The organism is Roseovarius amoyensis (assembly GCF_003260265.1).
Classification (GTDB): Bacteria; Pseudomonadota; Alphaproteobacteria; order Rhodobacterales; family Rhodobacteraceae; genus Roseovarius; species Roseovarius amoyensis.
Window position 1 is genome coordinate 1 of the sequence record NZ_QITQ01000012.1, and the last position, 56,874, is coordinate 56,874.

The window sequence follows — 56,874 nt, forward strand, 5'->3', positions numbered from 1 at the left end:
GGAGCAATTGGAACTCTTCGATGCACTGAGCCTGAAAACACCCTCCTGAAACGGCCCGGTTGTGGCAAAAGCAGATATCCCGCATCAATAATATCAATCACTTACGCGTTTAACTGTTGAAGTTGGGGGGCTGGTGCATGTCGAAAAAGTCTGGGCGGCGCTGGATTGCGGCTTTGCCATCAACCCGCTGGCCGTCGAGGGCCAGATTGAGGGCTCTGTCTGGATGGGTCTGGGCCAGGCGCTGGGCGAGGAAACGTGCTTTGCCGACGGGTTGCCGGTGCATGGCAATTTTCTCGACTACCGGGTGCCGACGGCGGTCGAATCGCCCCCCATCGAGGTGCATATCGTCGAAAGCATCGACCCGCTCGGCCCCTTCGGCGCCAAGGAGGCCGGCGAGGGCGCGCTGTCGGGCGCGCCGCCGGCGGTGGTGAACGCGGTGGCAGATGCCATCGGTCTTGATCTCAACGAATTGCCGGTCACGCCCGACCGGGTGGTGGCGGCGCTGGCCGAGGCCCGCCGTGCGGCCAAGAGGAAAGCGTCATGACCAATGTCTTGCCAGCCTTCGATATCCTGCGCCCCGCCAACCTGGACGACGCGGTCGCGGCGCTGGCCGAACCCGGCGCGCGGGCGCTGGCCGGGGGTACCGACCTGATCGTCAACCTGCGTCGCGGCATCGGCGCTCCCGAACGCCTGGTCGACCTGACCGGCCTGCCCGGCATGGGCGGGATCGAGGCGCAGGGCGATACGCTGGTGATCGGCGCCGGGGTCACGTTGACCGAACTGGCCGCCAGCCCCGTTCTGGGCCCGGCCGAGGCCGCGCTTGCCCAGGCGGCCGAGGCGGTGGCCGGCCCCTCGCATCGCAACATGGCCACGGTCGGCGGCAACCTGTGCCTTGATACAAGGTGCCTTTACTACAACCAGAGCCACTGGTGGCGGAGATCGAACGGTTTCTGCCTGAAATACCGCGGCGACATCTGCCATGTCGCCCCCCAGGGCAAACGTTGCCGCGCCGCGTTTTCCGGCGATCTCGCCCCCGCCTTCCTGGCGCTGGGGGCCGAGGCCGAAATTGCCGGTCCCGGTGGCCTGCGCCGCATCCCGCTGGCCGACATGTATCAAGAGGACGGCGCCGCCCATCTGACCCTGGTCGAGGGTGAGATCCTGCTGCGGCTGCACCTGTGGCGGCGTTCGGGGTGCTCGGGCTATGCCAAGATACGGACGCGCGGCGCGATGGAATTCCCGCTGGCCGGGGTCGCCGCGCTGTGCTGCCCTGTTGACGGCGGCACCGAGGTCACCCTGGCGCTGACCGGCACCAATTCGCGCCCCGTCGCGATGCCTCCCCGCATCTTGCCCGAGGGTGACGACCAGGGGTTTTACACGGCGTTGGAAAAGGACGTTCAGAAGTCGGTCTCGCCCCAGCGCACCACGACACTGGCGGCGCATTACCGCCGGCTTTCGGTCGCGGCCGAGGCCGCGCGCCTGGTGCGGAGCCTTGCAAATGGCTGACGATACGCTGCCGGGTCAATGGCGCGACACCGCCGAGGGGCCAGAACTGGACCTGCGCTGGCTGGAACCGCCAGAGCCAATGGTGGGCATCCTGGGCCGGATCGAGGCCGACCCGCACCGCCCCGCCTTTACCGTGCGGCTGTCGCGCGACCCCGTCCACCTGTTTGCCGAGCTGATGGAGCGCGGCTGGGCATGGCAGTACCTGCCGGCCCAGGACGACGAGGTGCGGTTGCGGCTGGAGCGGAAGAAATGAGCATCGGCACACAGGTCCTGACCGGCGCCCGCGACCGGCTGTTGCCGGCCTCGGTTCCCTATGCCTTTTTCGGGGCGGCTTGCCTCTATCATCTGTTGGCCTGGGCCGCACTGTTGCGCGGGGCGGCGCTGGTGCCCAGCTATGCCGGTGGCCCGGGTCCGGTGCTGGCGGCCATCCACCTGATCACGTTGGGTGTGCTGGCGCTGACCGCGATGGGCGCGGCCTATCAGCTGTTGCCGGTGGCGTCGCGCGAACCGCTGTGGCGGGTCTGGCCGGCGCGGCTCAGCTTCTGGCTGGCGGTGCCGGGCGTGGCGTTGCTGGCCTGGGGGATGGACGGGGTGCGGCAATGGGCGATGACGGCAGGCGGCGGCATGGTCGCGGCGGGGCTGGTCATTTTCGCCCTGCTCATCGCCAGCAACCTTTACCGCGCACGCGGCCTGCCCGTGGTCATCGCCCATGGCTGGGCGGCGCTGGTGGCGCTAACCGCACTGGTGACGCTGGGGTTGGTGCTGATCGGCAACTACGCGGCTGGCTACCTGGGTGATCCGGGGCGCTATGCACTGGCGCACATGGTGCTGGGCATCTTCGGTTTCATGACGCTGCTGGCATTCGGTTTCAGCCATATCCTGATCCCGATGTTCGCACTGTCGCGCACGCTGCCGGTGCGCTGGGCCTGGGCGGAATTCGCCCTGTCGGCGCTTGCTGTCGCAGCGGCGGTGGCGGCAGTCGCGGCCGGTTCGGGGCCGGGGATGGCCCTGGCGGCGACGGTCGGCATTGCGGCGGTTGTGGCCTATTTCCGGCTGATGCGCGCGGCCATGCGCACGCGCATGCGCAAACGGCTTGGCCTCGCCTTCGTGCTGGTGCGCGCGGCCTGGGGCTTTCTGGGCCTGACAATGGCGCTGGGGCTGGTGCTGGCGGCGGGGCTGCAGGTGCCCAACGGGCAGACGCTGTTCTGGTTTTTGGCACTCGCGGGCTGGCTGCTGACCTTTCTGACAGCCGTGCTGCAGCGGATCATGCCGTTTCTCGCCACCATGCACGCCGCCGGCAAGAGCGGGCGACCGCCGCTGGTGTCAGAGCTGTCATCGGCGCTGCCGCTGCAGGTCCACGCGGTGCTGCACCTGGCGGCGGTTCCGCTGATCGCGGCGGGCATCGTGCTGGAAATGGCGCTGCCGGTTCAGATTGGCGCCGCCTCCGGGCTGGTGGGGGCAGGGGCCTTTGGCGTCTTCGCGCTCAAGGTCTTTGCCGGTCTGCGCCGCATCACGCGCAGCGCCTGATCCGCGCGCCTCTTGCTGCTTCTTTCTGGTCTCAAATACCCATGTCCCGACGCCGGCCGCCCCGCGCCTGATCGGGATAGCAGGCAATGACAAAGGGGAGGTGCCCGGCACCGCCCCCGTCATCGCCTTTTCGCCCGGTCAGATCTCGAACATATGGTCGAGGTGCTCAGGCGCCTCTGCCGCCGGTTCGTCCATCTGCATGTGATAGGGCCGGCGGTCGCCGCGATAAAGGATGCCGGTGTTCATTCCGTCATCGGTCATGATCCGCCGCGCGGCGCGGGCCGGGTCGTCGGTGGGTTCGACCGGGGCCTTGTGCACGGTGTTCTTCCATTCCCGTTCATCGGGGCGGAAGGTCACGCAGGGGCTGAGGATCTCGACAAAGGAAAAGCCGGGGTGATTGACCGCTTCGACCAGCGTCCGGGTGGTCGACTTGATGTCACCCGAAAACTCGCGGGCGACGAAATTCGCACCCGACGCCAGCGCGATCACCAGCGGGTGAAACGGGCTCATCCCGGTGCCGCCGGGTGACATGGCGCTGTCCCAGTCGGGTTCGGTGGTGGGCGATGGCTGTCCCTTGGTCATGCCGTAGACGCGGTTGTCCATCACCACATAGGTGATGTCGATATTGCGCCGGCAGGCGTGCAGGAAATGGTTGCCGCCGATGGAAAAGCCGTCGCCATCGCCGCTCATCGCCAGGACGGTCAGATCGGGCCGCGCGACCTTTAGTCCCGTGGCCAGCGCCAGCGAACGGCCGTGCACGCCGTGAAAGCCGTAACAGTTGGTATAGGCCGGGATGCGCGACGAACAGCCGATGCCCGAGATCACGGCGATGTCCTCGGGCGGGGTGCCGAGTTCGGCCAGCGACTTGGTCAGTGACATCAGCACATGATAGTCACCGCAGCCCGGGCACCAGACCGGGTCCATTTCCGAGCGATAGTCCTTGGCCTTGTATGCGTTCAGCGTCGGGGCATTCATTGGTTCACCCAGTCCTTGATCTGTTGCGTGATTTCCCGTGCGCCGATCAGGTTCGGTCCGGGACGATGGAAATGGCGCGCCTCGCCGGGCAGGTCGGTGTTGGCGCGCAGATAGGTGCGGAACTGCCCGGCATGGGACTGTTCCACCACCAGGATGCGTTCGGCGTCTTTCAGCGCCCCTTCCAGCCCCTCATGCGGGAACGGCGCCAGCAGCCGCGGCGCCACCACCTTGACGGCGATGCCCTCTTCGGCCAGGCGGCGCTGCGCCTCGCGCGCGGGTGCGGTCAGCGATCCCCAGGTCAGGATCACGGTCTTGCCCTCGCCAAAGGTTTCGCCCCAGTGGATACCGTAATCGAAATCCTCGATCTTGCGCCGGCGCTTGTCCATCTGTTCCTGCTGGTCGACGCCGCTGGATGACGGCGCGCCCGAAACCGAATGGGTCAGCCCGTCTGCGGTGTGCTGGCCGCCGGTCACACCGGGGATGGCCATCTCCGACACCCCGTCGGCGGTAAGGGCGTAGCGCAGATAGCGATCATCGGCAGAGGCGCCGGCATAGGTCTTGCGCTTGCCGACAAAGCTGAGGTTCGCGGGGCGTTTCATCACCACACGGGACTGCCCCAGCGCCTGGTCGGACAACAGGATCACCGGCGTCTGCATCGCCTCGGCCAGGTAGACCGACCATTGCGCGGTATACAGGCAGTCCGCGACCGAGATCGGCGCCACGACAACATGCGGCGCGTCGCCGTGAAAGCCGTTGACGGCGACGTTCAGGTCGGATTGTTCTGATTTCGTGGCGATCCCCGTCGAGGGGCCGCAGCGCATCACGTCGACCACCACCAGCGGGATTTCCGACGCCACCGCCAGGCCCAGCGTTTCGATCATCAGCGACAGACCCGGACCCGAGGTCGCGGTGATCGAGGCGCGCCCGCCGAACGAGGCGCCGAGAATCATGTTGACCGATGCCAGCTCGTCCTCGGCCTGCACCAGTGTTCCGCCGGCCTCGGGCAGGGCTGCGGCCAGCCATTCCAGCACCTCGGTCGCCGGCGTGATCGGATAGCCGGCGGCGAAGCGCACGCCGCCGCGCACCGCGCCCAGGCCCACGGCCTCGTTGCCGGTGATCAGCCAGCGACCCTGTTCCTGTTGATAGGCGTCGCCGATTTCCAGCGTATTGCCCAAGCCGAGTTCGGCCGCCGCCTGCATGCCTGCCCTGGCGCAGGCCAGGCTGTTGGCGACTGCCGCCTCGCCCTTGGCTCCGATGCGGGCGTTGACGATTTCGGTCAGTGCCTCTTCGGTCAGGCCGATCAGCTGCGCCGCCAGCCCGGCGGCGACCATGTTCGCGCGCCCGCCCTTGACGCTGGCGGCCAGGTCCTTGATCGGCACCAGCTTTACCTCGGCGCCAGAGCGGGTGACGATCTCGGGCACATCGCCCAGTGCGGGGTCGGCGATGATGGTGCCGCCGGGGCGCACCGGCATTTCGGCCGAAAAGCGTTCTACGTTCTTCCAATCTATGGCGATCAGCAGATCGAATTCCGCGTTCATGCAATCGACCGGGTGGTTTGCCAGGCGCAGCAGCGCCCCCGCCTCGCCACCGCGAATCTGTGGGCCGACCGAGCGGTTCATCATCCCGTACCAACCGGTCTGACCGGCGGCCTCGAGCACGATCGAACCGGCGGTCAGTGCGCCCGCGCCCCCCGAGCCGACGATAGCGAAGGACACGCTTTTCTTGGGCCGTTTCTGCTGTGTCATGCGTCCAGAACTCCCTTGGTTTCTGCGGGGGGCGGGGGCTGATTCAAGCCTCTTGACCCAAAACAAGTATTCGAGTACTATTTTACTATATTAGCGAATGCAGGGCCTGTCAATCCAAAGGCGGAAGGGCATTCGAGGCAAAGAGACAGGGCGCCAGGGCGCCGGCGACAGGGGGAGAAAAGACAGAAAATGGCTAGGCGCTGGATGATGACCGCCGCAGGCGATCCGCTCCGGATGGAGGAATTCGAACCCACCCCGCCCGCGCAGGGCGAAGTGGTGGTCGAAGTGGCCGGCTGTGGCGTCTGCCACACCGATCTGGGCTACTACTATGACGGTGTGCGCACCAACCAGCCGCTGCCCCTGACGCTGGGGCACGAGATCAGCGGAACCGTCACCGCCACCGGCCCCGGCGCCGAGGACTGGCTGGGCAAGACGGTGATCGTCCCGGCGGTAATGCCCTGCGGAACCTGCGATCTGTGCTGCCGCGGCAAAAGCACCATCTGCCGCAATCAGAAGATGCCCGGCAACGATATCGAGGGCGGTTTTGCCTCGCACATCACCGTGCCCGCGCGGGGGCTTTGCCCGGTCGATACCGACCGGCTGTCGGCGATCGGGCTGGAACTGGCCGACGTGTCGGTGATCGCCGATGCGCTGACCACCCCTTACCAGGCGGCCGTACAGGCCGGCATCGGCGAGGGCGACCTGGTCATCGTCAACGGCGTCGGCGGGGTCGGCGGTTATGCCGTTCAGGTCGCCGCGGCGCTGGGCGCCAAGGTGGTGGCGATCGACGTCAACGACGCCAAGCTGGCGGCGGTCGGTGCCCACGGCGCCGCGCTGACGCTGAACGCGCGTGAACATGACGGAAGGGCGCTGAAAAAAGCCATCGGCGCATTCGCCAAGGAACAGGGGCTGCGCCAGACCGAATGGATCATCATGGAATGTTCCGGCACCGCCGCCGGGCAGACCGCCGCGTTTGGCCTGATGGTGCATGGGGCCACCTTGTGCGTGGTCGGCTTCACCATGGACAAGGTCACCGTGCGCCTGTCGAACCTGATGGCCTTTCACGCCCGCATGCTGGGCAACTGGGGCTGCCCGCCCGAGCTCTATCCCGGGGCGCTGGAACTGGTGCTGTCGGGCAAGGTCAGACTTGACCCCTTCGTCGAACACCGCCCGCTCGACACGATCAACGAGGTCTTCCGCGCCGTCCATGATGGTGAACTGAAGCGCCGCGCGATCATGATCCCCTGAACAAACGAGACGCATCAAACAGCAAGGAGCACATCAACATGGACGCACAGAGCGCCACACCGAACGATTTCGAATTCCTGTCGCACGACCTGGTCGGCGACGAGGTGCGCACCGGCCTGACCGGCCAGATCCTGTATGAAAAGCGGCCTGCAAAGGCGCCGGACGGCAGCGAGGTCGAAGGCGTCTACAACGTCTGGATCACGCTCAACAATCCGACGCAGTTCAACGCCTACACCACCGACATGGTCAAGGGCATGATCCTGGCCCTGCGCGCCGCGTCGAACGCGCGCGACGTGGTCGCCGTGGTCGTCACCGGCGCCGGCGACAAGGCGTTCTGCACTGGCGGCAACACCAAGGAATACGCCGAATATTACGCCGGCCGGCCCGAGGAATACCGCCAGTACATGCGGCTGTTCAACGATATGGTCAGCTCGATCATGGCCTGCGACAAGCCGGTGATCTGCCGCGTCAACGGCATGCGCATCGGCGGCGGCCAGGAAATCGGCATGGCCTGCGATTTCTCCATCGCCCAGGACATGGCCCGTTTCGGCCAGGCCGGGCCCAAGCACGGTTCGGCCGCGATCGGCGGTTCGACCGACTTCCTGCCGGTGATGATCGGCTGCGAGATGGCGATGAATTCGGGCGTGCTGTGCGAAAGCTTCACCGCGCAAAAGGCGCTGCGGCTGGGCATCCTGAGCGACATCGTGCCGGGGCTGAAGGTGGACGGCGAATACATCGCCAACCCGCTGGTCGAAACCCGGATGATCACGGACGAGATGGGCCGCATCCTGCATGGCGAGATCAAGACTGGCGAGGATTACAAGAAGGGTAAGGAGCTTGTCGCCAGAGGTGCCGTCGATCTGTCGGCGCTCGACGCCAAGGTCGAGGAGCTGTGCACCAAGCTGATGATGACCTTCCCGGCCTGCACCACCAAGTCGGTCGAGGAACTGCGCAAGCCCAAGCTGAACGTCTGGAACGCCAACAAGGAAAACTCGCGCGCCTGGCTCGGGCTCAACATGATGACCGAGGCGCGCACCGGTTTCCGCGCCTTCAACGAGGGTAACCGCGAGGTCGGCCGCGAGGTCGATTTCATCACGCTGCGCCGCGAACTGGCTCAGGGGGCGCAGTGGACGGAGGACTATATCGACAGCCTGATGCCGGGGGCGCGGTCATGAACAAGCCGCTTGCCACCTGGCTGGACCGCGATGGCGCGCTGCTAAGGTTGCGGCTGTCCCGGCCCAAGGCCAATATCCTTGATGCAGAAATGATCGCGGCGCTGGATGCGGCCTTTGCCGAGCACGAAGAAAACCCCGCGCTAAAGACCGTTCTGATCGACGCCGAGGGCCCGCATTTCAGCTTTGGCGCCAGCGTCGAAGAACACATGCCGGATGGCTGCGAGCAGATGCTGGTCGCGCTGCACGGCCTGATCCGGCGGATGGTGGAATGCCCGGTTCCGATCCTGGTCAGTGTCCGCGGCCGCTGTCTGGGCGGCGGTCTGGAACTGGCCACCGCGGGGCATCGCCTGTTCGCCAGCGCCGATGCCGAGCTGGGCCAGCCCGAGATGATGCTGGGGGTGTTTGCGCCTGCCGCCTCGTGCCTGCTGCCTGAACGGATCGGCCAGGCCGCCGCCGAAGACCTGCTTTGGTCGGCGCGCACGATCCCGGCGACGGAGGCGCGCGAGATCGGGCTGATCGACGTCATCGACCCCGACCCCGAAGAGGCCGCGCTGAGCTGGTTCGACAAGCACCTGAGCAGCAAGAGCGCCAGCTCGCTGCGCCGTGCGGTACGCGCCGCGCGTCTCGACCTGGCCGAACGGATCTCGGCCAAGCTGGAACGCGTCGAGCGGCTCTATCTCGACGACCTGATGAAGACCCAAGACGCCGTGGAGGGCCTGACCGCCTTTCTTGAAAAGCGCCCTGCGAACTGGAGCAACCGATGACCCAAAAATCCACATCCGATATTGTTGCGCGCTGTCAGGCGCTCTACGAGGACACCCGCTTTACCGCCGCGCGTGAATGGAAGGCGGCCAAGGAGGGGCGCAAGGTCGTCGGTTACATGCCGATCTACGTCCCGCGCGAGATCATCCATGCCGCCGGCATGATGCCGCTGGGCATCATGGGCGGGGGTGACAACCTCGAGGTGATCCACGGCGACGCCTATTATCAAAGCTACATCTGCCGGATCCCGCGCTCGACCATCGAACTGGGCGTGTCCGGCCGGCTCGATTTTGTCGACGGGATGCTGTTCCCCTCGATCTGCGACGTCATCCGCAACCTGTCGGGCATGTGGAAGATGCTTTTCCCCAATGTCTATGCCCGCTACTTCGACGTCCCCCAGACCTACGAGGACGAGGTCGGCGGCACCTTCTACGAAGGCGAGATGCGCGAGCTGCTTGAGGATCTGGGCCGCATCGCCGGGCGCAAGGTCACCAATGACGACGTGCTGAACTCGATCGGTGTCTACAATGAAAACCGCCGCGTCATCCGCGACCTGTACAAGCTGCGCGCCGAGCAGCCCTGGAAGGTGCCCGCGTCAGAGGCCTATCTGGTGCTGCGCGCGGGGCTGTTGATGCCGGTCGAAGAGCATACGCAGATCTTGCGCGACTATATCGACGCGGTCGCGGCCTCTGATCGCCCGATCAAGGACAACGCCAAGGTGGTCGTGACCGGCATGTTCTGCGAACAGCCGCCGCTGAACCTGATCAAGTCGCTGGAACTGAGCGGCTGCTACGTTGTCGAGGACGACTTCATGCTGGTGTCTCGCTGGCTGATCGACGATGTCCCGACCGAGGGCGATGGGCTGCATAACCTGGCACAGGCGTTCCTGCATCGCTCGACCAGTACCGCGGCCAAATACGAACCCAACGAGACCGAGAAGGGCAAGTTCCTGATCGAGGCGGTACGCCGCACCGGCGCCGAGGGGGTGATCTTTGCTTCGCCCAGCTTCTGCGATCCGGCGCTGCTGGACCGGCCCATGCTGCAGCACAAGCTGAGCGATGCCGGCATCCCCTTCATCGCCTTCAAATACGCAGAGAACTCCGGCCAGATGCAGCCCATCCGCGAACAGGCCGGCACCTTTGTAGATTCCATCAAGCTCTGGAGTGCAGCATGACAGCCAAACCCAAAAGCCCCGCCGCCGAGGTCCAGAAGGACGACTCGATGCTGTTGCAAAAGGCGATGATGGCCAAGCACTACGACCGTCTCGCCAATGCCAAGGAAAACGGTGAAAAGGTCGCTTCGACCTTTGTTCCCGGCAACCTCAACGAATTGCTGATGTGCTTTGACCTGGTCAACAACCTGCCCGAGGTCAACGCCATCCAGTCCGGCCTGCGCCGTCAGTCGGGCGGCTACATCATGGAGGCAGAGCGTTCGGGCCATTCCGAGGACGTCTGCACCTATGTGAAATCCGACATCGGCATGATGGCCAAGGGCAATATCGGCCCCAATGGCCGCAAGCTGCCCGACCCGGACGTGCTGATGCTCAGCTATACCGGCTGCTTTACCTTCATGAAGTGGTTCGAGCTGCTGCGCGAGCAGTACAAGTGCGAGACGATCTTTCTGCAGACCCCGTACCTGGCCGACGGCAAGGTCACGCCGAACATGGTTCAGTATATGGTCAAGCAGTTCAAGGAGGACGTCATCCCCAAGCTGGAAAAGGTTTCGGGCGTCAAGTTCGACATCGACCGGCTGCGCGAATACCTCAAGAAATCGGCCAAGGCCGAGGATGACCTTGTTCATGTCCTGCAATCGGCCAAGAACAAGCCCTCACCGATCGACGCCTATTTCGGCGGCATCTACTATATCGGCCCGATCTTCGGCGCCTTCCGCGGCACCGATGACGCGATCGACTATTACCGGTTCCTGCGGCAAGAGGTCGATGACCGCGTCGCCAAGGGGCTGGGCCCCGTCACGCCCGACGGCGTGATGCAGGAAGAGAAATACCGCCTCGTGGTCGAGGGGCCGCCCAACTACACCAGCTTCCGCCAGTTCTGGAAAATGTTCTACGAGGAAGGCGCGACCGTCGTTGCCTCGTCCTATACCAAGGTGGGCGGCACCTATGATTTCGGCTTCCGCCACGATCCCGACAGGCCGCTGGAGACGCTCGCCGAGTACTGCCTTGGCGTCTACACCAACCGCAGCCTGCCGATGCGCATCGAGATGCTGGTCAACTACATCAACGAGTACGAGGCCGATGGCCTGCTGATCAACTCGATCAAGAGCTGCAACAGCTTTTCAGCCGGTCAGCTGCTGATCATGCGCGAAGTCGAAAAGCGCACCGGCAAACCTGCGGCATTCATCGAGACCGACCTTGTGGACCCCCGCTATTTCTCGGCGGCCAACGTCAAGAACCGTCTCGAAAGCTATTTCCAGATGGTCGAGCAGAAACGCAGCGGCGCGAAAAAGGAGACGGCAGCATGAAAACCTTTGTCGGTATTGACCTTGGATCGACCACCACCAAGGCGATCCTGCTGGATGAAGCGGGCGATGTGATCGGCCGCGGCATCACCAACTCGCGGTCGAACTACGACACTGCCTGCAGCGTGGCCAAGCAGGAGGCGCAGATCGACGCGCGTTTCACGCTTTTCCGCCGCGCATTCGGCGGTGAGGGCGGCGGCGCGGAGATCGACACCTTCCTGGCCGACCTGGAACGTTCGTTCCGGCTGGAGCAGTTCCTCGAACAGCTTGGCGACTTGGAAGAAACCTGCGTCAGGCAGGTTCGTGGTGATCGGTTCGAAAAACAGGCCGATGCGGTCAAAGAAGCCTTGAAAGAGGTCTTCAACAGGCTGCGCGGAGAGGCGCCAGCGATGTTTGGCCCCGATGCCGAACGCAAGTCGGACTTCTTCCGCGATATCGCCGGCTCGCGTTACCTGGAACATGCCGAGAACGTCGCGCGCGAGGCCGGGCTGTCCTATGACCTGATGCTCAATGTCTATGACAAGTCGATCATCGCGGTCGAAAACCGCCCGCCGTCGGGCAGCCTGAACGAAAAGTTCCGCTGCGCGCTTGACCGGGTGCGCGCCGGCGACGTGTCGCAGGCCGAAGCGGATGCCGCGCTGTTGTCGCGCATCTCCGGCATGCTGGATATCGAGCTGGAGGAAAGCTATGTCGTCGGCACCGGCTATGGCCGGGTGACGCTGCCCTTTCCCAAGGAACATATCCGCTCCGAGATCCTGTGCCACGGGCTGGGGGCGCACATGATGTATCCCAACACCCGCACCGTTCTGGATATCGGCGGGCAGGATACCAAGGGCATCCAGATCAACGATCAGGGCATCGTCGAGAACTTTCAGATGAATGACCGCTGTGCCGCCGGCACCGGGCGTTACCTGGGCTATATCGCCGACGAGATGAACATGGGCCTGCACGAGCTGGGGCCAATGGCGCTGAAATCGGACAAGCCGTCGCGCATCAACTCGACCTGCACCGTGTTCGCCGGTGCCGAGTTGCGCGACCGGCTGGCGCTGGGCGAACGGCGCGAGGATATCCTTGCCGGTCTGCACCGGGCCATCATCCTGCGCTCGATGTCGATCCTGTCGCGCTCGGGCGGGGTGGCGGACGAGTTCACCTTTACCGGCGGCGTGGCCAAGAACGAGGCCGCGGTGCGCGAGCTGAGGAAACTGATCAGCGAAAACTATGGGGAGGTGACGATCAACATCAACCCCGACTCGATCTACACCGGCGCGCTTGGCGGCGCCGAATTCGCCCGCCGTGCCGCCGAGGGCCGCATGGACGGCATTGAAGACGACATCGCAGAAGGAGCCGTGGCATGATACTTGCAGCAGGGATTGACGTGGGCACCGGTGCGGTCAAGGCCGCGATATTCCGGGTCGAGAACGGCAAGGAAGAGTGGCTTTCGCGTTCGGTGATGCGTATCCGCCAGCGCGACCCGCTGGAACTGGCGCGCGAGGCCTTCGAGCAGACGCTCGAGGATGCCGGGCTCAAGGAAGAGGACCTCGACTACATCGCCACCACCGGCGAGGGCGAATCGATCCCGTTCCATACCGGGCACTTCTATTCGATGACCACGCACGCGCGCGGCGCCCGGCACCTGGACCCGTCGGCAGAGGCGATGCTGGACTGCGGTGCGCTGCACGGCCGGGCCATCGTCACCGACGATCGCGGCAAGGTCGAGAACTACAAGATGACCAGCCAGTGCGCGTCCGGTTCGGGGCAGTTCCTGGAAAACATCGCCCGCTATCTGGGCATCGCCCAGGACGAGATCGGCGAGCTGTCCAAGCAGGCCGACGACCCCGAAGAGGTCTCGAGCATCTGCGCGGTGCTGGCCGAAACCGACGTCATCAACATGGTGTCGCGCGGGATCACCGCACCCAACATCCTCAAGGGTATCCACCTCAGCATGGCCAGCCGCCTGGCGCGCCTGCTGAAATCCATCGGTGCCAACGGCAAGACTGTTCTGGTCACCGGCGGGCTGGCCCAGGATGACGGGCTGGTCGAGGCGATGCGAGAGGAACTGGCCAAGATGAAGGGCATGGAATGCAAGGTCGTCAGCCACCCGGACTCGATTTATGCCGGCGCCATCGGCGCTGCGCTGTGGGGAACGTTCCGGCACAAGCGGCTTGCCGAGTCCGGCATGCTGCTCAAGGCTTCGTGACAACAAACAAAGGAGATTAGGTAATGGCGCTCAGAATTATGGAGAACTGCACCGCCTGCGACGCCTGCGCGCCGGTATGCCCAAACGAAGCGATCAGCCCCGGCGACCCGATCTATGTGATTGATCCGTTCAAATGCAGCGAATGCATCGGTGCCGAAGACGAGCCGCAATGCCAGCTGGTTTGCCCGGAGCAAGAGTGCATCGTCGCCGACCCCGAGTGGGAGGAAAGCGAAGATGAACTGATGGCCAAGTACGAGGCGCTGCACGGCTGACACCCCACAGCCGGCGCGTTGCCCATCCGGTCCTGTCCCGTTTCCCCGCCGGACGACCGTTTCGGGCCTGCCCCCTGCCGGGTTCCGGCGGGGGGTATTTTTGTTGTGATCGCTCTTTCACAGAGCACTTCCACGCGAAATAGCGGCCGAAGGCCGCCGCGCATCGCCGGGCCGCCCCCGAGGCCCGGCGATTTGTTCATGCAAGCGTATAGTTCCAATCTTACATGGGCTTGGCTGGCATAAAGCGCTGCCGCCCGAACGCCGTATCGCCGAGCCCCGGCCCGGCGATACGCGGCTTGTCGTCACCGATGCCTCAAACCGATCGGCGCAGGCTGATTTTCTGGGCGGGGGTGAATTCCATCGCGTTCAGGAACCCGATCAGTCCGGTATCGTTCCAGTCGGTCTCGCTGCGGACTGCGCCCGCGCGCAGCACCGTCAGGTTGCCCATCAGTTGCGACATCAGCGCCCGGCCGACGCTCTGGCCGGCAAAGGCGGGATCGACGCCGATCGCCTCCAGCACAGCCTCGTCGGCGGTCTGGCCGAATTCGCCGTAATCGACGCGGGCCATGACAAACCCCGCGGGCATGCCGTCGATCTCGGCCATCAGCGACAGCCGCACGCCCGACTGGTTCAGCACCTGGTCGAGCTTGCGGGCGTAATAGGCGGTGCGGTCGCGGCCCGAATGCCGCCGGTCGATGGCGGCGATACCGGGCAGGTCGGCCTCGGTCAGCGAACGGACCGGGATGCGGTCACGCGCGAGCGCCATAAAGTCGTCGCCCGAGGGCGAGCTGTAGTCGATCTCGGTCGGTTCTTCGGGCAGGGTGTCTGGCTCTTTCTCGGGGGTCAGTTCGGCCGCCGGACGGCTGAGCACCACGCGCCCGTCCAGCCCGAACCCGGCCGCGCCCAGGAATTCCAGCAGCGCGCGCTGAGACCAGTCAACCTGGGTGACCAGTTCCGCAACGCCCTTGTCGCGCAGCGCACCGATCACTGCATCCATCAACGCGCGACCACCGCCATGGCCCTGCGCCGACGTGTCGACACCGATGGCATCCAGCACGGCGACGCTGCCGGGGCGGCCGAATTCGCCATCCTCCAGCCGCACCAGCGCAAAGCCGGCCAGACCATCATCCGAGACCAGCCCCAGAGAAATCGCCTCGTCGGCATAGCGCTGGCCGCCGTCGAGGCGCTTTTCGAAATAGCCGCGTCGAGAGGCCCCCATGTGGCCCGCGTCGATGGCGGTGATCCGGTCCAGGTCGGCGGCCCCTACGGGGCGGATGCCGAACGCGCCGCCGGCGGGTGTGGTCTGATCTTGGGTGGTCATTGCTGGTCCCTCCTCAGGGGGTTTGGCCTCAGGGGTTGTGGGCGGCTTCGAAACCTTCGGCCAGCTCCATGTCCTCTTCCGGTTCCAGCAGGTCCTCCAGCGCCGGCAGCAGGCCCATCTCCTCTTTCTGGACATGGGAATACATCATCTCGATGAATTCGCCGGCCTGGCCGCGAAAGGCCTTCCAGCTGTCGTCGGAAAAGCCCGATTCCAGCGCCTCGGCGGCGATGCGGCCCACCTCTTCGCCCAGCGGAACCAGTGCGGCGTGCTCTTCGCGCAGATGTGTCCCGATGCCGACATCGCCGGCTTCTTCGAGGCGGGTGAACAGCTCGTCCTCCTCGAATGCGAAATGGCCACGCAGTTCGCGGTCGATCAACGCCGCGGTCTTGGAAAGGGTCTTGCGGGTGGCGGCGTCCGAGGTGTCGGGCATCTTTCGCCCGGCCTTTCGGATCACCTCTTCAAGTTCCTCGACCAGCACGATGGTGTTGGCGTGGTCCTCATGCAAGAGCTGGGCGGTGCGTCTTGAAAACTCCATGAGCGCGATCTCCTAAAGCGTCTCGGCCTGTCAAAGCTACATTCTGGTACTATAATACCAAAATAAGATTTGCGCAACAGGGACATCGGCCGTGACAAAGCAACTGCAGACAAGATGCGCGCTGGTTTCGGGCGGCAAGCGGGGGCTTGGCCGGGCGATGTCCGACGCGCTGGCGGTGGCCGGGGCAGCGGTGCATGTCTTCGGTGTCGCCCCGGATGAGGGGCGGGGGCGGTTGCGGCCCGCACCCGATATCCTGGTCAACAATGCCGGCATCACCCGTGACCGCACCCTGATGAAGATGAGCGCCCGGGAATGAGGGAAGGTGATGGCCGAAATGGCCCGTGCGCTGTTGCCCGAGATAGTGCAGCGCGCGCTGGACAATACCGCAACCGGCCGGCTGGCCGAGCCCGAGGATATCGCCGCGGCGGCGGTGTTGCTGGTCTCACCTGCGGCGCGCGTGATCACAGGGCAGGTGCCGCCGGTGGATGTCGGTCAGCTAATTGCCCGAAAGTGTGGCCCGTGCCGGCCCCCTCAGACCCCCAGCCAGCGTGCGTGCGCCTCTTCGTCCGCCTCCAGCGCCGCGGCGTCGCCGCGCCAGACGATCTGGCCCCGCCCCATCAGGCTGATCTCGTCGGCAAGGCCGAGTGCGAAATTCAGGTTCTGCTCGACCAGCAGAACCGTCAGCCCGCTTTCCTTCAGCTCCGTTAGCTTGGCATAGATCTGCTGGATGATGATCGGCGCCAGCCCCTCGGTCGGCTCGTCCAGGATCAAGATGCGCGGGCTGGTCATCAGCGCCCGCCCGATCGCCAGCATCTGCTGCTCGCCGCCCGACAGTTCATGCCCGCCATTGTCCAGCCGGTCGGCCAGGTTTGGGAAAAAATCGATCACCCGGTCGATGGTCCATTCCGGGGTGTCACCGGCTAGCCGCCCGGCCAGGGCCAGGTTTTCGCGCACCGACAATGCGCCGAAGATGTCGCGCGTTTCGGGCACATAGGCCAGCCCCAGCCGGGCGACCTCATGCGGCGCAAGACCCGAGATCGTCCGCCCCCCGAACCGCACCGCGCCGGTCTGGACCCGTACCAGCCCTATGATCGTCTTCAGCGTTGTCGACTTGCCGGCGCCATTGCGCCCCAGCAGGGCGTGCACGCTGCCCTCGCGCACCGCAAAATCGAGCCCGTGCAGGACCCGCGTTTCGCCATAACCGCTTTCCACGCGTTCGAGTTCAAGCATTGGCCTGCCAGTCCCCCAGATAGATGTCGCGTACCACCTTGTTGCCGCGCGTTTCGTCAGGTGTGCCTTCGAACACGACCTCGCCAAAGTTCAGCACCGTGATCCGGTCGGCCACGTCGAACGCCAGGTCCATGTCGTGTTCTATGATCAGCACCGTCAGTTCGCGCGGCAGCGAATGCAGCAGGCGGTGAAAGCTCTCGATCATGGTTGGCCCGACGCCCGAAGTGGGTTCGTCCATCAACAGGATGCGCGGGCGGGTGGCCAGCGCCAGCCCGACCTCAAGCTGCCGGCGGCTGCCGTAGGAGGCCGAGCGCACGGGCATGTCCAGCATGTCGGTCAGCGCCACCTGCTGCGCGACCTCCCTGACTGTCTCGCGCACCTCGGCGTCGCGAAAACTGTCGCGCCAGATGCTGCGCGCCTTTCCCTGCCCGGCGGCGGCGGCCAGCATCAGGTTCTCGCGCACGCTGAGATCCTCGAACAGGTTGTTCTTCTGATAGCTGCGCGACAGCCCTTCGCGCGCGCGGGCCGAGACCGACAGCCCCATGACCGAGCGCCCCTGCACCAGGATGTCCCCCGAGGACGGCGTCAGCGTGCCGACAAGCTGGTTGAACAGCGTGGTCTTGCCGGCGCCGTTGGGGCCCAGAATCACCCGGCGTTCGCCCGGCTCCAGCACAAAGGAAACATTGCGCGTGACCTGCAGCCCGCCGAAGGATTTGCAGAGCTTGCGAACCTCAAGCATCAGGCGCCTCCGCGGTCTTGCCGGCCGGCTGCGTGCGCCGGGTCAGCCAGTGTTCGACCTGGCCGTAGATACCGCGCCCGCCCGACAGGACGGTGGCGATCAGCAGGATGCCGATGACGATGTGCCAATGGTTGGTATAAGCCGAAATTTCGTGCTTTAGCAGGACAAAGATCACCGCCCCCAGAAGCGGCCCGATCAGCGTGCCCAGCCCGCCGAGGATGACCACGATCAGCACCTCGCCCGACACCGTCCAGACCAGCATCTCGGGTGAGATATAAAGGATGTGCTGCGCCGCGATGATGCCTGCGACCCCCGCCAGCATCGCCGAGAACCCCAGCGCCTGCGCCCGGTGGACGACCGTGCTGACCCCCAGCGCGCGCATGCGGTCCTCGTTCGTGTGAATGCCCGTCAGCGTGCGCCCGAAGGCGGTGCGCAAGACCCAGGCGGCGGCGGCATAGACGGCCAGCACCATCACCAGCGCAAAAAAGGCGAATGTCAGGGAATCGCCCATCTTGATACCCAGCCAGCCCAGATCAAAGCGCGAAAGCCCTCCCAACCCGTCATCGCCGCCCAGCCAGCGCCATTTGAAGAAAACGGTATAGGCCATCTGCCCGAAGGCGAGCGTTGCCATGATGAAAAAGATGCCTGTGGTGCGCCCGGTTATCCAGCCGATGGCGGTGCCGAAGAGCGCCGACGCGCCAATTCCCATCAGGGCCGACGGCAGCGGCGGCCAGCCCAGCTTGACCGAGAAGATTGCATAGGTATAGGCGCTGAGCCCCATCATCGCGCCATGCGCCAGTGACACCATGCCGCCGAAACCCGCCACCACGTCCAGGCTGATGGCGAGGATGGCGAGAATGGCGATTTCGACTACGATCTCGCGCGCGAAATAGCCGCCGGCCGAGGCATAGACTGCCAGCCCGGCCAGTGTAGCGAGCAGAACAAGCGTGCGTGCGGGGGATTGCCGGAACATCTGGTCAGTGCCCCCGCGCCGGCAACAGGCCCTGCGGGCGCAGCACCAGGATGGCGGCCAGCAGGATATAGGTCAGAACCGCAGCGAACCCCGGCAGCAGAACGGCGCCGAAGGTCTCGATAAAGCCTACAATGATCGAGCCGGCTATCGCGCCCTGCAGGCTGCCCAAGCCGCCGATCACTACCACGATCAGCGTCGGGATCAGGATCGAGATGCCCATGCCCGTGGTGGCCGAGGTCACCGGCGCCGCCGCCACGCCCGCCAGCCCCGCCAGCACGCACCCGACGCAGAAGACGATAAAAAAGAGCCGCCCGACGTTGATCCCCATTGCCGAGGCCATTGGCCCGTTTTCGACGCTGGCGCGGATCATCGCGCCGATCTGGGTGCGTGCCAGTGTAATCCACAGCCCGGCCATGATCGCCAGGCCAAGCGCGATGATGAACAGGCGATAGGAGGGGTATTTCACCCCCAGTATGTCGCTTGTGACGGCCAGCGACGGCGGCGCCGACAGCCCCAGCGCCACGTCGCCCCAGCCCATGCGCACGAGGTCGAGAAAGACAAAGATCAGGCCGAAGGTGACCAGCACCTGGTTCATCGGCCCGGCGCCGCGCAGCCTGTCGATGAGGGTGAAATACAGCACCGCCCCGATCAGCATCACCGCCAGCGGCGCAAGGATCAGCGCCGCCCAGAAACTGCCCGTGGCCGCCGCGACCGAGATGCCGATATAGGCCCCCAGCATGTACAGCGCGCCATGGGCCAGATTGATGAAATGCAGCAGGCCGAAAATCACGGTCAGGCCGATCGACAACAAGAACAGCAGCATGGAAAACTGCGCCGCGTTGAGAAACTGAAGGATCCAGAAACTGGCGTCCATTATCGGGCTCTCCCAGGGCGGTGGGTCATTGTGCAAACGGCCCCGCCCGATGGGTCGGACGGGGCCGTATATTGATGGGGTGGATTATTGCAGGGCGCAACCCTTGGGGTCGTCGCGCACCGCCTCGACTGTGCCGACAACCTTTTGGGTCAGGGCGCCGCCATCCATGACGGTTTCGTAGATATAGACGTTCTGCACCACGTTGTTGGTCGCCGGGTCGATTTCCAGCGGTCCGCGCGGGCCGACATACTTGACCTGCGGCAGCGTGGCGGCAATCGTCTCGCGGTCGGAGGCGCCGGAATCGACGGCAGCCATCAGCGTCATCGCGGCGTCATAGCCGTGAACCGCGTATTCCGAGGGTGTGCGCCCCTCGTATGCGGCGCCGAACGCCTCGACAAAGGCGTTGTTTTCGGGCGTGTCCAGCGTCGGAACATAGTGCAGCGAGGTGGTCACGCCGACCGCCGCTTCGCCCTGGGCGTTGACATAGAGCGACGAGGTCAGGAAGCCCGAGCCGTAAAGCGGCAGCTCCTTGCCGAACGATCCGTACTGCTTGACAAAGCTGATCGCCTCGCCCCCGGCATAGAAGACAAAGATCGCCTCGGCGCCCGATGCCTTTGCATTGGCCAGATAGGGGCCGAAATCGCTGGTCTGACCGAAGGGGGTGTATTCGCCGCCCACAATTTCACCGCCGGCGGCGGTGTAGGTCTCGGTGAAGGCCTCGATCATCTGCCGCCCGGCGGCATAGTCGGGCGCCAGGGTGTAGACCTTCTTGATGCCCTGTTCGGCCATCCATGTGCCCATCGGCCGGTTGACCTGTGCGTTGGAAAAGGACACCCGCGTGATATAGGCCGAGCAGGCGTCGCCGGTGGCGTTGTCGTTGCCGGCGTTGGCCACGATCAGCGGCACCTGGGCGCCATCGACGAAATCGCGCACGGCGCCCAGAACGCCCGAAGACACGATGCCGACGATGACGTCGACCTCGTCCTCGAGCACCAGCTTGCGTGCCTTGGCCAGCCCGACCGGCGGTTTGACCTCGGTATCCTCGCGCACGATTTCGAATTCGCCCGTGCGCCCCGAAAGCTCCAGCGCAAGGTTGAAGCCGTCGGTGATATCATTGCCGAGCGCGGCGTAGGTGCCCGAATACGGCAAAAGCAGGCCCACCTTGGTGTCGGCCACGGCTGGCGTCGCCAGGCCGATACCGGCCGCGGCGGCCAGTGCCATGCTGATAAACTTGGGTTTCATGTTTCTCCTCCCTGAGAACTCCCCGGCGTCAAGCGCCTTACGGGAATGTTTCAGGGTTATGCATAAAATTGCAACTGGTAAAGCTGTTTGTTGCATTTTTGTGCCAAGAGTGCATGATAGCGCATAAAATTGAGTCCGACTCGGTGTTTTTCGCGGCAAGTGCAGGCGTGAACCACGCGGCACGGCGGCCGGGCCGGACGCATGCGATGCAGCAATGGAAAAGACATGACACGCGAACGTTTCGAGGGGCTTGTCGGCGAAATCGCACGGGATATCGCGAATCGCGCGCTTGATGACGAACTGGCTGCCCACCTCAACGCGGCATGGCCCGTCGGCGGCGAATCCTTCGAAGAGCTGCGCGCGCTATGCGCCCTGGGCGAGCAGGAAGGCTGGCTGATGGCGCGCGAGGCCGGCGGCATCCGTTTCGGCCGCGCGATCAAGCCCGGCACGACGGCCGGGGATTTCAGCGTCGACGTCGTGCGCATGAAGGATGTGCGCGGTCCGCATCATATCCATCCGCAGGGCGAGATCGGCGCCATCATCGCGCTGCAGGGCGCGCCGAAATTCGACGGTTTTGCAGAAGGGTGGTATGTTTACGGATCAGGGACCCGGCACCATCCGACGGTGGCGGGAGGAGAGGCTTATGTGCTCTATCTGCTCCCCGGAGGGGCGATCGAGTTCACCGGAAATTGACCACAGCGGCCATGGCCGCGCAGGGAGGACAGCACGTGAACAGGCCAGTAAACAAGAACTCGGCACTCTTCTTCGTCGATCGCCATATCGCCGAAGGCCGCGCCGACAAGATTGCCTTTATCGAGGCGGACGGCGCCCAGCGCGAGCTGAGCTATGGCGGGCTGGCCGAAGGCTCGGCGCGCTTTGCCGGCGCTCTGCTGCGCCGGGGCGTCCGACGCGAAGAGCGTATTGCGATGATCGTGCGCGACCAGATTGAGTTTCCGATCGTGTTCTGGGGCTCGATCAAGGCCGGCGCGACCCCGGTGCCGATCAACACCATGCTGACCCCGGCCTTTTACGAGGGAATTCTGAACGACAGCCGCGCCTCGACGCTGGTGATATCGGCCGAACTTTGGGACAACGTGCAGCCGGCGCTGGCGGCCAACCGGTTCCTGCGTCAGGTGGTGGTCATCGGCGATGCGCGCGAGGGGGCAGAGGCCTACAACGATTTCGTCAAGGACGCGCCCGCGGCGGAAGTCGCCGAAGCCACCGCCGACGAGGTCGCGTTCTGGCTCTATTCCTCGGGTTCCACAGGCCTGCCCAAGGGCGTGCGCCACGTCCATTCGTCGATGCAGGCGACCTATGACACCTTTTGCAAGCAGGTGCTGGGCGCGCGAGAGGAGGACCGCGTCTTTTCCGCCGGCAAACTGTTCTTCGCCTACGGTATCGGCAACGGCATAACTTTTCCGCTGGCGGTGGGCGGCTCGGCGGTGCTGCTCGCTGACCGGCCGACGCCCGAACTGGTCTTCGAGGTGCTTGAAAAGCAACGCCCGGCCATCTTTTGCGGGGTGCCGACGCTCTTTGCCGCGATGGTGAACGCGGCAGAAGCCGCCGGCACTGCGCCGGAACATTCCCTGCGCATCTGTACGTCGGCCGGCGAGGCGCTGCCGCGCGAGGTGGGTGAACGGTGGGACCGCCTGATGGGCGCGCCGATCATCGACGGTGTCGGCTCGACCGAGATGCTGCACATCTTCCTGTCGAACCGCATTGGCGACATTGTCTATGGCACCTCGGGCGTCGCGGTGCCCGGCTATGACCTGCAGCTGGTGGACGAAAACGAAAACGAGGTATCCGACGGCGAGGTGGGCGAATTGCTGGTGCGCGGACCGTCGATGCCCGAAGGGTACTGGAACCGGCGCAGCAAATCGCAGGAAACCTTTGTCGGCCAGTGGACCCGCACCGGCGACAAGTATGAGCGCAACGCCGATGGTAGATACATCTATTGCGGACGGGCCGACGACATGTTCAAGGTGTCGGGTATCTGGCTGTCGCCCTTCGAGGTCGAGCAGGCGCTGATCGAGCACCCGGCGGTGCTGGAGGCCGCGGTGGTGGCCCGGCGCGACGAGGAGAACCTTGAAAAGCCGGCGGCCTTCGTGGTGCTGAAAGAGGGGGTCGATCCATCCGTGACCGAGGAATTCAAGGAATTCGTGAAGGCTAGGATCGGCCTGTGGAAATACCCGCGCTGGATCGAGGTGGTGGATGAACTTCCCAAGACTGCGACCGGCAAGATACAACGGTTCAAGCTGCGCGAGACGCAGGGCGAGGAGGTGAATTGATGGCACTGGACTGGAATACCGGTGGCGGAACGCTGAAGGCGGGTGAAAAGATGCTTGAATGGGCCGGGTTCGGCCCGGCGCCTGCGGGGGACGCGCCGGTTATCGTGATGCTGCACGAAGGGCTGGGCAGCTTGGGCCTTTGGCGCGATTTTCCGCAGCGCGTGGCGCAGGCCACGGGGCTGCCGGTCTTTGCCTGGTCGCGCGCGGGCTATGGGCAATCCGACCCCGCCGATCTGCCGCGGCCGCTGGATTACATGACGCAAGAGGCGACAGGCCCGCTGCGCGAGGTGCTCGACGCCATAGGGGCTGCGCATTTTATCCTGCTGGGCCATTCTGACGGCGCCACCATCGCCGCCGAATATGCCGGCCGGATCGAGGATTTCCGCATTCGCGGCCTGATCCTGATGGCGCCGCATTTCTTTGCCGAAGAAGAGGGGCTGGCCGAGATCGCCCGCGCCGGCGAGGCATTCAAGGCCGGCGGTCTGAAGGAACGGATGGCCAGGCATCACCGCGACCCCGAGGCCACCTTTCGCGGCTGGAACGATGCCTGGCTCGATCCGGGTTTTCGCAGCTGGAACGTGGCCGACGTGATCGACTATCTGCGCATTCCGGTGCTGGTTATCCAAGGGCGGCAAGACCAGTACGGATCGCTGGCGCAGGTGCGCGAGGTTGAGGAACGCTGCTATTCGCCGGTGGACGTGGTGTTGCTCGACGATTGCGGGCATTCGCCGCATCTGGATTGCCCCGACCGGATTCTGGCCGCTGTCGCCGACTTCGCCGGGCGGCTGCAACGGATCGAGGCGGCGCAGCCAGAAACCGCATGACCGCGGCGCGCCGGGCCAGCGACACGGGCGCGGTGGCGGATCCCGATCTGGTGGGCGGGCCGCACCTGCCCGGCCGCACCCCGCGCCCGCCCGAGGCGGCCTTTGCCCCGCTCAAGGCGGCGCTGGAGGGCGCGGATGACCCGGCGGCGCTGGCGGCCAGCGCGGCCTTTGGTGCGGCGCTGCGGCTGTTCGAACGCCGCTACTATTGGGAGGCGCACGAGATGTTCGAGGCGGTCTGGATACGCCTGCCGCCGGCCAGCGCCGAACGGGTGCTGCTGCGCGGGCTGATCCAGCTGTCTAATGCCGGGCTCAAGGCGCGGATGGGGCGGGGCAGGGCGACCGCCCGCATCCTGGCGCTGGCCGACGCGGACCTGGCCGAGGTCGCAGCGCGCGCCCCGGCAGGGGCAATGGGCCTGACGCCCGGCGCCCTGGCTGCGCTCAGATGTCAGGCTGCGGGCGAGGCGGATGATGAATGACACACGAATACTGCAACGACTTGCCGCGACAGATCGGGGGATTATGTGCATAATTATGCACTATGCGTCGAAGAAACGTCCTGTTTGGGCGCATTAATGGCTTGTTCGGCGGCAATTTGGGCAATATGGTGCATATCAGACTCACGTTTAGAATGATTCTGAACCACCTGATGTCAGAACGCCGACACGAAAGGAGGGCCGCGTGTCCAAGAGCATAGACTTTCAGACGGACCCCTCGCAGTACCGCCATTGGCGGGTCGAATACGACGGACCCGTTGCCAATCTCTACATGGATGTGGACGAGGATGGTGGCCTGTTCGAGGGCTACAAGCTCAAGCTCAATTCCTACGACCTGAGCGTGGATATCGAACTGGCGGATATCGTCCAGCGGATGCGGTTCGAACACCCCGAGGTCAAGGTGGTGGTGATGCGTTCAGGCAAGGACAGGGTATTCTGTTCGGGCGCCAACATCCGCATGCTGGGCGGGGCCGAGCACGGCCACAAGGTGAATTTCTGCAAGTTCACCAACGAGACCCGCAACACCTATGAGGCGGCCGAGGACGACTCGGGCCAGAAATACATCTGCGCCATTCGAGGCGCCTGTGCCGGCGGCGGGTATGAGCTGGCGCTGGCGTGCAACCACATCATGCTGACCGACGACAGCACCTCGTCGGTGTCGCTGCCGGAGGTGCCTTTGCTGGCGGTGCTACCGGGCACCGGCGGGTTGACCCGCGTAACCGATAAACGCCGCGTGCGCCGCGACCGCGCCGATGTCTTCAGCTCGGTCGAAGAGGGGGTGCGCGGCAAGCGGGCGCAGGAATGGGGTCTTGTCGACGAGGTGATCTCGAATTCCAGGTTCGACGCCACCGTTGACGAGCGCGCGCGCGAATTCGCCGCCCGATCGGCCAAGCCAGATGTCGACAAGGGCATCGCACTGACCCCGATCGAGCGCCACTTCGACGCCGGGGGCGTGCATTACTCGCTGGTCGAGGTGGCGATAGACCGCGATGCTCGCACCGCCACCGTCACCCTTTCGGGTCCCGATGCCGACGCGCCCGCCACGATGGATGAGGTGGTTGCGCAGGGCGCGGATTTCTACCTGCTGCGGCTGGCGCGCGAGTTGGATGACGCGATCTTGCATCTGCGCTTTAACGAGCCCGAGATCGGCATCGTCAGCTTTCATAGCCAAGGCGACCCGGCGCAGGTCATGGCGCACGAGGAACTGCTGCTGGCCAATGACGAACACTGGCTGGCGGTCGAAATTCTGGCCTACTGGAAACGGCTGCTCAAGCGCGTCGACGTCACCTCGCGGTCGCTGGTGGCGGTGGTCGAGCACGGGTCGTGCTTTGCCGGGGTGCTGTCCGAACTGCTGTTTGCCGCCGACCGCAGCTATATGATGGAGGGCGAGTTCGAAGGCGACAACCGCCCCACGGCAACGGTGAGGCTGGGGGCGGGCAATTTTGGCCGCTATCCGATGGGCAACGGGCTGAGCAGGCTGGAGACGCGTTTCCTGGGCGCGCCCGAGATGGTCGAGGCCGCGCGCGGGCGCATCGGCGAACCGCTGGAGGCCGAAGAGGCCGACGAGGCGGGCCTTGTCACCTTCATCCTCGACGATATCGACTGGGAGGACGAGATGCGCATCTTTTACGAGGAACGCGCATCCTTCAGCCCCGACGCGATGACCGCGATGGAGGCCAACCTGCGCTTTGCCGGTCCCGAAACGATGGAAACCCGTATCTTCGGCCGGCTTACCGCCTGGCAGAACTGGATATTCATCCGCCCCAACGCCACTGGCGAAGACGGCGCACTGCAACGCTACGGCACCGGCCAGCGCGGCGAATTCGACATGCGCCGCGTCTGATTTCGCGCCAGAGGCTTCGAACGAAAAACAGGGAGTTACCCAAGTATGTCTGATCTCATCAACGTTAGTTACGACACCCAGATCCCCAACAATGTCGGTCTCAGTTCCGACCGGCGGGTGCTGAAGGCGCTGGAAAAATGGCATCCCGGCTATCTGGACTGGTGGAACAAGCTCATCCCCCAGAAATTCCAGGAATCCTTCGTTTACCTGCGCACCGCCGTCAGCGTCGACCCCAAGGGCTGGGCCAAGTTCGATTATGTCAAGATGCCCGAATACCGCTGGGGCGTCCTGCTGGCGCCCGAGGTAGAGAGCCGCACCATCCCCTGCGGCGAACATGCCGGTCAGCCGGCCTGGCAGGAGGTGCCGGGCGAGTACCGTAACATGCTCAAGCGGCTGATCGTGATACAGGGCGATACAGAGCCCGCCTCGGTCGAACAACAGCGCCTGCTGGCACTGACCGCGCCGTCGCTTTACGACATGCGCAACCTCTTTCAGGTCAACGTCGAAGAGGGCCGCCACCTGTGGGCGATGGTTTATCTGCTGCACAAGTATTTCGGCAAGGACGGGCGCGAAGAGGCCGACGACCTGCTGCGCCGGCAGTCTGGATCGGAAGAGGCGCCGCGCATGCTGGGCGCCTTCAACGAGGAAACGCCGGACTGGCTGTCGTTCTTCATGTTCACCTATTTTACCGACCGCGACGGCAAGATGCAGCTCGAAAGCCTGGCCCAGTCCGGGTTCGACCCGCTCAGCCGGACCTGCCGCTTCATGCTGACCGAAGAGGCGCACCACATGTTCGTCGGCGAAACCGGCGTCGGGCGCACCATCGAACGCACCTGCCAGGTGATGAAGGAAAACGGCATCGATGATCCGACAGAAGTCGACCGTATCCGCGCGCTGGGCGTGATCGACCTGCCCCTGATCCAGAAGAAACTGAACCTGCACTATACGCTCTCGCTCGACCTGTTCGGGCAGGAGGTGTCCACCAACGCCGCCAATGCCTTCAACGCCGGCATCAAGGGGCGCTATATGGAGCACAAGATCGACGACGATCACAAGCTTACCAACGACACCTATACCGTCTGGGACCTGGAGGATGGCAAGGTGGTGCAAAAGGACGTGCCGGCGCTGACCGCGGTCAACATGCGGCTGCGCGACGACTATACCCGCGACGCGATGGGTGGGGTCAAACGCTGGAATAAGATCATCGAAAAAGCCGGCGTGGATTTCGAGCTCAAGCTGCCGCACGAGGCGTTCAACCGCAAGATCGGGGTCTTTTCCGGCGGCCTGTTCGACCCCGAGGGCAAGGTTGTCACCGGCGCCGAATACGACGCCGAGCAGGCCAACTGGCTGCCGACCCATGCAGACGGTGATTTCATCCAGTCGTTGATGAAGCCCCAGTACGAGCAGGGCAAGTTCGCCCAGTGGATCGCACCGCCCAAGGTGGGGATTGATAACAAGACGGGCGATTTCGAGTACGTCCAGCTTTATATGGCCTGACGGCCCGGCGCCCGCCCCGCCCGTTCGCGGCGCGGGGCGGGGCGGGGGCGCGCTGACAGGCGCACCAATCGGCAGAAAGACCCCTGATGACCAAGCCTTTCAAGCAGCACCTGATCGACCCGGAAATCTGCATCCGGTGCTATACCTGCGAAAATACCTGCCCCATCGACGCCATCAGCCATGACGAAAACAACGTCGTGGTCGATGCCGATATCTGCGAACAGTGCATGGCCTGCATCCCGGTCTGCCCCACCGGGTCGATTGATGAGTGGCGGGTGGTCACCACGCCTTATTCGCTGGAAGAGCAGTTTTCATGGGATGAACTGCCGGTGCAGGAAGAGGTGGCAGAGGCCGCGGGTGGCGGTGGGATCGAGGCGCTGGACGACGAGATTGCCCGCCTGCTGGAAGAGGCGCACGCTGGCGCGGGCGGCAAGGCCCGCGCGCCGGCCTCGGCGGCCAAGGCGTCGGTCAACCTCTACAACCTCGAACGCCCGGCCCGGGCGCGGGTACAGGGCAACTATCGCCTGACGGCCGAGGGCGCGGATGCCGATGTGCGCCACATCATTCTCGATTTCGCCGCGCAACCCTTTTCGGTGCTCGAAGGGCAGTCGATCGGGATCATCCCGCCGGGCACGGATGCCGATGGCAAGCCGCATCTGCCGCGGCTCTATTCGGTGTCCAGCCCCCGCGACGGCGAGCGGCCCAATTACAACAACGTCTCGCTGACGGTAAAGCGCGAGCCGCAGGGCGTGTGCTCGAACTATGTCTGCGATCTTGCGGCGGGCGACGAGGTGCGCGTGACCGGTCCCTTCGGCGCCACCTTCCTGATGCCCGACGACGGCGCGGCGCGGCTATTGATGGTCTGCACCGGTACCGGCTCGGCCCCGTTCCGCGCCTTTACCATGCGCCGCCAGCGGATGGCGGCAGCCGGCGGCGGGGGCGGCGACATGGTGCTGTTCTTCGGTGCCCGGACGCCCGACAGCCTGCCCTATTTCGGCCCGCTGAAGAAGGTGCCGGAAAAGGTGCTGCAAAAGCATCTGGTTTTCAGCCGCGTGCCCGATCAGCAAAAGGAATATGTGCAGGATCGCATGCTGGCCGAACGCGAAAGCGTCGCCGCCATGCTGAGCGATGCGCACACTCATGTTTACATTTGTGGGCTCAAGGGTATGGAAGAGGGCGTCGAGGCCGCGTTCACCGAAATCGCCGGCGATGCCGGGCTGGACTGGATCGCGACACGGGATGCCATGCGCGAGGACGGCCGCTATCATGTCGAGACCTATTGATGAGCTTTGAACACGAAGTCCACGTCGGATGGGGCGATTGCGACCCGGCTGCCGTCGCCTATACCGCCCGCATCCCGTCGTTCGCCCTGCAGGCCATGGACGCATGGTGGGAACACCAGGGCCTGGGCGGATGGTACGGGCTGAATGTCGACCACAACATCGGTACGCCCTTCGTCAAGATGAACATCGACTTTCGCGTCCCGGTCACGCCGCGGCACCGGTTGATCTGTTCGGTTCGGCCCAACATGCTGGGGCAGACCTCGGTCGGGTTTCACGTCGACGGACACCAGGACGGAACGCTGTGTTTCGAGGGGGATTTCGTCAGTGTTTTCGTGGTTGCCGATCGGTTCGAGAAACGCACGCCGCCGCCGGATATCCGCGCGATCGTCGAGCGCGAACTCGACGAGGGGCTGCGCAACGGGGCGGCGGCCGCGGGTTAGCAACGTGCAGTGCGCGTTCCCATTCGGGGCCGCATGGTGTAAGGCAGTAATCGGGAATTGAGTTGCAAGACGGCATAAAAGATATCGCCAAGGTTGACCCCAGCTTTAAACCCGACCGGGGGGGGCACGCCACCGAACTGACGGTCGAGGCGTTGATCAGCACCGTGGGCGAGCGGGTGCGCAAGGCGCGCGAGCGCAAGGGCCTGCCGCGCCGCGTTCTGTCGGAAATATCGGGCGTTTCGCCGCGATACCTGGCCCAGCTGGAGGCGGGCGAGGGCAACATTTCCATCGGGCTGTTGCAGCGGGTGGCGCTGGCGCTGGACCACCGCATCGAATGGCTGGTCAGCGAAGAGGACCCCTGGACATCCGAAGTGGTGCGGGTGAGCGATCTTTACCGCACCGCGTCGCCCGAAACCCGCGCTCGCGTGCTGGAGCTGCTCAGCCACGAGCCGCCCGAGCGGATGCGCGCCCGGCGCATCTGCCTGATCGGGCTCAGCGGTGCGGGCAAGTCGACGCTGGGCGCCATGGTCGCGCGCGACCTGGCTGTGCCGTTCATCGAACTCAACACCGAGATCGAAAAGCACTCCGGCATGTCGCTGGACGAGATCCTGGCGCTCTACGGGCATGACGGCTATCGGCGGCTGGAAAAACAGGCGCTCGACCGGGTGGTCGAAGCGCACGATGACGCGGTGCTGGCGGTGGCCGGCGGCATCGTGGCCGAACCCGAGACCTATAAGACCCTGCTGGCGCGGTTCCATACCGTCTGGCTGAAAACCTCGCCAGAGGAACACATGGCGCGGGTGCGCGATCAGGGTGCGCTGTCGCCGATGGCCGATCAGCCCGAGGTCAGCGACCAGTTGCGCGCGATCCTGGCCAGCTGGCAGGCGCTCTATGAACAGGCGCCCGGCTGTGTCGAAACCTCGGGCAAAAGCGCCGAGCAGGCCCATCGGGAACTGACCGCGCTGCTGAGCGACTGGAACCTGACCGAAGGCGCTGCCGGCTGAGCCATGTATTGCTGACCTCGACGGCAAGAACGCCAGCGCGCGGTCGGGCGCGGCCCCTGCGCGGATAACCGGGGGCACATGCATTTCTGCCACGCTGGCGACCAAATGACGCAAGCGTTGCAGGCGGTTGGCGGATTTTGGGCTTGCCTGTTCACGACGCCGTGAGGCAAAACACTGACGATGTCACGAATGGGTCGAAATATCGCAGGGTCGGGCTGGGGCGGGGTTCTGTCGCTGTTTCTCGCACTGCTGTTGTCGGTGCAGATGGCGACCGCCTTTCTGCCCGCGGCGGGCCAGGGCGGCGGGCTGGAGCTGGTCTTGTGTACCGGCGACGGCGAACGCACGGTCGCGCTGGCGCCCGGCGACCTGTCAACACCAAAGGCTCCGACCAAGGGGCACTGCCCGTTCTGCGTCGTGCCGGCCGCATTCCTGCCCGGGTTCTCGGACCCGGGTTCGCCAAGCAGCCTGGCGCTGGCGCCCGGCTATGTCGCCGAGCCGGCATCGCAGATCACCGGCCGCCTGCACGGGCGCCCCGACGCCATACGCGCACCCCCCTCAATCGTCTGATCAACCGGCATCCATTGCCGGCGATCCCGCCACTTGCGCGCGGGCCGTGTCCCTTGGGATGCGGTCGCAATCCATGATGATTTGACGGACCAGACACATGACATATACCCCGATCCGGCGCCTTGGCCTTGGCGTCCTGATGACCACTGCGTTGCCTGCCCTTGCGCTGGCCGCCGACGAAACGATCCCGCTTGACCCCATCCTGGTAAAAGGCGGTGCCTTTGCCGATGGCCCGATGTCCACCGCGCTGGAGCCGGGCGACCTGAGCACGATACCGGCGCAGGACGGCGGCGAAATGCTGCGCCAGGTTCCTGGCGTCACTGCCGGGCGTATGGGCGGACACGGGCTGGAACTGGTGATCCGCGGCCAGCAGCAAAACCAGCTCAACGTGATCGACGCGGGCGCCTTTACCTATGGTGGCTGTCCCAACCGGATGGACCCGCCCGCCAGCCTTGCCGCGTTTTACCGTGCCGACCGGGTGGTCGTGGAAAAGGGCTATGCCAGCGTCACCAGCGGCCCCGGCGGCAGCGGCGGCACCGTTCGGCTGGAGCGCGACACGCCCGAGCTGGACACCGGCCAAATGCTGACCGGGTCGGTCACGACCGGGGCATCATCCAACGGCGACGGCTTTGACGCGGCCGGGCGGTTCACCCTTGACATGGGGCATGGCTTTTACCTGCGTGGCGGAGCCGAGTACAAGACGGCAGATAGCTACAAGGATGGCTCAGGGCGCACCGTGCGCAGCGGCTTTGACCACACCAGCTATGGCGTGACGCTGGGCTATGCCGGGGACCGCTTCGACCTGGCGTTCGATGCGGATTATACGCTGGTCGAGGATACGCTCTATCCCGGCGCGGGGATGGACAGCCCCTTTGACGAAACCCAGGTCTATCGCCTGCGCGGCGGCGTCAATGTCGATGCCGGGGCGCTGGAGCGGATCGAGGGCAGCCTGTTTTTCAGTTCTGTTGACCACGTCATGGACAACTATTCGCTGCGGCCCGTGGGGATGATGGCGATGCGCACGCCCGCCACGTCCGACACCACCGGCGGCAAGATCGAGGCGCATCTCGGCTTTGGCGCCACGCAGATGCGGGTCGGCATCGACCATCAGTCCAACAATCGCCTGGCGGTGATGTATGCCGGCATGCCCGGCATGATCCCGATGCTGGAGGCCGAAAACGCGGCGCGGGCGCGCTTCATGATGTGGCCCGACATCACCATCGCTCAGACCGGCCTGTACGTTGAGGCCGATACCGAGCTGTCCGACCGCACCACCCTGCGGCTGGGCGCGCGCTATGACCGGGTCAAGGCCAAGTCCGGGACGCCCAACGCCACGCCCGCGCTGGATGCCGGTAACTCGCCCAACACCTACTACGGGATGCAATACGGCACCAACTTCAACGCGCCCCGGACCGAGGACAATTTCGGCGCGCTGGCGCGGCTGGAATACACCGTATCGCCGGGCACTGTGCTGATCGCGGGTCTGTCGCGCTCGGTGCGCACGGCGGATGCGACCGAACGCGGCATGGCGCGGATGAACTGGGTCGGCGACCCGGACATCAAGCCCGAAAAGCACCACCAGCTTGATCTTGGTGTTCAGCTAGAGCGCGATACCTGGCACCTGGATGCCCTTGTTTATGCCGACTGGGTTGACGATTTCATCCTGCGCGACCAGTTCAGCGTTGCCGGTGTGACAACTTATCGCAACGTGTCGGCCCGGCTGGCGGGGATCGAACTTTCGGGCGGCTGGCAGCACGGCGGCTGGGAGTTCACGGGCGACGCGACCTATACCTATGGCGAGAACGAGACCGACAACCGGTCGCTGGCGCAGATCCCGCCGTTGCAGGGCTCTTTCGCGGTCAGCTATGGCCAGAACCGCTGGCGCGCAGGCGGACGGCTGAACTGGGCGTTCGAGCAAGACCGCATCGACCCGGTGCGCGACCCGGGCACGACGTCAGGCTATGCCACGCTCGATCTGTTCGGCAGTTACGACATAACCGACCGGGCCACGTTGCACGCGGGAATCGACAATGTGACCGACAAGACCTATGCAAACCACCTGAGCCGGGCGAACCTTTTCGACCCCACGGTGACGCAGGTCAACGAGCCAGGGAGGAACTTTTATGTCTCGATCGAAGCGAGCTTCTGACCGCTTCGGGCACTTCCCGGGTTTGAGCATGCGGGCGGCGCTGGCCGGGGCGGTTCTGGCGGTCCTGACGGTGCTCCCTGACGGCGGCATCGCCCAGGCCGCACAGGAGGGCGCGGTTTCCGCGCCCGCCGAACAGCCCGCAGCCCCCCAGCCGGCCCCCGAGATGCCGGCGCCCGACGAACACGCCGGGCACGGCGACGTCCTGCCGGTGCCGGCGGCCCCCGATGCGGCCACGACTGTGCCCGTCGAACAGCCGGCGGCCGAGGGCCTGCAGGCACGCGCCTCTGTCGCGCAGTCCCGCGCCATGCATTTCCTGCAGCGCGGCGGGCCGGCTATTTGGGCCATTGCGGCGGTATCGGTGGCGGCGCTTGCCCTGATCCTGTGGAAGGTGTGGCGTCTGGCGCGGATGGGCGCCTGGACCGGCGGCCGCCGCGCGCGAGAGGCGGTCGAGTTTTGGCAACAGGGCGACCAGGCGGCGGCGTTGCAGCGGCTGCAGGGGCGACACAGCTGCCGGGCGGCGCTGATCCGTTCCGCCATCGAGGCGCGCTGTGACCCCACGCTCGACGATGACGGCGCCCGCGCCGAGACAGAGCGCGTCGCGCGCCAATTGCTGGCCGAGGCCCATAGCGGCCTGCGGCCGCTGGAACTGATCGCCACCATCGCCCCGCTGATGGGGCTGCTTGGCACGGTGCTGGGCATGATCGCCGCCTTTCAGGCGTTGCAGGAGGCCGGCAGCCGCGCCGACCCCGCGCTGCTGGCCGGCGGGATATGGGAGGCGCTGTTGACAACCGCCGCCGGGATGGCGGTGGCGATACCGGCCTCGATGGCGCTGAGCTGGTTTGAAAGCGTGTCCGACCGTCTGCGCTTGCAGATGGAAGACGCCGCCACCCGCATCTTTCTGCGCGCAGCAGGGGGCAAGCGGCCCGGTGATGCCACCGTGAACCGGGCAGCGGCGGAATAGCGCGCGCCCGATGTTTGCCTTTGGCACATCCCGGCGGCGACGCGCCCCCAGCCTGACCCCGATGATCGACGTGGTCTTTCTGCTGCTGGTTTTTTTCATGCTCGCCTCGCGCTTTGGCACCGAGACGCATGTGCCGCTGATGGCTGCGGCGCCGGCGGGATCGGCGCCCTATAGCGGGCCACCGCGGCTGGTGGATATCCTGCCCGATGGCGTGCGACTGAATGGTCAGCCGCTCGCGCCCGGCGATCTGGCCGCCCGGCTTTCCTCCCTGACTGAGACGCCGGGCGATACCATCGTTCTGCGCGCCCGCGACGGCGCCAGCCTGCAACGGCTTGTCGATGTGGTCGAGCCGCTGCGCGCCGCCGGGTTCACCGGGCTGGCATTGGTGGAGTAGGGGCATGCAGTTTGCCTTTACCCCCCGTCGCCGCCGGTCCGAGAACATCGTGCCGATGATCAACGTGGTGTTCCTGCTGCTGATCTTTTTCCTGATGACAGCCGAGATCGCACCGCCAGAGCCGGTGGATGTCTCGCCCCCCTCCGGGGCGGCGGATGCGGGCGAGCAGGCCGATGGCGCACTCACGCTTTACATGGCGGCCGATGGCACGCTTGCCTTTCACCAGGCGCGGGGGATTGATGCGGCGTTGGCGGCGCTGGCGTCCGCAGCGCGCGATGCCTGCGCCGGGGGCTGTGCCGAGGGCGACCGCCCGGTGTTGGTGCTGCGCGCTGATGCCCAACTGCCGGCGGCGCGGCTGGCGGCGCTGATGCCGCGCCTGGCGGGGGCGGGTTTCGCCGATATCCGCCTGGTGACGGTGCCGCAATGAAACGGGCGGCGGAATTTGCCGTGTTTGCGCTGCTGGCGGCGGCGCTGCATGTGGCGGTGGCGGGGCTTGCGCCGTCCTCGGCGGGTGTCGAGGCGGCAGGCCAGACCGGAGAGGCGCTGAGCACGCTGCACGCCTCGGATGCCGCTCTGGCGGCGCTGGTGGAACGCTGGGACACCCCGCCCGAGGAAACACCCACACCCCGGCGTCCGGTCGAAACACCGCCAGAACCCGATGCGCCGCCGCCCCTGCCAGAGCAATCCGTCCGGCCCGAGCTGGAAACAGCCGCCCGCCGCCCAGATGTCGCGCTGCCGCGCGCCGACAGCCTGCCTTATGCGGCGGTAACCGCTCCGCCGCCGGCTCTGCCCGCGCCGCCGCCGCAGTTCCAGGCCCATGTCGCGCTGCCCGCCAGCCCCGATGCCGCGCGCGACCCCGATGCACCCCTGCCCGAGGCAGACCGGCCGCCGGAGCGTGCCGATCCGGCGCGCCCACTGGCTGCCGCACCGCCTGACGTTGCGCCGCCGCCACCGCCGGCTGCCGAGCCACCCGCGCGCCGCCCGCCTGTGCCCGAGATGCGCCCCAGACCCGCCCCGCAACCGCAGGCGCAGGCCCCCAGCCGGGCCAGCGCTGCCCAGCGTGCGCAGGGGCAGGGCGGGGGGCAAAGCGCCGGCGCCAGCACGCGCCCAGCCAACGCTGCGACGCTCAGCGCGTCCCAACGCAGCAGCCTGACCGCCCGCTGGGGGGCAGAGCTGCGCCGCCGCGTCGAGGCGCGCAAGCGCTATCCGCGCGATGGCCGCCGCGCCAGCGGCACCGTGACCGTGCGCATGACCGTGAATCGCGGCGGCGGGCTGGTCTCTGCATCGGTGGCCCGCGGTTCGGGCAATGCCGCGCTTGACCGCGCCGCGCTCAGCGCGGTGCGAGCGGCGGGCCGGTTTCCGCCGGCGCCCACGGGGCTGACCGAGGCAAGCTATACCTTCACCCTGCCGATGCGCTTTTCCCCGCGCTAGGGTGGCGGCGGCAAGGTGCTTGAACCCGACGCGGGGCTGGTCCACCCTGATGGCCTGATATGGCCCTGCAAAGGACAGTCACCCATGCCGAAGACCCGTCCTTCATCCCCGTCATCGCCGCGCTTCAGGGGGGTGATCGTTCCGATCCTGACGCCCTTCAACGATGACCTGTCGGTCGCGCCCGAGCTGTGGGAGGCGCACGCAGCCGGATGCCTGGCCGATGGCGCGCACTACCTGTCGCCGTTTGGCACCACTGGCGAGGCGCTCAGCCTGTCGGCGCGCGAAAGGATGGAGGCGCTTGAACGGCTGACTGCCTCGGGCGCGATCCCGCCCGAGCGGCTGATGCCCGGCAGCGGCCTGTGTTCGCTGGAGGAAACCACCACGCTTTGCCGTCATGCGGTCGATCTGGGCTGCGCGGCGGTGATGGTGCTGCCGCCCTTCTTTTACGTCACTGCCAGCGACGAGGGGCTTTACGCCTATTTCAGCCGCCTGATCGAAAGCGTGGCCAGCGATGCGTTGCGAATGTGCCTGTATCACATCCCCCAAACCGCCGGGATCGGCATCTCGCCCGCCCTTGCGGCGCGCCTGAACGCGGCCTTTCCCGAAACCGTCGTTGCCTACAAGGACAGCTCGGGCAATTGGGATAACACCAAAGCCGTGATCGACGCGGCGCCGGGGATTTCGGTCTTTCCGGGGTCCGAGGTGTTTCTGGTCGACGCGCTGCGTGCTGGCGGGGGCGGGTGCATCTCAGCCACCTGCAATTCCAATGTCGGCGCGATCCGGGCGGTCTATGATCTGGCGGAGAAGGGCGATTTCGCCGGTGCCGAGGCGGCCTTGCCGGCCGTGATCGCGCATCGCCGTGCGGCAGAGCGCGCCGGGCTGATCCCGGCGCTGAAATCATTCAAGGCGCATGTGACGGGCGAGCGGCGCTGGCTGAACCTGCGCCCACCGCTGCTGAATGCCGACGCCACGACCGGGGCAGGGCTGGCGGAAACGGTCGGAGGTACAGCGAGGGTGGGGGCGAACTGAGCAATCCCTCCGGCAGTGGCGACTGCCCCATCGCGACCTGCGTTCAGGCCCCGACCTTTTCCAGCGTGACCTCTTGCTGGTGGTCGCGGGTGCTGTTCCACATCAGGTCGTGGATATCGTCGCCGGTAGGACGATAGGCCAGCGGCGCCTGCAGGAATATCCGGCGGAGTTCGGCGATATCGAAGTTCTGACAGGCGCTGGTCATGCGGTCGAGGTAGCGGCGCAGTTCGTCCCGGCTCAGCGACACCTCGGTGGCGGCCATGATGCGGGGGTGTTCGGTGCTGTGCGCATTGTCGCCGATCAGCAGCTCTTCGTAGAGCTTTTCACCCTTGTTCAGCCCGACGATGCGGATGGGGATGTCACCATCGGCGCTGTTTGCGGCTATTCCGTCTTCGACGATATAGGGCTTGAGCCCGTGCAGCCGGATCATGGTTTGCGCCAGGTCGAGGATGCGCACGGGTTCGCCCATGTCCAGCACGAAGACATCCCCGCCCCGGGCCATCGCGCCTGCCTGGATCACCAGTTGCGCGGCCTCGGGTATGGTCATGAAAAACCGGGTGATGTCACGATGCGTCACCGTCACCGGGCCGCCCTGTTCGATCTGGGCGCGAAAGCGCGGGATGACCGACCCCGACGAGCCCAGCACATTGCCGAAGCGAACCATCGAAAAGGTCGTGTGCGGCGCCTCTTTCGCCAGCGCCTGGCACACCAGTTCGGCCATGCGTTTCGAGGCGCCCATGAAATTGGTGGGGCGCACCGCCTTGTCGGTCGAAATCAGGATGAAGCTTTCCACGCCCGTCTCGGCTGCGGCCTCGGCAATGACCTGGGTGCCGAAAACATTGTTGCGGATGCCTTCGACGACGTTTTCCTCGACCAGGACGACATGCTTGTACGCGGCGGCGTGATAGACCGTCTGCACGCCGAAGCTGCGCAGGATCGCACGCACGCGGCCGGGGTTCTGGACCGAGCCGAGTATCGGCTCGACAGGCACGTCGCGCCCCTCGTGTTCCAGCGTCTCTCTTAGGTCGTTGGTGATGGTGTAAAGGGCGAATTCCGACACTTCGAGCAGAACCAGCGCGGCCGGATCGTGACGGATGATCTGGCGGCACAGCTCTGCCCCGATCGAGCCGCCGGCCCCCGACACCAGCACCACCTTGCCGGTGATGTTGCGGGCCATCAGGTCGGCACGGGGCGGCACCGGCTCGCGGCCCAGCAGATCCTCAGGCGTGACCCGGCGCAGGTCGCTATAGGTGGCGCGGCCATCGACAATGTCGGCGATGCCGGGAATGGTGCGGATCTCAATGTTCAGCGGCTCCAGCCGCGAGACGATTTCGCGCCGCCGTGCCCGGCTGGTGCTGGGAATGGCCAGCAGGATGCAGCTTATGCTCATCCGATCGATCAGCTGCGGAATCTGGTCGGGGGCATAGACCTTCTTGCCCTCAATCCAGTTTTGCTGCAGGTGCGGGTCGTCATCGACAAAGGCCAGCGGGACGTGTTCGCAGTCATGTGCCAGCGCGGTCGCCAGCTGGCGGCCGGCCTCGCCCGCGCCGTAGATGATCACCGGCTGGCGGTCGCGCAGCCTGTTCCTGCGAAAGAGGCCCCGCATCAGGAACCGCAGCGTGCTTGTCGCGAAGAACAGGAGCAGGGCGTATATTCCGGGAACCGAGCGTGGCACCGGCGCCGACAGTATCTGCGCAGTGATGAAAAGCAGCACGGCAGAGACGATAACCCCGGCCAGGATCGCCCGCATCACATGCGCGTTGATGTACCGGATGACCGAACGGTAAAGCCCCAGGATGTTGAACATTGCCAGGGTGCCCAGGATCGCCGGCAGCAATACCAGCCAGATATGCGGGTCTGCGAGAAACCTCAGATTCTCCAGCCGCAACACCATCGCGGCGATGAAACACAGCACCATCAGCACCGCATCGGCGAACATCTGGAGAGCGCGCTTGATGCGCCTGTCAAGTTTCGTGAGCCTGAAAATCGCGCTGTGCATCGAACGCTTTTCCCCGCAAATACGCACCGGTGGTACTCGTCACGAAATTCAACAACGCCTACCCGATACTGATGCCTATTCCAGACCCATACCGAAGACAACCTATGGTCGAATACCACACGCCAAATGCGCGGTGTTCTGCTAAACAGTAGAAGGCGCCCGGTGATCACCGACCGAATCCTGTCAGGTAATCACACGAAGGTAATCACCAAGTCAAACTGAAGAGTATGACCAATTCGGGGCGCGGGCGCTGTTCAGGCGGATTTGAGGTAAGCGGTGCGAGGAGGCGCTGTTCATGTTGTCCTGTCTGCCCGACGCGCGCGACCAATTGGACGGATCATTCAAACCGGGCACCGGACAGGAAAACCGGCGGTTGCGGTCCGCCGTTTTATTGGGCGGGGGGTGACCATGTGCGCGGGTGTCAGCCGGCGGTGAACATGTCCTTGTAGCGATCACGCAGGATGTTTTTTTGCACTTTTCCCATGGTGTTGCGGGGCAACTCGTCGATGGTCCGGTACGCGCGGGGCTGCTTGAACCGCGCCAGTGCCGTGCTGGCAGCCTCGGCAATCGCGTCGAGGTCGGGCCGGGCGCTCGGCTCGGGCACGATCACCGCCACCGGGGTTTCGCCGAAATCGGGGTGCGGCACCCCGATCACGGCCGATTCCAGCACGCCGGGTTGGTCGTCGATCACCAGCTCGATTTCCTTGGGATAGATGTTGAAGCCGCCCGAGATGATCAGGTCCTTGCCGCGCCCGACGATCTGCAGATAGCCGTCCTCGTCTAAACATCCCAGGTCGCCGGTGATGAAAAACCCGTCCTCGCGCAGTTCGGCGGCGGTCTTTTCGGGCATCTGCCAGTATCCCTGAAAGACATTTGGTCCGCGCACCTCGACCTGGCCGACCTCGCCTTGCGGCAGTGTGGCGCCGGTATCCGGGTCGGTCACCTTGACCTCGACCCCGGGCAGGGGCAGGCCGACGGTGCCGGGGCGGCGTTCGCCGTCATAGGGGTTCGAGGTGTTCATGTTGGTTTCGGTCATGCCGTAGCGTTCGAGGATGCGATGCCCGGTCCGCTCTTCGAAACGGATATGGGTTTCGGCCAAAAGCGGCGCGCTGCCCGACACGAACAACCGCATGTGTCCGGCCAGGTCGCGCGTCAGGCGCGGGTCGTCCAGAAGCCGGGTATAAAAGGTCGGAACGCCCATCATCGTGGTGGCCTCGGGCATCCGCTCGATCACCGTATCCAGGTCGAACTTGGGCAGGAAGATCATCGAGCCGCCGACCGCGAGGATCACGTTCGTCGCCACGAACAGCCCGTGGGTGTGAAAGATCGGCAGCGCGTGCAGCAGCACGTCCTGCGCGGAAAAGCGCCAGATCTCGGCCAGTGTCCGGGCATTCGACAAAAGGTTGGCGTGGCTTAGCATCGCCCCCTTGGAACGGCCCGTCGTGCCAGAGGTATACAGAAACGCAGCCAGATCTTCGGGGGCGCGCGCCACGGTGGTGAATTCGCCGGGCATCGCCTGCGCGGCATCGGCCAGGGTGCCCTGACCGGCGGCGTCCAGTGTCAGCAGTTTTGCGCCGTTCGCCTCGGCCACGGGGGCAAGCGTTCCAGTTCGGGCAGGGTCGCAGACCAGCATCCGTGCGCCGCTGTTTTCGACGAAATAGCGCAGCTCGTCGCCGGTATAGCCGGTGTTGAGCGGTAAAAAGATCACCCCTGCCTGCGCGCAGGCGGCATAGAGCGCCAGTGCCTGCGGCGATTTTTCGACCTGCGCCGCCAGCCGGTCGCCAGGGGTCAGCCCCGCTGCGACCAAAGCATGGGCCATGCGCGCGGCCTGGGCCAGGAAATCGGCATAGGTGATGGTGTTGCCATCGACCAGGTGCAGAAAGGGGGCTTCGCTCCCGGCATGGGGCGCGAAGAGCGCGTCGTAAAGGGCATTCGCCATCTGCTGCTCCTATGCTCTTGCCTTGTCTGCGGCGGCAGCCAGTGCGCGCACCTCGGAAGAGGCGGCGACCTGGCTCGACGCGGCAAAGCGTTCGTGATTTTGCGTGACCTTCGAGAGGTCGTAAAGATAGTTGACCATGACCCCTGCCGATTGCCTCAGCCCGTTGGGCGAGGTGTCGGCACGGGCATGGACCTGATGGACCGATGCGCCGTTGCCCAGATGAAAGCGCGCGACAGGGTCCAGCGGCTCGCCATTGTCGCGCTTGGCGCGCAGCAGGTAAAGCGCGGCAAGCGCGCGCATCTGCGCATCGTCTTCGGGGACGTGATCCAGCTCTTCGTCGCGCAGCCATGCGGTGAGCCCGGGAATGGGCGACAGCGTGACGAATGTCTTGAGCCCCGGCAGTTCGATCGACAGATCGGCCGCGACCTGCTTGATCAGCGAATTGCCGAACGAGATACTGGCCAGCCCCGCCTGGCAGTTGGAGATGGAATAGAAAACGGCGGTGTCGGTCTTTTCCTCGTCCAACACCTCGCGGTCCTGGGCCAGCAGCGCCTGCACAGACCCCGGCGTGCCGCGGGTCAGCGCCACCTCGACAAAGATCAGCGGTTCGTCCGGCATCGCGGGGTGGAAGAAGGCGAAACAGCGCCGGTCGGCGGGTTCGACGCGGCGGCGCAGATCCTCCCAGCTGTGGATGGCGTGGACCGCCTCGTAGGCGATGATCTTTTCCAGGATATGGGCCGGGCTTTCCCAGCTGATCGGGCGCAGCACCAGAAAGCCGCGGTTGAACCAGCTGGCGAAAAGGTGGCGAAAGTCGAGGTCCAGCGCCATCAGCGCATCCTCGCCACGCCCCAGGCGCAGCAGGTCGGCGCGCATCTCGACCAGCGCATGGGTGGCGCCCGGCACCTGGTTCAGGCGGCGGATCAGTTCCTGGCGAGGCGGTTCGGCCGCGGCCAGAAAGGCACCATAGCTGGCTTTGGTCTGGCCCGCCTCGTAGGCGTTCAGCGCGGTGCGCACCTGCTTGGGGTTTATCGTCATCTCGCCGGCGAGGTGGTGAAAGAATTCCAGCTTGCCGTCATCGTCGAGCGTCTCGAAACGGTCAAGGATGGTGCGCGCCAACGCCTGACCCGATACCTCGCCCTGGGTTCCGATCAGTTCGGCCGCCAGTTCCGGCATCGGGCGCGTATCCGCGCGCCCGCGGCCACGGGCGCCATAACGGCGCTCGAACACCGTCGAAAGAAGGTCGGCCAGACGTGTCACTTGGCCGCTCCCATGACCAGGTCGGGCAGCCACAGCGCAATATCGGGAAAGAGGCACAACAGCACGATCCCCAGGATCATGCAGGCGACATAGGGTAGCGAGCCGACAAGGATCGTCTTGAGCTTGATATCGGGCGCGATGCCGTTGATCACATAGAGGTTCAGCCCCACCGGCGGCGAGATCAGCCCGATTTCCATGTTGATGGTCAGCACCACCGCGAACCAGATCGGATCGAACCCGGCCGAGCTGATGATCGGCATCAGGATCGGGGCGGCCATCAGGATCACGGCGACGGGCGGCAGGAAAAAGCCGGCGACCAGCAGGAAGAGGTTGATCATCCCCATCAGCACCCAGCGGTTGACATCAAGCGAGCCGATCCATTCGGCGATGGACTGGGTGATGAACAGCGACGACATCATGTAGCTGAACACGCCCGCCGCGCCGATGATGAACAAGATCATCACCGATTCCCGGGTGCTGTCGCGCAGGATCTGCCAGATCTGGCGGGGGCTCCACAGGCTATAGATGATCATCGCGATCAGCAGGCACAACAGCGCCCCGACGGCCGCCGTTTCAGACGGCGTGGCGATGCCGCCATACATGGCGTAAAGCACGCCCAGAATGATCGCCAGAAACGGCAGCACCCGCGGCAGGATCTCGAATTTCTCGCGCCAGCTGTAGTTGCCCGCCCGCAGCACATGCGCGTCACCCGAGGCCCATGTCGAATAGAGCGACCAGGCCATGAACAGCACCACCAGCATCAGCCCCGGCACGACCCCGGCCAGGAACAGCCGCCCGATAGAGGTTTCGGTGGCAATGCCATAGACGATCATGGTGACCGATGGCGGGATCAGGATGCCCAGCGTTCCCCCGGCCGCGATGGACCCGGCGGCGACGCTGTCGGGATAGCCGCGCTTGCGCATCTCGGGGATGCCCATCTTGCCGATGGCGGCGCAGGTGGCGGGGCTTGATCCGCTCATCGCGGAAAACAGCGCGCAGGCGCCCAGGTTCGACACCACCAGCCCGCCGGGCACGCGGGTCAGCCAGCGTTCCAGCGCCTCGTACAGGTCGGCGCCCGCCCGGGTCGAGGCGATGGCCGCGCCCATGATGATGAACATCGGGATCGACAGCAGCGCGAAATTGTCGAGTTTGCCAAAGAACACCTCCGGCATCAGCCCCAGCGACGCGATGCCGTCAAATACGATCAGGAAACCGGCCGAGACCACCAGCAGCCCGGCCGCGACCGAGATGCCCGAAAACAGCACCGCAATGGTGACGATGGCGACCAGCAGGCCAAGTGTCAGCGCATCCATCAGTCGGCCCTTTCGGCAAGCGCGTCGGTCAGGCCGGCGTCGGGGTCAAAGCCGAAGGGTGGTTCGATCCCGCGGGCGGCGGCATAGAGGTCGGCGGCAAGCTGCAGCGCATAAAGGCCAAAGCCCAGCGGCAGCGCCAGGTAGGGCACCCACAGCTTGGGGTTCCAGGGCGAATTCGATGTCTCGCCCCAATCCCATGCCTCGTACCAGAAATGATAGCCGTGCCACAGCATCATGGCCGTGACCGCCAGCGTGAGCAGCAACACCAGCAGGGCCAGCACCTTGCGTGCCCCCGCCGGCAGCATCAAGGGCAGCAGATCGACGTTCACATGCCCGCGGGTGTACTGGACATAGGGCAGCCCCAGCATGGTGGCGGCGATCATCATGAAGGTGACGCCTTCGGTCTGCCAGATGGTCGAGCCGTTCAGAACAAAGCGGATAAAGATCATCTGGCAGGTGACGGCGACCGATGCCATGATCAGCAGCGCGGCGGCGATGCCAGCAATCTGGCTGAGCAGCCCAATCGCGTGCAGAATCGGATTGCCGCCGTGGCGGGCGGATGCGGTGGCGTGGGACGTACCGGACATTTTGGCGCCTTCCGTTGTCAGTTGGTTGGCGGAGGTGCCGGGGGCGGCGGGCCGCCCCCGGACCGTGACCTTTTATTCGACCGAAAGCGCCAGGTCGAGCAGGCGTTGACCGTCGGGCGACCCTTCGAGGAACGCCTTATAGGACGTTTCCTTGGCAAGGGCGCGCCAGGCGTCGAACTCTTCCTGGGTCATGTCGGCGATCTCGACGCCGTTCTCGGCAAAGACGTCGCGTGAGTTGCCGTCCTGTTTCTTGGCCTCTTCGAGATAGTACGCCTCGGCCTTGGCGGCGGCGTCCAGCAGGGCCTGCTGTTGTTCCTCGGTCAGGCCTTCGAACACCGACTTGTTCATCAGCATCGGCTGATACATGAACCACAGCGCGAAATCGCCGGCAGGTGTATAGCAGGCCACCTGTTCGTAGATGCGGTAGCTGACGAAGGACGAGGACGAGGTGTTGGCGGCGTCCAGCACGCCGGTCTGCATGGCGTTATAGAGCTCCGAAGATGCCATCGACGCGATCGAGGCGCCTGCGCCCGCAAGCATCTGCTCGAACGCCTTGCCGGCGGCGCGCATCTGCAGCCCGGCGACATCCTCGGGCGCGGTGAGGCACTTATCCTTGCCGGCAAAGCCACCGGCCAGGTAGCCGTGCACCAGCACCATCACGTCATCCTCGGCCATGATCTTTTCGATCTCTTCCATGAAGGCCGATTCGTTGAGGCGCGCGGCGTGATCGTGGTTTTTTACCAGCCCCGGCATCAGGGTCAGGTTGTAGGCGTTGCGCAAGCCGCCGGCATAGGACAGCGGGAACACCGTCATGTCGACCTGGCCGCGCGACAGGGGTTTGTACTGCTCGCGCGCTTTGAACAGCGACTGGCTGGGAAAAATCGTGATTTCCAGCCCGACATCGGCGGCGGCGACTTCGTCGGCGACGATCTGGGCGACCTTGTGGCGGACATCGGCCTCGGACCATTGGTGCGAGACGCGCAGTTCCTTGGCCTCGGCGCCGATGCTGAAGGCGGCTAGGGCCGCCAGGGCCAGTGATGCTGTGAATTTCATGCTGTTTCCTCCCGTTGAAATGGCCCGGCTACGGGCGCATCGCTCAGCAAATCGCAGATTCTGCGGTTTGGGTCAATATTTTTGTATACAAAAGACGATCTCTTGTTTGAGTAAATCGTTTTCTGTATACAAGCGGGCATGGAACGCAAACGCTCCGATACCATTGCCGAGGCGCTTGAGGGCATGATCCTCGAGGGTACGTTCGTCGATGGCGAACGCTTGGACGAGGTCCAGCTTGCCGAACGGTTTTCGGTGTCGCGCACGCCGCTGCGCGAGGCGCTGCAGCGGCTGGCCCTGTCGGGGCTGGTCGAGCAGATCCCGCGCCGGGGTGTCTTTGTCCGTCAGCCCGGCCCGGTCGAACTGGTCGAAATGTTCGAGGTGATGGCCGAGCTGGAATCGGTCTGCGCCCGGCTGGCCGCGTCGCGGATCACGGATGCCGCGCTGGCCGAGATGCGTGCCGTCAACGTACGCTGCCAGCGCGCGGTCGAGGCGCATGATACCGATGGCTATTATTATGAAAACGAACGCTTTCACGCCATCCTCTACCGCCATTCCGGCAATGGGTTCCTGGAAAAGGAATGCAAGCGCCTGTTTCGCCGGCTGACGCCGTTCCGGCGGCTGCAACTGCGCCTGCGCGGGCGTCTGCGGCAATCCATGGCCGAACATGAGGCGATTGTCGCTGCGCTGGAGGCGGGCGATGCACTGGCCGCGTCCGATGCGATCCGCCGCCATGTCGCGGTGCAGGGCGAGAAATTTCACCACCTGATGAGCACATTGAAATCGGCGGCCGAATAGGTCACGATCAGGTGCAGCGGGAAAAGATAAGTTTTTTACACTTGATTTGTTCAGGCTTGACCTCGGTCAATTATTCTCGGGCCGAGTTCAGCTAGATCGCAGGCATGATCCGCACCCGGTTAGATATCCTTTTTGGCATGATGCTGTCGTTTGCCCTGATTCTGGGCAGCACCGCAGGTGTGCTTGCCAAGACCGGTCAGCCGGGGCTGATCTCGATGGTTATCTGCACCGATGGCGGTGCGACGACGGTCCTTGTGGACAAGACCGGCCAGCCGGTCGAACAGGCGCCGCTTTATGATTGCCGCGACTGCCCGGTCTGCACGCTGCATTGCGACGCTCTGACCGCTCTGCCCCCGCACGTGGCAGAGCCGGGCCAGGTCGCCCGCCACCTGTCACCCCGAATCGAAGAGTCGCGGCACATGGGAATTTCGCGCCCGTGGAAACGTGCCCGCGGCCCCCCGAAAGAGAACTGAAAGACATGGTCGTATCCGTACTCCCCCCCGTATCCGCTTCGCTCGCCTTCGAATCGCCGCGTCCGACCTGCACCCAGACCGCGACGCCGCGCCCGAAAACCGTTCATTCCCATATAACGACGTTTCTGATCCTCCTGTTGGTCGTGGCCAGCCTGGCGGCGCTTGCCGTGCTCATGGCCCAGCCGGTACGGGCACAGGCGGGGTCGGTTTTGGCCCAGTACATATCCGAGGTCGCCGCCGCAGACTTGGTCGAGGGGGCGGATGCCTTTGGCCCGGTGCGCGATGACGTACCCGTCGCGCCGCTGCTCAAGGGGGGCGAGCGCATCGGCTGGGCCTTCATCACCTCGGATTACGTGGGCACCACCGGCTATTCCGGCAAACCCATTCACACCATGGTCGCGGTCGATGACGCGGCGGTGGTGCGCGGTGTCAAGCTGGTCAAGCATTCCGAGCCGATCGTGCTGATCGGCATCCCCGACAGAAAGATCCAGGCGCTGGCCGCCGACTATGCCGGGCTCGACCTGGTGGCAGAGGCGACTTCGGGCGGCACGACGCATGATCTGAAGATCATCGCCGGGGCCACCGTCACCATCATGGTGATCGACGACTCCATCGTTCGGGCCGGGCTCAAGGTGGCGCGCCGGCTGGGGCTGGGCGGGCTGAGCGCGCCCGAGGCCGACACCGGGCCGAAATTCGAGATCAACCCCGATGCGCAGGCCGCCGGCGACTGGATGACGCTGGAGGGTGACGGCACCCTGCGGCGGCTGTCGCTGGACGTGGGGCAGATCAACGCCGCATTCGAGGCGGTCGATGACCCGCGCGCCGCCAAGCGCCCGATCAAGGACCCCGCCGACACCAATTTCATCGAGATGTACATGGGGCTGGTTTCGGTCCCGGCGGTGGGCGAGGCGCTGCTCGGCCCGGCGGAACACGCCAACATGCAGGGCTGGCTGGAAGAGGGCGATCACGCCATCATGATCGCTGGTAGGGGGATGTATTCCTTCAAGGGGTCGGGCTATGTGCGCGGCGGCATCTTCGACCGGATCGTTCTGATCCAGGGCGATGTGTCGGTGCGCTTCCGTGACCGCATGCACCGCCGGCTGGGCGCCATCGCCGCCGAGGGCGCGCCGGATTTCAGCGAGCTCGATCTGTTCCGCATCCCGGCCGATTCCGGGTTCGACCCGACCGAACCCTTCCGCCTGCAACTGCTGGTGCAGCGTGACGTAGCGGCGATCGAGCGGGTCTTTACCACCTTCGAGATGGGCTATCGTCTGCCCGACCAGTACCTGCGCCCACTGCCGGCTGCGGCGCCCCCGGCCGAAACCGCCGAGGCACGCGCCGTCGCCGACCAGGAAGAAAGCGCAGCCCAGGCGGCGCTGTGGAAACGCATCTGGAAGGACAAGACGGTCGAGATCGCCGGGCTGTCCCTGATGCTGCTGGTGCTGACGGCGGCGTTCTTTTTCCAGGGCGTGCTGACACAGTCAGAAAAGGTGACCTTCTGGTTCCGGATGTCGTTCCTGACCGTCACGCTGGTGTTCCTGGGTTGGTACACCAACGCGCAACTGTCGGTCGTCAACGTGCTGGCATTGTTTGCCGCGCTGACCACCGATTTCAGCTGGCAGGCGTTCCTGCTTGATCCGCTGACCTTTATCCTGTGGTTCGCGGTGGCGGCGTCGCTGATTTTCTGGGGGCGGGGGGCCTATTGCGGGTGGCTGTGTCCCTTCGGCGCGCTGCAGGAACTGACCAACCGTTTCGGGCGCTGGCTGGGCATTCCGCAATGGACCCTGCCCTGGGGCCTGCACGAACGGCTGTGGCCGGTGAAATACATGATCTTCCTTGGTCTGTTCGGGGTCTCTCTGACCTCGCTCGAACAGGCCGAGCACCTGGCCGAGATCGAGCCGTTCAAGACCGCCATCGTGCTGAAATTCATGCGCGCCTGGCCGTTTGTCGCCTATGTCGCGGCGCTGCTGATCGCCGGGCTGTTCGTTGAACGGTTCTATTGCCGCTATCTGTGCCCGCTGGGCGGGGCGCTGGCGATCCCGGCGCGGATGCGCATGTTCGACTGGCTCAAACGGTACCGCGACTGTGGCAACCCCTGCCAGACCTGCGCCCATGAATGCCCGGTCCAGGCCATCCACCCGACCGGCGAGATCAACCCGAACGAGTGCGTGAACTGCCTGCATTGCCAGGTTCTGTACCAGTCGGAAACCAAATGTCCGGTCGTGATCCGCCGCAACAAGCGGCGCAAGAGCGCCGCACGAGGCGCCGCCGATCTTGACCGTGTCATCACCAATCATCCCAACCAAAAGGAGAAGACAAATGTCTGACAAGACACCGAAAACCGGTCTCAGTCGCCGCGCCATGCTGGGCGCGACTGCCGGTGGCGCAGCCTTGCTGGGTGGTGCGAGCGGCGCGCGGCTGGCGCTGATGGGTGGCGCCGCAGGCGTTGCGGCCACGGCGGCAAGCACGACCGCGGCCCATGCTGCCGGCGATGGCATCAACCTGGCCCCGGGCGAGCTGGATGAATATTACGGCTTCTGGTCGTCGGGCCAGACCGGCGAGATGCGCATTCTGGGCTTTCCGTCCATGCGCGAACTGATGCGGGTTCCGGTATTCAACCGCTGCTCGGCCACGGGCTGGGGGCAGACCAACGAAAGCCTGAAAATCTTTGAGGAGGGCATGCTGCCCGAAACCAAGGCGTTCCTGAACGCAAACGGCAAGCGTGTCCACGACAACGGCGACCTGCACCATCCGCACATGTCGTTCACCGACGGCACCTATGACGGGCGCTATCTGTTCATGAACGACAAGGCCAACACCCGCGTTGCACGGGTGCGCTGCGACGTCATGAAATGCGACAAGATCGTCGAAATCCCCAACGCCAAGGCGATCCACGGCCTGCGCCCGCAGAAATTCCCGCGCACCGGCTATGTCTTTGCCAATGGTGAAGATGAGACGCCGATGATCAATGATGGCTCGGTGCTGGATGAGCCCGACAAGTACGTCAACTTCTTCACCGCGCTTGACGGCGACACGATGGAAATCTCCTGGCAGGTGATGGTGTCGGGCAACCTCGACAACACCGATTGCGACTATCAGGGCAAATACGCCTTTTCGACCTCCTACAACTCGGAAATGGGTATGAACCTGGCCGAGATGACCGAGAACGAGATGGACCATGTCGTCATCTTCAACCTCAAGGAAATCGAAAAGGGGATCGAGGCCGGCGACTACCAGGAACTGAACGGCGTCAAGGTGATCGACGGGCGCAAGGGCCAGAACAAGAAATACACCCGCTACGTGCCCATCCCCAACAGCCCGCACGGCATCAACACCGCGCCCGACCAGCGTTATGTGGTCGTGAACGGCAAGCTGTCGCCGACCTGTTCGGTGCTGGACGTGACCAAGATGGACGCGCTGTTCGAGGAAGACGCCGATCCGCGTTCCGCCGTGGTGGCCGAACCCGAGCTGGGCCTCGGGCCGCTTCACACCGCGTTCGACGGCAAGGGGATGGCCTATACCACGCTGTTCCTGGACAGCCAGATGGTGAAATGGGACCTCGACAAGGCCGTGCGCGCCTATGCGGGCGAAGATGTCGACCCGATCGTCAGCAAGGTCGATGTGCACTATCAGCCTGGTCACAACCACACCACCATGGGCGAAACGAAAGAGGCCGATGGCCGCTGGCTGATCTCGCTCAACAAGTTCTCGAAGGACCGGTTCCTCAATGTCGGCCCGCTCAAGCCCGAGAACGAGCAGATCATCGACATCTCGACCGATGACATGAAGGTGGTGCATGACGGCCCGACCTTTGCCGAGCCGCATGACGTGGTGCTGGTCCGCCGCGACATCGTCAATCCGGTCAACGTGTGGGATCGCAACGACCCGATGTGGGCCGATACCCGCCGCCAGGCCGAGGCCGATGGCGTCGATATCGACGACTGGAACGAAGAGGTGATCCGCGACGGCAACAAGGTCAGGGTCTACATGACCAGCGTCGCGCCGACCTTTTCGCTCGAAAAGTTCGAGGTGACCGAAGGCGACGAGGTGACGGTGATCGTGACCAACCTCGACGACATCGACGACCTTACCCACGGGTTCACGCTGAACAACCACGGCGTGGCGATGGAGGTCGGGCCACAGGCGACCGCGTCGGTGACCTTCACCGCCGCCAAGCCCGGCGTCTATTGGTACTATTGCCAGTGGTTCTGCCACGCGCTGCATATGGAAATGCGTGGCCGGATGCTGGTCAGGCCGAAAGGCGTCTGAACCATGCTGTCGCGTTTTCTGCTGCTCGTTCTGGCGATTGCCGCCGCGCCGATGGCGTGGGCGGGGATGCTGGCCGTGCCGGCAGAAAACGGGGCGCTGCAAACCGCCGTTGCCGGGGCCGACCCCGGCGACGTGCTGATCCTGTCACCGGGTCGCCATGCCGGCCCGGTGACGCTGGCCCGGCCGATCACGATTGACGGCAAGGGGCACGCAACGATTGAGGGCGACGGCACCGGGTCGGTCGTTACCGTCACCGGGGCCGACATAACCGTGCGCGGGCTGACCATCACCGGATCTGGCAGCGATCACCAGACCATCGATTCCGGTGTGCAGCTGACCAAGACCGCCCGCCGCGCGGTGATCGAGGGCAACCGCATCCTTGGCAACCTCTACGGCGTCGACATACACGGCGCCGATGACAGCATTGTGCGCGGCAACGTGATCGTCGGCCGCCAGGATCGTCGGATGAATGCGCGCGGCAACGGTGTCTATGTCTGGAACGCGCCGGGCGCGCAGGTGATAGGCAACGACATCCGCTATGGCCGCGACGGCATTTTCGTCAACACTTCGCGCCGGAACGTCTTTGCCGATAACCTGTTTCGCGATCTGCGCTTTGCCGTCCATTACATGTACGCCCATGACAGCGAGGTGTCCGGCAACATCTCGATCGGCAATCACTTGGGCTATGCCCTGATGTATTCCGACCGGCTCAAGGTGCTCGACAACCTGTCGCTTCATGACCGCGATCACGGGTTGATGCTGAACTATGCCAACAGTTCGGACCTGCGCGGCAACCTGGTCTGGGGCGGGGCCGAGAAATGCACCTTTATCTATAACGCCCACCGCAACCTGATTGTTGGCAACCGGTTCGAGGGCTGCGATATCGGTATCCATTTTACCGCCGGGTCGGACCGCAACGCGCTGACCGGAAACGCCTTTGTCGGCAACCGTACCCAGGTGAAATATGTCGGCACGACCGATGTGGAATGGAGCTTTGACGGCACCGGCAACTATTGGTCCGATCATGCCGCCTTTGACCTGGATGGCGACGGACAGGCCGACAGCCCGTTTCGCCCCAACGATTTGATGGACCATATCCTGTGGTCGCAGCCGGCTGCGGCCTTGTTGGTGGGTGCGCCGGCGGTGCAGCTGATCCGCTGGTCGCAGTCCAGTTTCCCCGCCACGCTGCCGGGCGGGGTGGTGGACAGCCACCCGCTGATGACCCCGGTCGAGATCGACATTCCCGCAGATATCCGCGACCTGGCCCGGCAAGGCGCCGGAAAATGGCGCGACGGAAAGACAGATGACACAGAGTTTGACCCTCTCACGGCTCACTAAGAGCTATCAGGACACAAAGGCGCTGCACGACGTGACGCTGTCCGTCGGCGCGGGCGAACGCGTGGCGTTGCTGGGCCATAACGGCGCCGGCAAGTCGACGCTGATGAAGATCGTGCTGGGGCTGATCCCCTATGACAGCGGCGAGGTGCGCGTGCTGGGCGCGCGGCCCGGTTCGGCGGCAGCGCGCGCGGGTGTGGCCTATCTGCCGGAAAACGTGGCTTTTCACCCGGCGCTGACCGGGCTGGAACAGATCCGTCATTACCTGCGCCTTCGCGGCGAGCCCGCGCAGTTGGCGCCCGACCTGCTGGCGCGGGTGGGGCTGGCGGATGCGGGCAAGCGGCGGATCGGCACCTATTCCAAGGGGATGCGCCAGCGTGTCGGACTGGCACAGGCGCTGATCGGGCGGCCGCGCCTTTTGGTGCTGGACGAGCCCACCAGCGGGCTGGACCCGGTGTCACGGCGCGATTTTTACACGCTGCTGGATGATCTGGCCGCCGATGGCGCGTCAATCCTGTTGTCGAGCCATGCCCTGACCGAGGTCGAGGCGCGCACCGACCGGCTGGTGATCCTGTCGGGCGGGCGGCTGGTGACACAAGGCAGCCTGACCGATCTGCGCCGCCAGGCGGCGCTGCCCGTGGCGCTGCATGTTGTCCCGCGCGAGGGGCAGGGCGCGCGCCTGGCCGAGGCACTGCCGCAGGGGCGGATGAACGGCACCGGGGTGTACCTGGATTGTGCGCCCGACGCCAAGCTGGCGACGCTGTCGCGCATTACCGCGCTCGGCGGGATCGTGGCGGATATCGACGTGATCCCGCCCAGCCTGGAAGACATCTACAGCCACTTCAGCCGGAGGGACGGGCAATGAGCCGGATACTGGCCACCGCACAGACCGAGTTCCTGATCGCGCTGCGCAATCGCTGGGTCACCATCGCCGTGGCGATGATGGTGGTCTTTTCGCTGGTGCTGGCGGCGGCGGGGTCGGCGCCCTCTGGCGCGCTGGGCGCGGACCGGCTGTCGGTGACGGTGGCGAGCCTGACTTCGCTGTCGGTTTACCTCGTGCCACTTGTGGCGCTCTTGATGTCGTTTGACGGCATCGCCGGCGAGGTCGAGCGCGGAACGCTGCCCTTGGTGCTGACCTACCCGGTTTCGCGGGCCGAGCTGATCCTCGGCAAGCTGCTGGCGCATCTGGGGGTTTTGTCGGTCGCCGTGGCGGCGGGCTATGGCAGCGCTGCAGTGGCGGCGGTGGCGACCGATGCGGATGCGCTGGCCGGTCTGCCGGCCCTGTGGCGGCTGATGTGGACGGCGGTGCTGCTGGGGGCGGCGTTCCTGTGCCTGGGCTATGCGCTGTCTGGTCTGTCGCGACGGCCATCGGGGGCGGCGGGGCTGGCCATCGGGCTGTGGCTGGTGATGATCGTGCTGTACGACCTGGGCCTGCTGGCGGCGGTCGTGGCCGACGATGGCGGCTGGTTCACGACCGAACTGTTCCCCTGGCTGTTGGTGCTGAACCCCGCCGACGCCTTTCGCCTGTTCAACCTGGCCGCGTCCGAGGCGACGGCCGCCGCTGCTGGCATCGGCGGCGCGGCGGGCGCGATCCCGCCCGTGCAGGCGCTGGTGTCGCTGGTGGTTTGGCCGCTGGCGGCGCTGCTGGCCTCGGTGCTGATATTCCGAAAGGTGACGCCATGAAACGCATCCTTGTCCCGCTCTGTATGGCCCTGCTGGTGGCGTGCCAGCAGGAAGCGGCGGAAAAACCTCAGGCGGTGACGATGACCGAGGTCGCCGTCGGCCATTTCTGCCAGATGAACCTGCTGGAACATCCCGGGCCCAAGGCACAGGTACACTTGGACGGGCTGGCGGGCACGCCGCTGTTCTTTTCGCAGGTGCGCGACGCCGTGGCCTATCTGCGTATGCCCGAACAAAGCCACACCATCGCCGCCGTCTATGTCAGCGACATGGGTAGCGCGCCAAGCTGGGACGCCCCCGGGCGCGACAACTGGACCCTGGCCGAGACCGCGCACTATGTCATCGAGTCGGGCCGTGCGGGCGGCATGGGCGCGCCCGAGGTGGTGCCCTTTGCCGACCGCCCCGCCGCCGAACGCTTTGCCGCTGCTCATGGCGGGCAAGTGGTCGGGCTGGATGACATCCCCGACGCCGCCGTTCTGGCCCCCCAGACCGCGGGGGACGAGGGCGACGCCGACGAGTTCAAGATGCGCCTCAGGGCGCTGTCCGAGGAAAGGATCAACTGAGATGCAACCGCTCTCTCGCCGCCGCTTTCTGACCATCGCAGCCTGTGCCGGGGTGTTTGCGCCGGGGGCCTCTGCCGCCGCCGGGGTAACGCAATGGCGCGAAACCGCGCTGGGCGCACACGTCACGCTGACCCTGTCCCATCCGGATGCCGAAACCATCGCCGAACGCGTCTTTGCCGAACTGCACAGGCTTGAGACAGTGTTCAGCCTTTACCGCGAGGATACCGCCCTTGTTGCGCTGAACCGCGACGGGCACCTGCCCGCGCCGCCCTTTGAACTGCTGGAATGCCTTGGCCTGTGCGGCCGGGTGCATCGCGCCACCGGCGGGGCGTTCGACCCGACGGTGCAGCCGCTCTGGCGGGCCCATGCGCGGCAACTGACCAATGGCGCGCCCGACCCCGAAGGGATCGAACAGGCCCGCGCGCTGGTCGGCTGGCAGGGCGTCGCGTTCGACAGCGGTTCTGTGCGGCTGGCGCGCCCCGGCATGGCGCTGACGCTCAACGGGATCGCGCAGGGCTATATCGCCGACCGGGTGGCGGCGATGCTGCGCCGCGAGGGGCTGAGCGAGGTGATGGTCGATACCGGCGAATTGCACGCGCTGGGCGGGCATCCGGGCGGCGGCGACTGGCCTGTGACGCTGCAGGCGCCGGATGGGGACGTGCTGGGCCGGGCGGGGCTGCGCGATGCGGCGCTGGCCACCTCGGCGCCCGCGGGGATGCGGCTGGGCGGCACCGGGCCGGGGCATATCCTGAACCCGGCCACCGGTCGGCCCACCGGGGCGCGCTGGCGTCTTGTCAGCGTGACCGGGCCGAGCGCGGCACTGGCCGATGCGCTGAGCACCGCGTTCTGCGTGATGGATGACCGCACGGCGATGGAACAGGCGCTGGCGGCCTTTCCCGGCATGGGGCTGATGCACCTGTCCTGACAGGGCCGGCACGAGGCCGGCCTCGCGGGGGTGCTGGCGCTCAGATATCCTTCACCAGCCGCAGCGCGTCATAGATCGCGGCATGGGTGTTGCGGGCGCTTACCGCGTCGCCGATCCGGTAAAGGCGGAACTTGCCCTGCGCGTTGCGTACCACCTCTTGCGGGCGGCCGGCGATCAGCGCGTCGTAATCGACCGCACCGCCGTTCAGCGATTGCGGCTTGAGCTCGAAATAGAGGTCCGCCAGCGGCATGGTGCCGTAGTTGACCACCACTTGGTCATAGTGCTTTTCCGAGGTGAAATCGCTGTAGTCGGTGCCGATCACCGCCTTGAGCAGGTTGCCGTCGCGTACCACGTCGCGCAGGCGGCGGGTGACGGTAAAGGTCACGTCCTTGTGCTGCAGTGCGCGCATGTAGGGCACCAGGTTCATCGCCATGATGTCGGGCGCAAAGCTGCGGTCGGGGGTCATCACCTCAACGCTGGCGCCGGCATCTGCGGCCACCTCTGCCGCCATCAGGCCCGGATGATCGCCGCTTTCGTCGTAGATCAGCACGTTCTCGCCCGGCTTCACGTCGCCCGAGATCAGATCCCACGCGGTGACGACCAGCGGGTGTTCCTGCCCGGTCTCAAAGAGCTCGGTATTGGGCAGCCCGCCGGTGGCCACGATCACCACGTCCGGGTCCAGCGCGGCGACATCATCGGCCTCGGCCCAGGTGTTAAAGCGGAACTCGACATCGCGGGCGGCGCACTGCGCCATGCGCCAGTCGATGATGCCGATCATCTCGCGCCGGCGCGGGTTGAGCGCGGTCAGCCGCACTTGTCCGCCGGGGTCGGGCTGGGCCTCGAACATGGTGACCTTGTGCCCGCGTTCGGCGGCGACGCGCGCGGCCTCCAGCCCCGCGGGGCCTGCGCCGACCACCACCACGCGCTTGCTGTCGGGTGCCGGGGTGATCTGGTGGGGCATCGACTGCTCGCGCCCCGTGGCCGGGTTGTGGATGCACAGTGCCTCGCCCGCCGCATAGATGCGGTCAAGGCAGAAGGTGGCGCCGACGCAGGGGCGGATGTCGTCCTCGCGTCCCTCGATGATCTTGCGCACGATACGCGGGTCGGCCATGTGCGCCCGGGTCATGCCGACCATGTCCAGAAGCCCCGCCGCGATGGCGTGGCGGGCGGTGGCGACGTCGGGGATGCGCGCGGCGTGGAAGGTGGGCATGCCGGTGGCCTTTTTCACCTCACCGGCGAAATCCAGATGCGGCGCGGTCTTCATCCCCTGCACGGGGATGACATCGGTCATCGCCGGGTCGGTATGGATGCGGCCCCGTATCACGTTGAGGAAATCGATCATGCCGCTATCGGCCAGGCGTTTTGAGATCTCCAGCCCCTCTTCGGGGGTGATGCCGCCAGCCTTTGCCTCGTCCGCCGTATAGCGCAGCCCGACGATGAAATCGTCGCCCACGCGTTTGCGGATGCCTTTCAGAACATCCCAGACAAGCCGCATCCGGGAGTCGAGGGTCTGGCCGCCATAGGGCCCGTCAAGGTCGTTGGTCAGCGGCGACCAGAACTGGTCAAGCAGATGGCCGTAGACCTGCAGCTCTATCCCGTCCATGCCGCCCTCTTTCATCCGCTCGGTGGCATCTGCAAAGTCGGCGATGATGCGTTCGATATCCCAATCCTCGGCCAGCTTTGGAA

General features: G+C 65.3%; 54 protein-coding genes and 1 pseudogene (1 of these 55 only partly in view). 39 read left to right on the top strand and 16 right to left on the bottom strand.

Annotation, left to right across the window (positions count from 1 at the left end; all coding sequences use genetic code 11):
• The first annotated feature begins 133 nt into the window (after positions 1-133).
• The 4 genes from DL899_RS11445 to DL899_RS11460 are packed head-to-tail and all read left to right on the top strand — an operon-like array spanning position 134 to position 3,030.
• Positions 134-544 carry a molybdopterin cofactor-binding domain-containing protein gene (locus DL899_RS11445; protein ID WP_239494682.1) on the top strand — a complete coding sequence of 137 codons (411 nt, stop codon included), beginning with the start codon at positions 134-136 and terminating at the stop codon, positions 542-544.
• The gene (locus DL899_RS11450) at positions 541-1,503 is read left to right on the top strand and encodes an FAD binding domain-containing protein (RefSeq protein WP_111734499.1); all 963 of its coding nucleotides are present in this window, start codon (positions 541-543) and stop codon (positions 1,501-1,503) included. The genes DL899_RS11445 and DL899_RS11450 overlap by 4 nt, the downstream gene beginning before the upstream one ends.
• Positions 1,496-1,756 (top strand): DUF2249 domain-containing protein, encoded by a 261-nt coding sequence (locus DL899_RS11455; RefSeq protein ID WP_111734500.1) that lies wholly within the window; start codon positions 1,496-1,498, stop codon positions 1,754-1,756. Before DL899_RS11450 ends, DL899_RS11455 begins: the two co-directional genes overlap by 8 nt.
• A complete protein-coding gene (locus DL899_RS11460) occupies positions 1,753-3,030 on the top strand; it encodes a hypothetical protein (RefSeq protein ID WP_111734501.1) in 1,278 nt (425 codons plus the stop codon). The genes DL899_RS11455 and DL899_RS11460 overlap by 4 nt, the downstream gene beginning before the upstream one ends.
• Before the next feature lie 138 nt (positions 3,031-3,168).
• On the opposite strand, the gene DL899_RS11465 is transcribed toward DL899_RS11460, so the two are convergent.
• Positions 3,169-4,005 (bottom strand): 2-oxoacid:ferredoxin oxidoreductase subunit beta, encoded by an 837-nt coding sequence (locus tag DL899_RS11465; protein ID WP_111734502.1) that lies wholly within the window; start codon positions 4,003-4,005, stop codon positions 3,169-3,171.
• Positions 4,002-5,750 carry a 2-oxoacid:acceptor oxidoreductase subunit alpha gene (locus DL899_RS11470; RefSeq protein ID WP_111734503.1) on the bottom strand — a complete coding sequence of 583 codons (1,749 nt, stop codon included), beginning with the start codon at positions 5,748-5,750 and terminating at the stop codon, positions 4,002-4,004. Before DL899_RS11470 ends, DL899_RS11465 begins: the two co-directional genes overlap by 4 nt.
• A 189-nt stretch (positions 5,751-5,939) precedes the next feature.
• Between DL899_RS11470 and had the strand changes: the two genes are divergently transcribed.
• From had to DL899_RS11510, 8 genes are read left to right on the top strand one after another with little or no spacing between them, the layout of a single operon-like run.
• Positions 5,940-6,998 carry a 6-hydroxycyclohex-1-ene-1-carbonyl-CoA dehydrogenase gene (gene had, locus DL899_RS11475; RefSeq protein ID WP_204355300.1) on the top strand — a complete coding sequence of 353 codons (1,059 nt, stop codon included), beginning with the start codon at positions 5,940-5,942 and terminating at the stop codon, positions 6,996-6,998.
• Between the two features lie 38 nt (positions 6,999-7,036).
• Positions 7,037-8,173 (top strand): 6-oxocyclohex-1-ene-1-carbonyl-CoA hydratase, encoded by a 1,137-nt coding sequence (oah, locus tag DL899_RS11480; protein WP_111734505.1) that lies wholly within the window; start codon positions 7,037-7,039, stop codon positions 8,171-8,173.
• Positions 8,170-8,937, top strand: coding sequence for a cyclohexa-1,5-dienecarbonyl-CoA hydratase (locus tag DL899_RS11485; RefSeq protein WP_111734506.1), 768 nt, complete (start codon positions 8,170-8,172; stop codon positions 8,935-8,937). Before oah ends, DL899_RS11485 begins: the two co-directional genes overlap by 4 nt.
• Positions 8,934-10,109 (top strand): benzoyl-CoA reductase subunit C, encoded by a 1,176-nt coding sequence (bcrC, locus tag DL899_RS11490; protein WP_111734507.1) that lies wholly within the window; start codon positions 8,934-8,936, stop codon positions 10,107-10,109. Before DL899_RS11485 ends, bcrC begins: the two co-directional genes overlap by 4 nt.
• Positions 10,106-11,416, top strand: coding sequence for a benzoyl-CoA reductase subunit B (gene bcrB, locus DL899_RS11495; RefSeq protein WP_111734508.1), 1,311 nt, complete (start codon positions 10,106-10,108; stop codon positions 11,414-11,416). The genes bcrC and bcrB overlap by 4 nt, the downstream gene beginning before the upstream one ends.
• Positions 11,413-12,768 (top strand): benzoyl-CoA reductase subunit A, encoded by a 1,356-nt coding sequence (bcrA, locus tag DL899_RS11500; RefSeq protein ID WP_111734509.1) that lies wholly within the window; start codon positions 11,413-11,415, stop codon positions 12,766-12,768. Before bcrB ends, bcrA begins: the two co-directional genes overlap by 4 nt.
• Positions 12,765-13,610, top strand: coding sequence for a benzoyl-CoA reductase subunit D (gene bcrD / locus DL899_RS11505; RefSeq protein WP_111734510.1), 846 nt, complete (start codon positions 12,765-12,767; stop codon positions 13,608-13,610). The genes bcrA and bcrD overlap by 4 nt, the downstream gene beginning before the upstream one ends.
• A gap of 23 nt (positions 13,611-13,633) precedes the next feature.
• The gene (locus DL899_RS11510; protein WP_111734511.1) at positions 13,634-13,882 is read left to right on the top strand and encodes a YfhL family 4Fe-4S dicluster ferredoxin; all 249 of its coding nucleotides are present in this window, start codon (positions 13,634-13,636) and stop codon (positions 13,880-13,882) included.
• Positions 13,883-14,195: 313 nt separating this feature from the next.
• Here DL899_RS11510 and DL899_RS11515 read toward each other — a convergent pair whose 3' ends face one another.
• Both DL899_RS11515 and DL899_RS11520 read right to left on the bottom strand, forming a co-directional pair.
• Entirely contained in the window at positions 14,196-15,203 is a 1,008-nt protein-coding gene (locus DL899_RS11515; RefSeq protein WP_162685563.1) for a GNAT family N-acetyltransferase, read from the bottom strand.
• Positions 15,204-15,231: 28 nt separating this feature from the next.
• A complete protein-coding gene (locus DL899_RS11520) occupies positions 15,232-15,738 on the bottom strand; it encodes a hemerythrin domain-containing protein (protein WP_111734513.1) in 507 nt (168 codons plus the stop codon).
• A 91-nt stretch (positions 15,739-15,829) separates the two neighbouring features.
• On the opposite strand from DL899_RS11520, the gene DL899_RS19645 reads away from it, so the two are divergent.
• Positions 15,830-16,054, top strand: a complete 225-nt coding sequence (locus DL899_RS19645) for a Rossmann-fold NAD(P)-binding domain-containing protein (protein ID WP_111734514.1) — start codon at positions 15,830-15,832, stop codon at positions 16,052-16,054.
• Positions 16,055-16,072: 18 nt separating this feature from the next.
• A pseudogene (locus DL899_RS19880) lies at positions 16,073-16,219 on the top strand (SDR family oxidoreductase); the annotation flags it as partial.
• 50 nt (positions 16,220-16,269) lie between these two features.
• Here the strand turns inward: DL899_RS19880 and DL899_RS11535 are convergent.
• The 5 genes from DL899_RS11535 to DL899_RS11555 form a co-directional block, all read right to left on the bottom strand.
• Complete coding sequence (locus tag DL899_RS11535) at positions 16,270-16,968, bottom strand: ABC transporter ATP-binding protein (RefSeq protein WP_111734515.1); 699 nt, start codon at positions 16,966-16,968, stop codon at positions 16,270-16,272.
• Positions 16,961-17,707, bottom strand: coding sequence for an ABC transporter ATP-binding protein (locus DL899_RS11540; RefSeq protein WP_111734516.1), 747 nt, complete (start codon positions 17,705-17,707; stop codon positions 16,961-16,963). The genes DL899_RS11535 and DL899_RS11540 overlap by 8 nt, the downstream gene beginning before the upstream one ends.
• Entirely contained in the window at positions 17,700-18,680 is a 981-nt protein-coding gene (locus tag DL899_RS11545; protein ID WP_111734517.1) for a branched-chain amino acid ABC transporter permease, read from the bottom strand. Before DL899_RS11545 ends, DL899_RS11540 begins: the two co-directional genes overlap by 8 nt.
• 4 nt (positions 18,681-18,684) lie before the next feature.
• Entirely contained in the window at positions 18,685-19,554 is an 870-nt protein-coding gene (locus DL899_RS11550) for a branched-chain amino acid ABC transporter permease (protein WP_111734518.1), read from the bottom strand.
• Positions 19,555-19,638: 84 nt separating this feature from the next.
• Positions 19,639-20,796: an ABC transporter substrate-binding protein gene (locus tag DL899_RS11555; protein WP_239494683.1), complete on the bottom strand. Its 1,158-nt coding sequence runs from the start codon at positions 20,794-20,796 to the stop codon at positions 19,639-19,641.
• Positions 20,797-21,021: 225 nt separating this feature from the next.
• On the opposite strand from DL899_RS11555, the gene DL899_RS11560 reads away from it, so the two are divergent.
• The 16 genes from DL899_RS11560 to DL899_RS11635 all read left to right on the top strand — a co-directional run bounded on the left by DL899_RS11560 (position 21,022) and on the right by DL899_RS11635 (position 37,000).
• Entirely contained in the window at positions 21,022-21,489 is a 468-nt protein-coding gene (locus tag DL899_RS11560; protein ID WP_111734519.1) for a 4-hydroxylaminobenzoate lyase, read from the top strand.
• A 35-nt stretch (positions 21,490-21,524) separates the two neighbouring features.
• Positions 21,525-23,084, top strand: coding sequence for a benzoate-CoA ligase family protein (locus DL899_RS11565; protein ID WP_239494684.1), 1,560 nt, complete (start codon positions 21,525-21,527; stop codon positions 23,082-23,084).
• Positions 23,084-23,908, top strand: coding sequence for an alpha/beta fold hydrolase (locus DL899_RS11570; protein ID WP_111734521.1), 825 nt, complete (start codon positions 23,084-23,086; stop codon positions 23,906-23,908). The genes DL899_RS11565 and DL899_RS11570 overlap by 1 nt, the downstream gene beginning before the upstream one ends.
• Entirely contained in the window at positions 23,905-24,384 is a 480-nt protein-coding gene (locus tag DL899_RS11575) for a DUF309 domain-containing protein (protein ID WP_111734522.1), read from the top strand. The genes DL899_RS11570 and DL899_RS11575 overlap by 4 nt, the downstream gene beginning before the upstream one ends.
• Positions 24,385-24,586: 202 nt before the next feature.
• Positions 24,587-26,245, top strand: coding sequence for a 2,3-epoxybenzoyl-CoA dihydrolase (gene boxC, locus DL899_RS11580; protein ID WP_111734523.1), 1,659 nt, complete (start codon positions 24,587-24,589; stop codon positions 26,243-26,245).
• Positions 26,246-26,290: 45 nt separating this feature from the next.
• A complete protein-coding gene (boxB, locus tag DL899_RS11585; protein ID WP_111734524.1) occupies positions 26,291-27,742 on the top strand; it encodes a benzoyl-CoA 2,3-epoxidase subunit BoxB in 1,452 nt (483 codons plus the stop codon).
• Between the two features lie 86 nt (positions 27,743-27,828).
• Positions 27,829-29,025, top strand: coding sequence for a benzoyl-CoA 2,3-epoxidase subunit BoxA (gene boxA, locus DL899_RS11590; RefSeq protein WP_111734525.1), 1,197 nt, complete (start codon positions 27,829-27,831; stop codon positions 29,023-29,025).
• Entirely contained in the window at positions 29,025-29,465 is a 441-nt protein-coding gene (locus DL899_RS11595; RefSeq protein ID WP_111734526.1) for an acyl-CoA thioesterase, read from the top strand. The genes boxA and DL899_RS11595 overlap by 1 nt, the downstream gene beginning before the upstream one ends.
• A 62-nt stretch (positions 29,466-29,527) precedes the next feature.
• A complete protein-coding gene (locus DL899_RS11600) occupies positions 29,528-30,469 on the top strand; it encodes a helix-turn-helix transcriptional regulator (protein WP_239494685.1) in 942 nt (313 codons plus the stop codon).
• 189 nt (positions 30,470-30,658) lie between these two features.
• Entirely contained in the window at positions 30,659-31,036 is a 378-nt protein-coding gene (locus tag DL899_RS11605; protein WP_162685564.1) for a DUF2946 family protein, read from the top strand.
• Between the two features lie 97 nt (positions 31,037-31,133).
• Positions 31,134-33,185, top strand: a complete 2,052-nt coding sequence (locus DL899_RS11610) for a TonB-dependent receptor domain-containing protein (RefSeq protein WP_111734528.1) — start codon at positions 31,134-31,136, stop codon at positions 33,183-33,185.
• Positions 33,186-33,213: 28 nt separating this feature from the next.
• Positions 33,214-34,146 (top strand): MotA/TolQ/ExbB proton channel family protein, encoded by a 933-nt coding sequence (locus tag DL899_RS11615; RefSeq protein ID WP_111734529.1) that lies wholly within the window; start codon positions 33,214-33,216, stop codon positions 34,144-34,146.
• Positions 34,147-34,156: 10 nt separating this feature from the next.
• Positions 34,157-34,540, top strand: coding sequence for an ExbD/TolR family protein (locus tag DL899_RS11620; RefSeq protein WP_111734530.1), 384 nt, complete (start codon positions 34,157-34,159; stop codon positions 34,538-34,540).
• 4 nt (positions 34,541-34,544) lie between these two features.
• On the top strand, positions 34,545-34,967 hold the full coding sequence (locus DL899_RS11625; protein ID WP_111734531.1) for an ExbD/TolR family protein: 423 nt from the start codon (positions 34,545-34,547) through the stop codon (positions 34,965-34,967).
• A complete protein-coding gene (locus DL899_RS11630; RefSeq protein WP_111734532.1) occupies positions 34,964-35,971 on the top strand; it encodes an energy transducer TonB family protein in 1,008 nt (335 codons plus the stop codon). The genes DL899_RS11625 and DL899_RS11630 overlap by 4 nt, the downstream gene beginning before the upstream one ends.
• An 84-nt stretch (positions 35,972-36,055) precedes the next feature.
• Positions 36,056-37,000 carry a dihydrodipicolinate synthase family protein gene (locus tag DL899_RS11635; protein WP_111734533.1) on the top strand — a complete coding sequence of 315 codons (945 nt, stop codon included), beginning with the start codon at positions 36,056-36,058 and terminating at the stop codon, positions 36,998-37,000.
• Between the two features lie 43 nt (positions 37,001-37,043).
• Here DL899_RS11635 and DL899_RS11640 read toward each other — a convergent pair whose 3' ends face one another.
• The 6 genes from DL899_RS11640 to dctP form a co-directional block, all read right to left on the bottom strand.
• Positions 37,044-38,939 carry a nucleoside-diphosphate sugar epimerase/dehydratase gene (locus tag DL899_RS11640; RefSeq protein ID WP_239494686.1) on the bottom strand — a complete coding sequence of 632 codons (1,896 nt, stop codon included), beginning with the start codon at positions 38,937-38,939 and terminating at the stop codon, positions 37,044-37,046.
• 481 nt (positions 38,940-39,420) lie between these two features.
• A complete protein-coding gene (locus tag DL899_RS11645) occupies positions 39,421-40,938 on the bottom strand; it encodes a malonate--CoA ligase (protein ID WP_111734535.1) in 1,518 nt (505 codons plus the stop codon).
• 9 nt (positions 40,939-40,947) lie between these two features.
• Positions 40,948-42,195 (bottom strand): malonyl-CoA decarboxylase, encoded by a 1,248-nt coding sequence (locus DL899_RS11650; protein ID WP_111734536.1) that lies wholly within the window; start codon positions 42,193-42,195, stop codon positions 40,948-40,950.
• Complete coding sequence (locus tag DL899_RS11655) at positions 42,192-43,508, bottom strand: TRAP transporter large permease (RefSeq protein ID WP_111734537.1); 1,317 nt, start codon at positions 43,506-43,508, stop codon at positions 42,192-42,194. The genes DL899_RS11650 and DL899_RS11655 overlap by 4 nt, the downstream gene beginning before the upstream one ends.
• A complete protein-coding gene (locus DL899_RS11660; RefSeq protein WP_111734538.1) occupies positions 43,508-44,095 on the bottom strand; it encodes a TRAP transporter small permease subunit in 588 nt (195 codons plus the stop codon). The genes DL899_RS11655 and DL899_RS11660 overlap by 1 nt, the downstream gene beginning before the upstream one ends.
• A 72-nt stretch (positions 44,096-44,167) precedes the next feature.
• Positions 44,168-45,148, bottom strand: a complete 981-nt coding sequence (dctP, locus tag DL899_RS11665; protein ID WP_111734539.1) for a TRAP transporter substrate-binding protein DctP — start codon at positions 45,146-45,148, stop codon at positions 44,168-44,170.
• A 138-nt stretch (positions 45,149-45,286) separates the two neighbouring features.
• On the opposite strand from dctP, the gene DL899_RS11670 reads away from it, so the two are divergent.
• The 9 genes from DL899_RS11670 to DL899_RS11710 all read left to right on the top strand — a co-directional run bounded on the left by DL899_RS11670 (position 45,287) and on the right by DL899_RS11710 (position 55,188).
• Complete coding sequence (locus tag DL899_RS11670) at positions 45,287-45,943, top strand: GntR family transcriptional regulator (protein WP_111734540.1); 657 nt, start codon at positions 45,287-45,289, stop codon at positions 45,941-45,943.
• A gap of 104 nt (positions 45,944-46,047) precedes the next feature.
• The gene (locus tag DL899_RS11675) at positions 46,048-46,416 is read left to right on the top strand and encodes a DUF2946 family protein (protein ID WP_111734541.1); all 369 of its coding nucleotides are present in this window, start codon (positions 46,048-46,050) and stop codon (positions 46,414-46,416) included.
• Positions 46,417-46,589: 173 nt separating this feature from the next.
• Positions 46,590-48,743: a NosR/NirI family protein gene (locus DL899_RS11680; RefSeq protein WP_111734589.1), complete on the top strand. Its 2,154-nt coding sequence runs from the start codon at positions 46,590-46,592 to the stop codon at positions 48,741-48,743.
• Positions 48,736-50,685, top strand: coding sequence for a TAT-dependent nitrous-oxide reductase (gene nosZ, locus DL899_RS11685; protein WP_111734542.1), 1,950 nt, complete (start codon positions 48,736-48,738; stop codon positions 50,683-50,685). The genes DL899_RS11680 and nosZ overlap by 8 nt, the downstream gene beginning before the upstream one ends.
• A 3-nt stretch (positions 50,686-50,688) precedes the next feature.
• A complete protein-coding gene (locus DL899_RS11690) occupies positions 50,689-52,023 on the top strand; it encodes a nitrous oxide reductase family maturation protein NosD (protein ID WP_111734543.1) in 1,335 nt (444 codons plus the stop codon).
• Positions 51,989-52,885 (top strand): ABC transporter ATP-binding protein, encoded by an 897-nt coding sequence (locus DL899_RS11695; protein WP_111734544.1) that lies wholly within the window; start codon positions 51,989-51,991, stop codon positions 52,883-52,885. The genes DL899_RS11690 and DL899_RS11695 overlap by 35 nt, the downstream gene beginning before the upstream one ends.
• Positions 52,882-53,703 (top strand): ABC transporter permease, encoded by an 822-nt coding sequence (locus DL899_RS11700; RefSeq protein ID WP_111734545.1) that lies wholly within the window; start codon positions 52,882-52,884, stop codon positions 53,701-53,703. Before DL899_RS11695 ends, DL899_RS11700 begins: the two co-directional genes overlap by 4 nt.
• On the top strand, positions 53,700-54,263 hold the full coding sequence (locus DL899_RS11705) for a nitrous oxide reductase accessory protein NosL (protein WP_111734546.1): 564 nt from the start codon (positions 53,700-53,702) through the stop codon (positions 54,261-54,263). Before DL899_RS11700 ends, DL899_RS11705 begins: the two co-directional genes overlap by 4 nt.
• A 1-nt stretch (position 54,264) precedes the next feature.
• Positions 54,265-55,188 carry an FAD:protein FMN transferase gene (locus tag DL899_RS11710; protein ID WP_111734547.1) on the top strand — a complete coding sequence of 308 codons (924 nt, stop codon included), beginning with the start codon at positions 54,265-54,267 and terminating at the stop codon, positions 55,186-55,188.
• Positions 55,189-55,228: 40 nt separating this feature from the next.
• On the opposite strand, the gene DL899_RS11715 is transcribed toward DL899_RS11710, so the two are convergent.
• Positions 55,229-56,874, bottom strand: partial view of an NADH:flavin oxidoreductase gene (locus DL899_RS11715; RefSeq protein ID WP_111734548.1) — the 3' portion only. It continues 400 nt past the right edge of the window; the window shows 1,646 of its 2,046 coding nt (coding positions 401-2,046); its start codon lies beyond the right edge, outside the window — the gene reads right to left on this strand; the stop codon is at positions 55,229-55,231.

Bases quoted from the DNA above. Each gene is read 5' to 3' on its own strand.
- DL899_RS11540 (WP_111734516.1), bottom strand. From the start codon at position 17,707: ATGCTTGAGGTTCGCAAGCTCTGCAAATCCTTCGGCGGGCTGCAGGTC.
- DL899_RS11550 (WP_111734518.1), bottom strand. From the start codon at position 19,554: ATGGACGCCAGTTTCTGGATCCTTCAGTTTCTCAACGCGGCGCAGTTT.
- DL899_RS11605 (WP_162685564.1), top strand. From the start codon at position 30,659: ATGGGTCGAAATATCGCAGGGTCGGGCTGGGGCGGGGTTCTGTCGCTG.
- DL899_RS11575 (WP_111734522.1), top strand. From the start codon at position 23,905: ATGACCGCGGCGCGCCGGGCCAGCGACACGGGCGCGGTGGCGGATCCC.
- DL899_RS11520 (WP_111734513.1), bottom strand. From the start codon at position 15,738: ATGGAGTTTTCAAGACGCACCGCCCAGCTCTTGCATGAGGACCACGCC.
- had (WP_204355300.1), top strand. From the start codon at position 5,940: ATGGCTAGGCGCTGGATGATGACCGCCGCAGGCGATCCGCTCCGGATG.
- nosZ (WP_111734542.1), top strand. From the start codon at position 48,736: ATGTCTGACAAGACACCGAAAACCGGTCTCAGTCGCCGCGCCATGCTG.
- DL899_RS11455 (WP_111734500.1), top strand. From the start codon at position 1,496: ATGGCTGACGATACGCTGCCGGGTCAATGGCGCGACACCGCCGAGGGG.
- DL899_RS11450 (WP_111734499.1), top strand. From the start codon at position 541: ATGACCAATGTCTTGCCAGCCTTCGATATCCTGCGCCCCGCCAACCTG.
- DL899_RS11510 (WP_111734511.1), top strand. From the start codon at position 13,634: ATGGCGCTCAGAATTATGGAGAACTGCACCGCCTGCGACGCCTGCGCG.
- DL899_RS11705 (WP_111734546.1), top strand. From the start codon at position 53,700: ATGAAACGCATCCTTGTCCCGCTCTGTATGGCCCTGCTGGTGGCGTGC.
- DL899_RS11555 (WP_239494683.1), bottom strand. From the start codon at position 20,796: ATGAAACCCAAGTTTATCAGCATGGCACTGGCCGCCGCGGCCGGTATC.
- DL899_RS11610 (WP_111734528.1), top strand. From the start codon at position 31,134: ATGACATATACCCCGATCCGGCGCCTTGGCCTTGGCGTCCTGATGACC.
- DL899_RS11620 (WP_111734530.1), top strand. From the start codon at position 34,157: ATGTTTGCCTTTGGCACATCCCGGCGGCGACGCGCCCCCAGCCTGACC.
- DL899_RS11465 (WP_111734502.1), bottom strand. From the start codon at position 4,005: ATGAATGCCCCGACGCTGAACGCATACAAGGCCAAGGACTATCGCTCG.
- DL899_RS11655 (WP_111734537.1), bottom strand. From the start codon at position 43,508: ATGGATGCGCTGACACTTGGCCTGCTGGTCGCCATCGTCACCATTGCG.
- bcrD (WP_111734510.1), top strand. From the start codon at position 12,765: ATGATACTTGCAGCAGGGATTGACGTGGGCACCGGTGCGGTCAAGGCC.
- DL899_RS11710 (WP_111734547.1), top strand. From the start codon at position 54,265: ATGCAACCGCTCTCTCGCCGCCGCTTTCTGACCATCGCAGCCTGTGCC.
- DL899_RS11635 (WP_111734533.1), top strand. From the start codon at position 36,056: ATGCCGAAGACCCGTCCTTCATCCCCGTCATCGCCGCGCTTCAGGGGG.
- DL899_RS11700 (WP_111734545.1), top strand. From the start codon at position 52,882: ATGAGCCGGATACTGGCCACCGCACAGACCGAGTTCCTGATCGCGCTG.
- DL899_RS11645 (WP_111734535.1), bottom strand. From the start codon at position 40,938: ATGGCGAATGCCCTTTACGACGCGCTCTTCGCGCCCCATGCCGGGAGC.
- DL899_RS11660 (WP_111734538.1), bottom strand. From the start codon at position 44,095: ATGTCCGGTACGTCCCACGCCACCGCATCCGCCCGCCACGGCGGCAAT.
- boxA (WP_111734525.1), top strand. From the start codon at position 27,829: ATGACCAAGCCTTTCAAGCAGCACCTGATCGACCCGGAAATCTGCATC.
- DL899_RS11675 (WP_111734541.1), top strand. From the start codon at position 46,048: ATGATCCGCACCCGGTTAGATATCCTTTTTGGCATGATGCTGTCGTTT.
- DL899_RS11460 (WP_111734501.1), top strand. From the start codon at position 1,753: ATGAGCATCGGCACACAGGTCCTGACCGGCGCCCGCGACCGGCTGTTG.
- DL899_RS11625 (WP_111734531.1), top strand. From the start codon at position 34,545: ATGCAGTTTGCCTTTACCCCCCGTCGCCGCCGGTCCGAGAACATCGTG.
- DL899_RS11485 (WP_111734506.1), top strand. From the start codon at position 8,170: ATGAACAAGCCGCTTGCCACCTGGCTGGACCGCGATGGCGCGCTGCTA.
- DL899_RS11570 (WP_111734521.1), top strand. From the start codon at position 23,084: ATGGCACTGGACTGGAATACCGGTGGCGGAACGCTGAAGGCGGGTGAA.
- bcrC (WP_111734507.1), top strand. From the start codon at position 8,934: ATGACCCAAAAATCCACATCCGATATTGTTGCGCGCTGTCAGGCGCTC.
- DL899_RS11535 (WP_111734515.1), bottom strand. From the start codon at position 16,968: ATGCTTGAACTCGAACGCGTGGAAAGCGGTTATGGCGAAACGCGGGTC.
- DL899_RS11560 (WP_111734519.1), top strand. From the start codon at position 21,022: ATGACACGCGAACGTTTCGAGGGGCTTGTCGGCGAAATCGCACGGGAT.
- bcrB (WP_111734508.1), top strand. From the start codon at position 10,106: ATGACAGCCAAACCCAAAAGCCCCGCCGCCGAGGTCCAGAAGGACGAC.
- DL899_RS11670 (WP_111734540.1), top strand. From the start codon at position 45,287: ATGGAACGCAAACGCTCCGATACCATTGCCGAGGCGCTTGAGGGCATG.
- DL899_RS11690 (WP_111734543.1), top strand. From the start codon at position 50,689: ATGCTGTCGCGTTTTCTGCTGCTCGTTCTGGCGATTGCCGCCGCGCCG.
- DL899_RS11595 (WP_111734526.1), top strand. From the start codon at position 29,025: ATGAGCTTTGAACACGAAGTCCACGTCGGATGGGGCGATTGCGACCCG.
- DL899_RS11545 (WP_111734517.1), bottom strand. From the start codon at position 18,680: ATGTTCCGGCAATCCCCCGCACGCACGCTTGTTCTGCTCGCTACACTG.
- oah (WP_111734505.1), top strand. From the start codon at position 7,037: ATGGACGCACAGAGCGCCACACCGAACGATTTCGAATTCCTGTCGCAC.
- DL899_RS11695 (WP_111734544.1), top strand. From the start codon at position 51,989: ATGACACAGAGTTTGACCCTCTCACGGCTCACTAAGAGCTATCAGGAC.
- bcrA (WP_111734509.1), top strand. From the start codon at position 11,413: ATGAAAACCTTTGTCGGTATTGACCTTGGATCGACCACCACCAAGGCG.
- DL899_RS11680 (WP_111734589.1), top strand. From the start codon at position 46,590: ATGGCCCAGCCGGTACGGGCACAGGCGGGGTCGGTTTTGGCCCAGTAC.
- DL899_RS11615 (WP_111734529.1), top strand. From the start codon at position 33,214: ATGCGGGCGGCGCTGGCCGGGGCGGTTCTGGCGGTCCTGACGGTGCTC.
- DL899_RS11630 (WP_111734532.1), top strand. From the start codon at position 34,964: ATGAAACGGGCGGCGGAATTTGCCGTGTTTGCGCTGCTGGCGGCGGCG.
- DL899_RS11470 (WP_111734503.1), bottom strand. From the start codon at position 5,750: ATGACACAGCAGAAACGGCCCAAGAAAAGCGTGTCCTTCGCTATCGTC.
- DL899_RS11640 (WP_239494686.1), bottom strand. From the start codon at position 38,939: ATGTTCGCCGATGCGGTGCTGATGGTGCTGTGTTTCATCGCCGCGATG.
- dctP (WP_111734539.1), bottom strand. From the start codon at position 45,148: ATGAAATTCACAGCATCACTGGCCCTGGCGGCCCTAGCCGCCTTCAGC.
- DL899_RS11515 (WP_162685563.1), bottom strand. From the start codon at position 15,203: ATGACCACCCAAGATCAGACCACACCCGCCGGCGGCGCGTTCGGCATC.
- boxB (WP_111734524.1), top strand. From the start codon at position 26,291: ATGTCTGATCTCATCAACGTTAGTTACGACACCCAGATCCCCAACAAT.